Here is a 57671-nt window from a genome sequence, read left to right as displayed (position 1 = left end):
ATCCAAGGGTAGGAGCGGCGCAAGCCGCGACATGCCGCCGCAGGTACGGTGCATCGATCCGGTAAGCGGATGAAATGGACCATGAAGCACACTGGAATCCCCCGCGACTGAACCGGAGAACCGCCCGCCGACCTAGGGTCCTACCGAGGCTGGCAGGCGCAATCGCGAGCGTTAGGCTGGCAGCGAAATCCTGCAGGAGCGCGCCATGATCCGCCCCATCGACGGCCCGTCGTTTCCGAGCTACACCCCGCCCGCCAACGATCCGGCGCCGGTCGAGGTCGGCACCCCGGCTTACTACGAACAGCGCCTCGCCGACTTCCAGGCGCGCAACCCGGGCGTGGAGCCGCCGGACTATTACCTGGGCTACGGCGACAAGTACATGGAACGGTTCGCCTCACTGGACCGCACCGACCTGTCGCCGGAAGGGCTGGAATGGCGCGACAAGACCACCCTCGCCCTGCAGACGGCGATCGAGGATTACCGCATCCGCGACCCGCAAGGCTTCGCCGATCTGGAACGCGACCCGGATGCCTTCCGCCGCTTCGCTTTCGCCAGCCACCCCGACGCCTATGTCGATTCGGGCCTGTACGGCCTGTCCGTCCAGGACCTGACGGTGATCGCGCTGACCCCGGACATCGGCGACGTGCTCAACCAGGAAGGCATCGACCAGACCAAGATCACCATCGGCAAACTGGAACCCGAGGACGTGCCGGAAATCCTCGGCGACACCGGCGTGCAATACCTGCGCGATGCAGGTCCCTTCGCCTTTACCCCACTGGGGCCGTCGCTCGCCGTCGGCAAACAGGGCGAACGCCTGTTCGACCGCCTCACCGAACAATCCTGGTTCCCGAACATCACCGACCTGCCGCCAGTAGGCCTGCCAGACCTGAATCTCGATCTGTTGCCGGACGTGAGCTTGCCGGACATCGATCTGCCCGATATCGATCTGCCGGACGATATCCCTGGTATTCCAGGGATCTGAACGTTCCACGGATGAGCAGGAATAGCTCCGCGGGCCGCAGCATCGTCGCCTCGGCTCGCGCCGCTCCTGCCCCAAAGCTACACATCCAAGGGTAGGCGGCTCGCGCCGCTCCTGCCCCAAAGCTACACATCCAAGGGTAGGAGCGGCGCAAGCCGCGACACGCCGCTGCATTGCGGAGGCATCGATCAAGCAAGCCCGCGTCACATTGCGGCTTTCACCCGAACGATAGGCAAGCGCGGCAACCGGCAAACGCCGGTGCCTATAGCCGCCTCAACGACCAAAACGGAATATCCCGCCGCAGGCGATAGCCGTTGCGTTCGTACAACTCGACCGCGCGCGGGTTTTCGTGGCTGACGTGCAAAAAAGGAATCCGCCCGCGAGCGTGGTTGTCGTTGGAGAGAAACCGCAGCAGGCGACGCGCATGGCCTTGGCCGTTGAAGTCCGGGTGCGTGCAGACGGCGCTGATCTCGGTGTAGGCGTCCGTGCCCATGCGTTCGCCGATCATCGCCGCGAGGCGGCCGTCGCGGTAAACACCGAAGTAGCGGCCCAAGGCCATCGTGTGCGGGCGGAAATAATGCGGATACACCAGCGCGGTCAGCGCGAGCACGTCGTCGCGCTGGCGTTCGCCGAGTTCGACGATGTCGGGTGCATCGTCCGTCGCCGGGTCTTCGGCGATCGGCGCCTCGCAGATCATCTGGGCCAGGTCGGCGAGGTGTTTGAGCTCCCAGCCGGCCGGGATCGCCGGCGCGCGGTCGAGCAGCAACACGTTGTCCTGCGCCGGCACCAGTTCGGCCAGTGCGGCCCCGGCGTCGGCGCCCTCCTCGGCTACCCCCATGAACGGGGCGATCTGCGCCGGGTAGCGCGCCAACGGCCCGTTGCTCAGCGCCAGCGAGGCGTGACGGCTGCGCAGGGACGACCAGATCGGGTTATCGAGGACGTGGGGCTGGCTGTCGCTCATCGGATCGCACTCATCGGCTCGCACTCGTCGGCAGGGCCCGCTCGTCGCGGTAACGGCCCCAGTTTAGGCAAGCGCCAGCCCGGGGCGGGAGCCTTGTTCCATTCATCGCGATAGAGAGATATTATCCAGACACCCACCATCGTGCGACTCGCCCATGCTGCCGATCAGCTTCGAGTTCTACCCGCCCAAGACCGACGAGCAGCGCACTCAGTTGGACCGTTCCGCGGCCAAGCTCAGGCCCTATTCGCCGAACTACGTGTCCTGCACCTTCGGCGCCGGCGGCTCGACCCTGAGTTACACCCCCGACACGATCCAGCGCTTGCGCGAGAAGCACCGCCTCGATGCCGCGCCGCATTTGTCCTGCGTGGGCGGCACGCGCGCGGAAATCCGCGAGCTGCTGGCGCGCTACCGCGAACTCGGTTGCCGCCGCCTGGTCACGCTGCGCGGCGACCTGCCCTCGGGCATGGCCAGCGCCGGCGACCTGCGCTACGCCAACGAGCTGGTCGAGTTCATCCGCGCCGAGACCGGCGACCATTTCCACATCGAAGTCGCGGCCTATCCGGAAACCCATCCGCAGGCACGCGATGCGCTGTCGGACCTGGAGAATTTCAAGCGCAAGGTCCGCGCCGGCGCCGACGGCGCGATCACCCAATACTTCTACAACCCCGACGCCTACTTCCGTTTCGTCGACGACGTGCGCGCGGCCGGCATCGACATCCCGATCGTGCCGGGCATCATGCCGATCTCGAACTTCAGCCAGCTGCGGCGCTTTTCCGATCTGTGCGGGGCCGAGATCCCGCGCTGGATCGGCCAGCGCATGCAGGCCTATGGCGACGACGCCGACAGCGTGCGCGAATTCGGCGCCGACGTGGTCGCGCAACTGTGCAGCCGCCTGATCGAAGGCGGCGCGCCGGGCCTGCACTTCTACACGCTCAACCTCGCCAAGCCGACCCTGACGGTGTTGTCGCGCATCGCCTGAAGCATTCAGCCACCTGAAAGCGCAAGTGCAGGCGTCAAGAGACGACGTTGCGCACCGAGTGCTTATGGCGAATTGCTAAGACAGGTCTCATCTCCGACTTGTCCGCCGACAAGTTCGGTCTTGAGCGGCGAGACGGCGCGGTAGCTCACTGCCAGCAGGACGCATCGCCACGACGGGCGATGCCCTCGCGACCGCCGTCGGGGCCCCGTGCCCCGACGCGCAGCGGTCCTCACTGGAGAGAGCGCATCATGTCCGCACGCAAGTTGCTGCCGTTGAACCTCGCCATCGCTCTGTCGCTCGGCCTCGCCGGCGCCGCCTCGGCCGCCGAACCGGCCCCGCTGTTCGCTTCGCCTGCCGTCAGTCAGGTACGCAGCGCCAATACCGATACCGCTTACCAGGCCGTCAAGGCCGAGCGCGCCGCGGTCAAAGTCGACCTGGTCCGCGCCAACACCGCACAGATCACCGAAAACCAGCAGGAACTGCTGCTCAACCTCGCACCCGGCGTCAGTCTCAAGGCACACAAGCTGCAGGCCGAGCGCAAGTCCGACGGCGTGGTGATCTGGCAGGGCCTGGTCGGCGACCCGAAGACCCAGCTCAAGCGCATCAACCAGTTCACCGGTGCCGAACTCATCGGCGATCCGGAGGAATCGGCCACCATCGTGCGCCAGGGCGATCAGATGTCCGGCACGGTGCGCAGCGGCGGCAAGCTCTACCGCATCGATCCGCTCAAGAACGGCGGCCACACCATCAGCCTGATCGACGAATCGCTGATGCCGCCGGATCACCCGGCCTCGGGTTATACCGCCAAGCCCATCGTGCCCTTCCTCAACGACCCCAAGTTCAATGAGGCCGCCGCCGGCGAGAAGGCGCCGGTCACCGTGCGCGTCATGGTGGTCTACACCCAGGCGGCCGCGAATGCGGTCGGCAACATCACCACCAAGTCCAACCTGGCGATCACCGAGAGCAACCAGAGCTTCGCCAACAGCGCGGTCAACGTACGCTTCGTGTTGGCCGGCAACTACACCAACAGCTATGTCAGCGCCGGCTTCGACACCGACCTGAGCCGCTTCCGCGGCACCAGCGACGGTTATCTCGACGGCTACCACGCCACCCGCAACACCATCGCCGCCGACGTCAACGTGTTGATCATCACCGACCCGGCGTACTGCGGCCTGGGCTATCTGAACTCGAACGCGGCCAGCGCCTTCAGCGTGGTCGGCAACACCTGCATGACCGGCTACTACAGCTTCGCCCACGAAATCGGCCACAACTTCGGCGCGCACCACGACCCCAGCAACGGCAACAACACCGCCTACGCCTACGGTCACGGTTACTGGGCGCCGAACAAGACCTGGCGCACCATCATGGCCTACAACTGCGGCTCCAACTGCCCGCGCCTGAACTACTGGTCGAACCCCAACATCACCTACAACGGCGTGCCGATGGGCACCGCGGCGAAGAGCAACAACGCCCGCGTGCTCAACGAACGCGCCGCCACCGTGGGTGCGTTCCGCTGATCGCCGTCTAGGCGACAGCCGCAAGGGCGCAGCCTGCGGGCTGCGTCCCTGCCGACGCCGCGGCGATCCGGCCGCGGCGTTCGCGGCGCGATGCGCCGCCGACCGATGTGCCCGCGGCATCCTTTCGGCATCGCCGCACTGTCCCTGGCCGGCCCTCGGCGCTAGTCTTCGCCGATGCCTTCGTTCGCCCGACTCTGTCTGTTCCTGTCGTTGACCGCCCTGTGGGCCGTGGCGACGCTGTACCCGGGCACCGCCGCGGCGCAGATCCGCCGCTGCACCGACACCCACGGCAACTCGGTCTACACCGATCGCGACTGCGCCTCGGTCGGCGGCGTCGACCGCCTGCCGCGCGGCGCCGCCGCCCAGCAAAAGCAGCAGCAGGCCTACGTCGGCGGTTGCGCGCGCAATCTGCGCGACCTGATCGGGCTGATCACCAGCGCGATCGACGCCCGCGACAGCAACCGTCTGGCCGCGGTCTATCACTGGACCGGCATGTCCGGCGACCAGGGCTATGCGGTATTGCAGCGGCTCGACGCGATCGCCCAGCGCCCCTTGCTCGACATCGCACCGATCCTGTCGTCGCCGGCACCGCCGCCGTCCGAACCCAGCGGCGCCGCCTGGACCACCCTGCCGCCGGCCGCGGCGAACGCGGCCACCGCGCCGCTGCCGCCGATCCCGGCACCGGCGACGCCGCTGGGCAGCCCCGCCGGCGCCGCCACGGCCGATGCGAGCGACGCCGCGAGCGAAGACACGACCTCCGCGCCGGCGCCCGCAGCGCACGCCCCGCAACGGCGCACGCCGGTGGCGCTGCGCCTGGAGCAAACCATGGCCAATGGGGTGACGCCGTCGCGCACCGTATTCGGCCTCTACCGCCACTTCGGCTGCTGGTGGATCCGCGGCGGCTGAGCCTTGCGCCCGGCTCCGCATGGCGTCCATACGCCGCTCGATTGGGCCTGAACCGGGCAGGCAGGGCACAATAGGGGTTTCCTCACCCACCACGGAAGCCGACGATGCAATACCCCGAATGGATCTGGCACAACGGTGCGATCAAGCGCTGGGCCGAAGCAACCACCCACGTCATGTCGCACGCGCTGCACTACGGTTCGTCCGTATTCGAGGGCATTCGCACCTACGACACGCCGCAGGGTCCGGTGATCTTCCGCCTCAACGACCACAACACCCGTTTGTTCGCCTCGGCGAAGATCTACGACATGGGCATCCCCTACACGGTCGAGCAGATCAACCAGGCCTGCCATGAAGTGATCAAGGCCAACGGCAACACCACCGACTATCTGCGTCCGGTCGCCTACCGCGGTCTCGGCGGCTTCGGCCTGTCGGCCGACACCCCGACCGACGTCGCCGTGGCGACCTGGAAGATGGGCCAGTACCTCGGCGCCAGCGTGCTCGAGGAAGGCATCGACGCCTGCGTGTCGAGCTGGCAGCGCTTCGCGCCGAACACCATCCCGGCCGGCGCCAAGGCCGGCGGCAACTACCTGTCCGGCCAGTTGGTCGCGCGCGAGGCGCGTCGCCTGGGCTTCGGCGAAGGCATCGCCCTGGCCTCGACCGGCCTGCTTTCGGAAGGCGCGGGCGAAAACCTGTTCCTGGTGTTCAACGGCGCCCTGCACACCACCCCGGTCAGCGCCGCCCTGCTCAACGGCCTGACCCGCAACACCATCATCACCCTCGCCCGCGACGTCGGCATCGAAGTGATCGAACGCGACCTACCGCGCGAATACCTGTACCTGTGCGACGAGCTGTTCATGTGCGGCACCGCCGCCGAGATCACCCCGATCCGTTCGGTCGACGGCCGCCAGGTCGGCAGCGGCCGCCGCGGCCCGGTCACCGAGCGCATCCAGGAGCTGTTCTTCGGCCTGTTCAACGGCAAGACGGCGGATAAGTACGGCTGGCTTGAGCCCGTCGCTTAAAGCCGGGAATCGGGAATGGGATTCGGGAGTCGTAAGAGCGGTTCGCCGCGAGCCCGAAGCCCCATCACCGCACGACGAAAACAAAACGCCCGGCTTCGACGAAGCCGGGCGTTTTGTTTTTTGCTTTGACGATTCCCGATTCCCGATTCCCGAATCACCAATCCCGGCTCTCAGAAAGTCAGCGTCGCCACCACGCCCCTGACCTCGCCGGGTTTGACCCGTACGTCCCAGCCGTAGAGTTCGCACAGCCGGCGCACGATCGACAGGCCGATGCCGCCGCCTTGCGAGTGGCCGGCATGGGTGCCGCGGTAGCCGCGCTCGAACAGCTTGGCCGCATCCTCGGCGCTGAGGCCGGGGCCGGAATCGATGACCTCGACCGTACGCGGGTGCAGGCGCACCACTACCTCGCCCTGGGTCGTGTACTTGACCGCATTGCCGATCAGGTTGCCCAGCGCCACCGCGACCGCCGCTTCCGGGGCGTCGACGACCAGGCCCTGCTCGCCTTCGATGCGCAGGGTCAACGGCTTGCCGCCGAGCTGGGCGCGGTGGGCGTCGAGCAGTTGCTCCGCCAGCCGCGCGATGTCGGTGGAGCCGTGCCCGCGCTCGTTGCGCGACAACAGCAGCAAGGCGCTGATCAGATCGGTGCATTGCTGTTCGGCACGCTGAATACGCAATAATCGATTGCGAGTCTTGTCCTCGATGTCCGGCCGCGACAGCAACAGCTCGACCGCGCCCTTGATCACGGCCAGCGGCGTGCGCAGCTCATGGCTGACGTCGGCGTTGAACTCGCGGTCGCGCTGGACCACGTTGGTCAGGCGCTCGGCGTAATCGTCCAGGGCCTCGGCGAGCTGGCCGACTTCGTCGTCGGGGAAGTGCGCGGCCAAGGCCTCGGCTTGCGAACTGCGGCCGGAGCGCTTGAGCCGGTTGGCCAGCTCCGACACCGGGCTCATCACGCGCGAGGCCGCCCACAGGCCGACCAGCAGCGAGAACAAGGTAAACACCGGTACCGACAAATAGATCGCGCGATTGAACTGCGCCTCGCTGAGCGCGCCCTGGCTCATGTCGTAGGCCAGGAAGAACCATTCCGTCGGCGTCTTGCGCACCCCGAGCTTGTACGAGAACGGGCTGCCGTCGGGGTCCTTGCCCTGGATGTTGTGAATGCCGTCGGGCAAGGTGTACCAGTCGGGTTGCTCGATGCGCACTCTTTCGAAGCTGTCGCTTTTGTATACGCGCAACCACATCTGCTGGAACGGCACCTCGGGCTTCAAATTCGGCGCCGAGTAATACTGTCGCGCGTATTCGTCGATGTTCCGATTCACCACGTCGGCGACGAGTTCGTTCTCGACCCGCGTGCGCGTCCAGTTGGTCGCGAACGCGAACATCGCCGTCAGGCCGAAGCCCAGCAGTACGAAGGACAGGACGATACGGCTGCGCAACCGCCGCCGGTAGCGCTTCTTTTTCTTCAGCCGCGCCGCGGAAGGATCCTCTGCAGCCACGCGATCAACCGTTGCTTTCGGGCGCTGCGATGCGGTAGCCGATGCCGTGGCGGGTCTGGATCAGCGGCGTCTCGAACGGCTTGTCGACCACCGCGCGCAAACCGTGGATGTGCACGCGCAGGCTGTCGGAGTCGGGCAGTTCTTCGCCCCACACGCGGGTTTCCAGCTCCTGGCGCGTGACCACCGCCGGCGAAGCTTCCATCAGCGCCTGCAGGATCTTCAGCGCGGTCGGGTTGAGCTGCAGCAGCTTGCCCTGGCGGCGCACTTCCAGGGTGTCGAGGTTGTATTCCAGGTCGGCGGCGTTGAGCACGCGGGTCTGCACGCCGCGGCCGCGGCGCGACAGTGCGTTGAGGCGGACCTCGACTTCCTGCAGGGCGAACGGCTTGATCAGATAGTCGTCGGCGCCGGAATCGAAACCGGCGAGCTTGTTGTCGAGGCTGTCGCGCGCGGTCAGCATCAGCACCGGAGTCTGCTTGCGCGCTTCGTTGCGCAGCTTGCGGCAGACCTCCAGGCCGTCGAGACCGGGCAGGTTCAGATCGAGGACGATGGCGTCGAAGTCGTGCACGACCGCCAGGTGCAGTCCGGTGATGCCGTCGGCGGCGAAATCCACCGTGTGGCCGCGGTCTTCGAGGAAGTCGCCGAGGTTGGCGGCGATGTCCTGGTTGTCTTCGATCACGAGTATGCGCATGTGCTCTTCCCAGTGGGTTGGCGTTCGACCGTGCTAAGACGTCCGAGGTTCCGTATTCGTGGGCCGCTGTGCGATGCGCAGCGGCGGCAAGCGTCCGATTCTGCCAGAGCGTATGTAAAGTGAACGGAAAAGGTGAACAGGGGCTGGGCCGCCGTTCAAACGCCGCGGCACCGGCCTAGGCCGAAAGTCATGGCTCGCCCGGCAGCGCCAACATACGGAAAACGCCGGAAAAGACCGCAAAAAACAAAGGCCCAGACGCGGGGCCACCGCGCCTGGGCCAAAAGGGTATTGCCCCGATTACCGTAACCTGCTTCCGACCAGATCCCTATCCGTAACGTTCTGACGAGGAGCGTGACTTGGAGGAGCGGCAGTGCTGCGGTCCGGGTAACGCTACGCGGATTTCGATTAAACCGTCGTTAAAAACGATGTTAAAAAATAATTAAGTACAACCTGAAGTTGTCATCTTGAGGGCCCGGCCCTTCCGCGCCGGGGAGGCACCGTTCGGCGGATCGCCGGCAGATGACCTGCCAGGCTTGCCATTCTCCTCGGCCGGCCCGCTCCGGGGCCCGGCCGGACGCCTGTTCAGCGTCTCGTGGCGGTGCGACGCCCGGTCCCCAGCTTCAGCTGACCGGCCACGTGCTCGATGATTTCCCCGGCCACGTCGACCCCGCTGGCCTCCTCGATGCCCTCCAGACCCGGCGAGGCGTTGACCTCCAGCACCAGGGGGCCGCGGACCGAGCGGATCAGGTCGACGCCGGCCACGCCCAGGCCGAGCACGCGGGCAGCGCGGACCGCCACCTCCTGCTCGGCCGTGCTGGCGCGCACGCCCTTGGCGGTGCCGCCGCGGTGCAGGTTGGAACGGAAGTCGCCCTTCGGCGCCTGCCGCTTCATCGCCGCAACCACCCTGCCGCCGACCACGAAGCAGCGCAGGTCGGCGCCCTTGGCCTCGGCGACGAACTCCTGAACCAGGAAATTCGCATACAGCCCGCGCAGCGCTTCGATCACGCCCTTCGACGCCGACAGTTTCTCGGTCAGCATCACCCCGGCGCCCTGGGTGCCTTCGTTGAGCTTGATCACGTGCGGCGGCGGGCCGAGCATCGACAGCAGGTCGGCGGTGTCGTCGGGGTTGTCGCCGAACACCGTCGCCGGCAGGCCGATGCGCTCGGCGGCCAGCAGTTGATGGCTGCGCAGCTTGTCGCGCGCGCGCAGGATCGCGTCGGAGGTGTTCGGGGTGTAGGTGTCCATGAGCTCGAACTGGCGCAGGACCGCCGAGCCGTAGCGGGTCACCGAGGCGCCGATGCGCGGGATCACGGCGTGGTAGCCGGAGATCTCGCGCCCCTTGTAGTGCATCTCGAAGCCGTCGGACGCGATGCGCATGTAGCAGCGCAACGGGTCGAGCACGCGCACGCTGTGGCCGCGCTCGCGGGCGGCCTCCACCAGCCGGCGGGTCGAATAGAGCTTGGTGTTGCGCGACAGGATCGCAAGCTTCATCGGAAGGGATTCGCGTGGGTGGAAGAAACGTGGAGAAGAAAGGCGAACGGCCCGGCGCGTTCAGACGCGCGGGTGGCGCCGCCGGATGCGTCCATGCAGGAACGAGCGTGCCGGATCGACCGTGAACACCCCGGTCACCGCGGTGCGGCCGAGCAACATCGGGAAACGCATGCCACGACGATCCGCCAGGTTTATTTCAATTTCGCGTTCGATGCCGGCCAGACTCAGCACGGTGCGGATGAAGACCCGGCTGCTGCGGTGACCGCCGGAGTCGGTGACCCAACGCTCGTCGTGCACCGGCGCCTGCGCCTCGACCCGGCCGGCGCCCAGCGCACCCGGACTCAGCTCGAAACCGACCCAGGGCATGCCGGCCTCGACGAAGCGCCATTGCGAATCGACGTGCAGCGCCGAACTGCGCGCGCCGGTGTCGATCTTGGCGCGTATCGCGGCCAGACCCAACTCGGGCAACGCCGCCGCCTCGCGCCAACCGAGGACGATCTTCGATGACATCGTACCTCCGCTGTAGCGACTGCTGCCGGCCTGGGACGACCGCGACCCGACTTGGACCGCGACCACCGTCGGTCGTTCCGTTCCAGGTGCCGCGCGCCGACAAAAAACGGCGACCTCGCGGCCGCCGTACGTATCGGACCGGAGCAGGCGCGGATCGTCCGGCCTGGGGCTACGGTGCGATACGCGACGACCCACTCGGGACCGGGCGCGCAGTCTAGCGCGCCGACGGTGAAGCGTCGATGCGCGCCTCGCTGCGGCCGGATCGGGCAAGAACCACAGGCTTAGCAATGAACCTTCACATCGCACCGCCGCCTGGAATCGCTGAACCGGTCAGGGGCGGCAGAGCCGGCGCTCGTACTCCAGCTCGCGCTGCAGCGCGGTCGAATCGCCCTGCACCGCCAGTTCGCCGATGTTGTCGCGCGTGCGCAGGCAAGGGTCCTCGCCGCGGCCGCCGAACAGTCGACCGACGCGCTCGACCGTACGGGCGATCGAGTTCGGCGGTTGCATGCGGAAACGCCGCGCGCCCTGCCCCGGCAGGACCGGCATGCGACTGGCCAAGAGATCGGGGCCAGGCTCATCCCACGGCGCTCGCGTCGCGCCGGCCGGATCGAGCGCGTTACGGTCGATGCGGATCGCGGTGAGGCCGGTCGCTTCGGCAGGTTCGGTCGTAGCAATCGGCGCGGCGTGTGGCGGCGCTATCTGGAGCGGCGCGGCAGCTTCGGGGATGAATGCGGGGCGCGGCGAACGTGGCGCCGTCTTCTTCGGCAAATCGCGTGCCGGCGCTGTGCGCACCGCTTCGTTCGGGCGCGAAGGCGACGAAGCCGCCGGCCGCAGAAGAATCACCGTCAGGCTCGCTTCGCTGTCGACCGGGTCGGCCGGCCTGCGCAACTGCAACGCCGCCCAGATCAAGCCCGCATGAACCAGCGCGACCACCGTCCAGGCAAGAGCACGTTCGAAGCGCACTTCGCCGAACTCATGCGCGCGCATCGGCGCCCCCGCTCATCGCTGACGCGCACAGCCACCTCATGACCCCGGCATCCTGCCCCATCGCTCGCATCCCTTCGCTGTCGATCGCGCAGCAGTGTGCCTGCTGCGATCAGTGCCGCAAGGTTCGGCAGCGAGCGCCGTTGGCCGCGGTTAAAGCTTCGCCGGCCGAATCCGCGAGGCCCGGCCATCACGCGTATCCCCGCTCTTTCACCCCGTAGACAGCAACCGCCACGCCAACCAAGCCGGCACGCCGAGGTAGAACGCCAAACGGCCCAGCCATTCGAGCGCGTCGCGCAGGGTGGCCGCGTGCGCGTAACGCAACGCCATGGCGAGTACCACGACCGTTTCGATCGCGACCCGCAGCACGGCGGCGAACAACATCAAGCCGATCGACCACGAGGCCCACCAGATCAGCAATCCGGTGAGATAAGCCGCCAATCCGTAGCTGTAGTACTCGCCGAAGGCACCGCCGAAGGCGATGACCTGGTGCAGACGGAAAGCGACCAGTGCCAACAGCAACGGGAACAGCGCGAATTTCACCAGAGGGTGATCGAGCCGGCGTCGATGCGCGTCGTCGCGGGACTGGATCAGATCGGCCCGACCGGCGGCGAAACGGCCTTCCCAAGCGATCGGCATGCCGGTCGCGGTCAACAGACGCCGCAAGGCCTCCGGGCGCGTCAACGCCAGGCCCCGCGTCCAGAGCGGACCTGCGGCCAGGCGCACATCGACACCGCTGCGCGGCAACGGCAGACGCCAGGGCCGCAGCGCGGCGATCGGCGCCAGCGGAAGCTCGATCCGTTGCCGGCGCTGGTCGAGCACCCATAGCGCACCTTCGACGCGCGCTTGCGCGGCGAACCTGCGCTCGATGGCCCATGCCGCCACGGACGGCAGCAGCACGGCCGCGGCGAACAACCGCAGCTGCGACAGGGATTGGACCTGCAGACCGATGCGCGCCAGCATGTCGAAGGCCAGCCACAGCAGCCCCAGGCCTGCGCACAACCTCAACGCGCCGCTCAGCGCACGCCAGAACGGCGTCAGCAGCACGACCTCGATGACCGGCTCCACTTCCGGCGCGGCGACGGCGCGGCGACGCAAGGCCTGCCACGCCGCCAGTGCCGCCAAGGCCAGCAGGAAGACGATGCCCGCACGCCCCACCCAATCGCCCCAGCGCACCATCAAGGTGGGCGACGGATCGCGGGCGCTGACGAAGGCGGTCAACACGGCCTGGTCGCCGACCGCGGTGTTCGCGAGCACCTCGCCGGTGTCGTCGATGATCGCGCTGAGCCCGTTGGTGGTGACGCGCACCTGCGGCAGCCGCGTTTCGATGCTGCGGAAGGCCGCGACCGCCAGATGCAGGCGCGCGCCCACCGGGTACGCGGTGAACCAGGAATCGTTGGACATGCCGATGATGGCTTGCGCGCCGAGCCGCGCGCCGTCGATGGCCAGGTCGGTATGCACGTCGTCCAGGCAGATCAACGGCACCACGTTGACCTCGCGCCCGTCCGCGCTGCGCAAGGGCAGCACGCGCGCGCCGTCGCCCGCGCGCCAACCGCCGACCCACGGCAACCAGCGCCGCAACACCGGCCCATCGAGCCAACGCGGCACGTATTCGGTCAGCGGGAACGGGTAGGTCTTGCGATAGAAGCCGAGCAAGCCCTTGCCCGGTTCGAGGAACGCCGCCGCGTTGTATTCGCCTTGCCCGTCGCGGTCGTAGGTGCCGAACACCAAGGGCACGCCCGCCGTATCGACGAAGCCCTGGATCTCGCGGTCCAGCGCCGCGCCGTCCTCGCTGCGCGGGCTGGCGAAGCTGGTGGGATATACGGTTTCCGACCACAGCAGCACGTCCGCATCGTGGTCGCGGATCGCCGACCACGAAAGTTCGTAGTGCGTGTCGAGCACCTTCCGGACCACTGCGTAGGCGCCGATTTCCTTACGCAGCCGCTCGTAGTCGGTGATGTTGGCCTGGACCATGGCGACGCGCAGGGTCGGCGCTTCATTGGCCACCGGTGCCTGCAAATCCGCGCGCCGCATCGCACCGTAACCGGCCATGCACACCACGATCAGCGCCCCGAGCGCGAGCGGCCGCAGCAGCGTGCGCGCGCCGCGTTTGCGCTGTTCGATGGCGAAGGCGGCCGCCTCGTTGACCAGCAGCAGCAACGCGGTGAGGCCCGCGGCGCCGCCGAGGTCGGCCACCTGGCGCAACACCGCGGATGGAAACAAGCCGTGCCCCAAGGTGTCGCCCAACAGCTTGGGCATCAGCCGTTCGCAGGCCAACCAAGCCGACACCGCGGCCAGGGCGCGCAGCACCGGCCCGTAGCGGCGCCCCGCCCATTGGCGCACCAGCGCGAAGGCGATGAATTGCGGCTGCAACAACGGCGCCAGCACCAGCAGCGCCGCCGTCGCGGTCAACGCGCCCACCTCGGTGTAGGCGCCGATCGCCGCACCGAACCAATGAAACACCGCGGCCACGAAGACGACGCTCATCAACGCGCCGTTGGCCAGCGCGCGCAGCGTGGTCTTGTCGTTGTCGAGCACCAACAGCCACGGCACCAGCGCGACGAAGCCCAGGCCCCAGGCGGGGCCGCCGCGAGCGTACAGGCCGAGCAAGGCAGCGGTGGCGAGAATGCCGGCGAGGCTACGCCAGCGGGACGGGGACAACCGCTCCTGGATCAAATCGAAACACTCCGTGTCGCTGGGTCAGCGCGGGGGAATCCGGATCGGCCGCTGCGGCATCCCGGGCGGTGCGAGTTCCGGCGGCACGATCCGGTCGGCCGGCATCGCGATGGGTCGGCCCTGCGCGTCGTACAAAGTGAAGCCGGGCGCGAACATCAGCACCGGCTCGATCGGCACGCCCTCGTCGGTCACCTGATGATGGCGAACATAGCCTTGCGGCAATTCGTAGTTTTCCGGCACGGCCAAGCCGAGCAGCGGCGGACTGGTGCCGGGCGGATTGAACGCGCCCAGCCCCGTGCGCACGCCGGCCTGCTGCAAGGCCTCGATGACCTGCGCGCCGGTGGGTTCCGGATCGCCGGGTTGGAAATAAGCCGCCAAGTCGTTGGGATCGTTGCTCGGCATGGCCGGTGGCTCCTGCTGCGACGCGGCTTGCTGTCTTGCCCGCGTAGACAGCGAACGGCTGTCCGGCGGAGCGGCCGCGTCCCGATCCACGTCGGCCTGTGCAACGACCGCATTCGCGCCTTGCGCAGGCTCGCGCATCCACCACCAGCCCACCGACGCCACGGCGATCACCACGATGGCGCAGGCCGCCCACAGCAAGCGCCCACCGCGGGCCACGGGCGCTTTCGCAATCACACGCATGCCCTCGCCGTCCGCTCGGGACGACGGGGCATGCGGATGATCGCGCTTGGTCATGAGTCGGCTATCCGCCGGACGCGTCCGTCAGGGCGAAGCCGGCTGATAGACCGACAAAGCCCAGCCCATGCGCTCGTGCCCGTACTGGTTCCAGATCGGGCTGCGGCCGTTGGTGAAGCTGGAGTAGCGCGGCGCGCCGGTGCCGGTGCTGCCGCCCCAGAGGCCGGCCGACACCGTGCCGCCGGTGTAGGTCGGATGGGTGTCGTCGGACTGGATGTAGTCGAACGAGCTCGACGACGACACGAACTTGGTGTTGGCGTCGCGCAAGGTCGCACGCAGGGTGACTGCGGTGCGGTTGATGTAGCTGGCCTCGCTTTCGCCGGACACATAGCGCAGCGCGTCGGAATCGATCTGCCCGTCGCCGTTGCTGTCGTAGTCCGCGCCCATGTACTGGGCGAAGCTGTCCGCACACTGGAAACCCTTCTGGCGGGCGTATTCGCACATCCAGTAGTTCATCTTGGCGATGGCCGGCAAGAAGCGATCGCGCATGTTCACCGTCTGCCCGGTGGCGGAGTCGCGGCACGAGCTCTGCACGTTGTCGGCGTTGTAGCCGGGGTAGTACAGATTGGAGATCACCTTGAGCTTGGTGTTGGCATGCGCATTGGCGTTGATGTAGTCCATCGCCGCCGCCACGTAGGTCCTGCAGGAATTGACCGCCGCATCCAGCCCGCTGTAATTGCAGGTACCGGTTTGCTCCTTGAACGCCGTGCGCGCCTGCAGACCGTCGTTGCCGCACATCTCGAAGCTCACCACGCGGGTCGAGGCGGCCTGCATGTAGGAACGATCGGCGACGATCTTATTCTCGTAAACATCGCGGGCCACCGCACCGGACTTGGCGCGGCGAATGCTTTCGACGTCCGCGTTCCAGCGCGCCGACAGATACTCGGCATCCACCGTCGGCGCCGAATAGCGCGCCGCGTTGCTGATCGAACCGTTATAGCCGGCGAAAATCGAATCGCCGTAAGCGACGACGCGGTACTTGGTGCTGGTCGCGGGCCGATCGACGGTCCAGGAAACGTTCTGATTGAGCGTGCTGGCCATGCCCGAGGCCGAGAGCGCGAACAGCGCCACAGCCGAAAGCAACCGCCCCGCCTTATTGCGGAACAGAATCTTCATCCTTAATTCCCCTTCGAGATGATGTGCGCTGCGGACACCTGCCGGTGCCCGATGAGTAACGCGAAACCCGAATCACGATGGGGATGCCCGAACCCCGCGGCACGCCCCCCTGCCATCGCCCCCGGACGCTAGCGTATGGTTCCAGGGGGTGCAATGTGCGCTGCAACAGCGGCGGGGGGCTGCATCACGTTTTGGTACTTGGCGTAGAAGTGGAGCCTGCGCGGGATGCGTAAGGGGCAAGAAACGTCAGCGAGTGGCGAACATTGAGTCGGATGTGTTCGGCCAGATCGCTGGGCAATTGCCGAACGATGCGTCATGAACGGCAGCGCCAACAACCTGTCGGTTAAGCGCCTTATTGCGCCGGCGGCTGTCTGTTGAACGAACAGCATTGCAGCAGAAATCGCATTAGCGTCACAGCGCGGAATCCACTGCGTCTATCCGCCTTGCCAGCGCAACAAGCCCACAGCTCATCTTCCCTTCGAGCTCGACGCTTTAGCGGTGAGCGTCAGCTTGCGCAGACAGCGCTGACTGCCTTCTCGGACTGCGTTGGCAAGATGATCGCCAACAACAATGGTGAACACAGCCGTAGGACTGCTCCGGGAAAGCGACGTCGTCTGCAAGCCCCCATCGTGGCGCTGACCATCGATGGCTAAGCCCTGCGCTTTTAAACTTTCGAGTAACGCTCCACTGTCGAGAAAGCAGCGAGCACCGCCCCACCATTTCGGGTCAACCGATGTGCCGGGAAAGAAGTAGAACTGAACTGGGCCAGGGGGCGGTGTAGTGCCAGTGAGCTGCCATGCCTGCACTTGATAAACCCACCCGTTGCTCAACGCACCGATGCCGGCAGTTGCCTGCGGCCGTTTAGGATCCGGGTGCAGAGCCAGGCCCAAACGTTTTTGCAGGGCGTGCGGTGAAAGGTCAGAGAAGGAACGCAGGCCGCTCGCCACATCGACTAACCGCCGCTGCAGTTCGGCAGTGTCGTATCCCACCTGCTGGGTGGTGCTGACAACTTGAGCGGCAGCTGGAACCGCGGTCCTGTTTGCTGGAGGTTGCATTGAGCTGGACGACTCAGCGCAGGCGCAGAGCGCCATTCCAAACGCTATCAGAACTATTGGTTGCGCTATGACCTTTGCCATCCGTGCATCCCATCGCTTTCCCAACTAGAAAGAGTATGCGCGGCTACAGACGCGGGACGCCACCTAAACTCGGCATCTCGGCAAGCCCGGTCCGCAGGATATCGCTCGCAAGGAAGCCCGGTCTTGCTCAGTGCGTTGCGCACCGCCGGGAGAGATGGAGCGGGTGATGGGAATCGAACCCACGCTAGCAGCTTGGGAAGCTGCAGTTCTACCATTGAACTACACCCGCTTGCGGGCCAGTTTATAGCGCAGGCCGCGCGGGTGGCAAACATCGGGCTGATGGCGCTGCGGCACGAGGCTGGCGCCCTCCCCGTCTGCTCTACCCAGGCGCTTCGTCGACTCTCTGTCGTACTGCCTGCTGTGTCTGCGTACTTATCGAAGCACCGCCCTCGCCTGACGCCCACCACCCCGACGCCCCGCCCAAAAAGAAACCGGGCCTCTCGGCCCGGTTTCGGTGACGCAATAACGCTATGCCGCTATGACGCAGTAGTGCGGCCTAAGGCCGCAGCAATCAGAACCCGCGGCCCACCTGTGCGAACACAGTGGTGGTGTTGCCGCCGCCCTGGCCGACCGTCGCGCTGGCGCCGATGTTGGCGTCGAGGCCGAACAGGTGGGTGCGCACGCCGAACAGCAGGCTGCCGTAGTTCTGGTCGAACTTGCGGCCCATCACGGCGTAGTCGCCCAGGCCCGGCACGGTCTGCAGGCGTGCGTAAGCGTGTTCGGGGGCGTCCTCGAACTCGCGGTCGACGGTCAGGCGCGCGTAGGGGCGGAAGCTTTCGCTGTGGGTGTAGTTGATCTGCCAACCCACGCTGCCGATCAGCGAGTCGAACTCCTGCTTCGGATAGGCCAGCGAGGTCGCGAGCGTCGGGTCGCTTTCGGCGAAGCCGTCGACTTCGATCTTCTGCGAGACCAGGCCGAGCACCGGGCCGTGACGCAGGGCGTCCTGGCCGAACTCCCAGCCGCCGTTGACGGCGATGGTGAGGTTGTCGCCGTCGGCGGAACCGTGGTGGACGCGGGTGACCGGGCCGAGGTTGGCGTTGCGGTCGATGTCGAAGTCGAGCTGGGTGTAGCTGACCTGGCCGTTGACCCAGGCGCGTTCGCCGTACCAGCCGACGAAGCCGCCGAGGGTGGCTTCCTTCTGCTCGAATTCGCCGTTGCGCAGGCCGAAGTCGTTCTTCTGCTGGCCGTAGCCGGCGAAGGCGCCGAACACCAGGTTGCCGCGGTTCCAGTCGATGCCGCCGCTCAGCGCCGGACCGGCGCCGTCGTACAGGTCGCCGTGGCCGTAGCGCTGGAAGTCGCCGCGCAGGCTGGTCCACCAACGCATGCCGTCGCCTTCCTGCGGGCCGGCGAGGTGGTTGGCGACCTGGTCGGCGCGGGCGCGGCCGCTCATCGCCGCCGAGTTCGGCAGCACGGCGATGAAACGCGGCGCTTCGAGCACCGACAGCGCGTAGTCGGCGAGGATGCGATGGGCCTTGCTCGACGGATGCACGCCATCGGCGAAAGCGTAGGTTTCCGGCGCGTCGGGGGCAGCGTAGTTGAGCGGGCTGCAGGTCAGCGACGAGGCGGTGATCTGCGGATTGCAGCCGGTGCCGGTGACGTTGGTGATGCCGTACGGCGCCGGGTTGGCGGTGATTTCCGCCAGCAGGCTGAAGGTGTTGAGCGGAATCACGCGCAGGCCGGCCGCGGCGAGGCCGCCGTACAGGGCGTTGTTGTAGGTGGTCGACAGCTGGGTGCCGGCGGCCTGGGCGGCGGCGCCGCCCGCGCGGAACTGCGGGGTCAGGCCGAGGTTCGGCACGGTCGGCACCAGCACGTACTGGGCGCCGGCGTTCTGCAGCGCGGCGACCACACCGATCTGCGCGGTGACGGCATTGGTGATGGTGGCCTGCGCCGGGGCGCCGGCGACGACTGCGAACAGGTCGTTGGCGCCGCCCCACACGGTGTACAGCGCGTTCGGGTCGGCGCGGCCGCCGTTGGCGGCGAGGTAGTTGGTGGTCTGCGTGGCCAGCGACGGAATCGCGCCGAGCGGGCTGGCGCTGTTGGTGCCGGTGCGGGCGCCGCCGACGGCGTAGTTGGTGCCGCCCTGATTGGCGCTGGTGGCGTTGGTGCCGTAGTACTCGGCGACATATTCCGACCAGACCAGGCCCGGGTTGGTGGTGAAGCGGCCGATCAGGGCCGCGTTCGGACCGACCGCCTGGAACAGGGCCGGGCGGAAATGGCCGGAGTCGGTCAGGCTGTCGCCGATGAAGACGGTCTGCGAATACTCCTGGGCGAAGGCCGGAGCGGCGGCCAGCACGAGGGCGGCGGCCAGCACGGTACGAACGGGTTTCATCATGAACTTCCCTGCGGTGATGTGACGGGTGATGGCGATCGAATGATCGGTCGATTGCCGGTAGAAGCTCCGCGCGGGCGTGACATACGCCGGCGGATGGCCGAATCGAAGCACGCGCCGGCGGATCAAGGCAAGGCGCAGCGCGGCAAAACGATGCCGCGATTATCCCCGGCCGGCCGCTCCGGCGCCGGGGCCAGAGGTCACAGAGCGGGCCTTTGCTGCGGTTCGGATGCTGCCAACCGCCAGGGCCGAGACTGGCCGCAAGCGGGCGCCCACGCGACAATGGCGGCATGAATATCCTGCTCAATGGCGAACCGCGCGCGCTCGCGGCGCCGACCACCGTGGTCGAACTGCTGCACAACGAAGGCCTGGGCGAACGCCGGGTCGCGGTCGAGATCAACGGCGAGATCGTCCCGCGCGGGCGCCACGCCGAACGCGCGCTTGCCGAAGGCGACAAGGTCGAGATCGTGCACGCCCTCGGCGGCGGCTGAGCGCGATACCCGGACTGTCCCGGGTCGGCGCCGACGGCCCCGGGGCGTCGTGCGGTTAGCGGTTGAAGTACACCGGGTTGCCCATCAAGGCGAGCCGCCCCTGCGCATCGCGCACGTCGACGCGCAGCCAATGGCGGGCGCCATCGCTGCGCCAACGGAAGTCGAAGCGCTGCTCGGCTGCGCCGATCGCCGGCTGCTCGATCAGGGGCACGGCGACGCCGTCGACGATGGTTTCGACCCGGCCGTCGGGGACGTTGCGTACCGTCAGGCTCAACCTCGCCTCGTCGCCGGCGCGCAGGCGCAACTCGCCGCCCATCGCGGTTTGCTCGCGTCCGTGGCTCGCGCTCAGCTCCAGGGCGCGATCCTTCGATCCGCGCACGTCCACGAAGACATTGCCGGCGCGCAGGCCCTCCAGGATCGCCGGCATCGACAGCTCGCGCGCATGCACAACCGTGGTCGGCCGGCCGATCCGGCTGGCGCCGAAGGTTTCTTCGGCCTCGGTCGGGGCATCGTGGTTATCGCTGCCGCCGATGCCGGTCAAACGATGGCCGGCGTTGAGTTCGCGCTGCCAGAAGGCGATGCCCGAGCCCGGGGTGTCGGCGTCGCCGCCGTTGACGGCCTCGACCATGCTGACCCGCGACAGGTCCGCCGCCGGCATCGGCGTCCAGCCGCAGCCCATGCAGCGTTCGTCGGAGGGACGGATCGGGTGATTGATCGACACCGGCGCGCCGCGCTTCTCCAGCGCGCGCAAAACCGTGTCCCAATCCGGCACCGCGGTGCTGCCGACGCGGAAGTCGACCGGGGCGTAGGTGCCGAACACGTTCGCATGGCCCTGGAAGGTGGTGATCTCGATGCCCGGCATCAGCAACAAACGATCGAAATACGGCTGCAGCTCACGCAGGCCCGAAAGATGCGAGACCGTGTTGTGTTCGGTGACGGCGACGAAATCCAACCCGTGCCGACTCGCCGCCTGCGCGGTCAGGAACAATGGGCACGGCACCTTGCTGCCGCCCTGTGAGGCGCAGCTGCCGTCGCTGTGGCCGCTGTGCATGTGCAGGTCGCCGCGGTACCAGCCCGGCCCGGAGCGCAGGGGCTTGGCGGCGATCGCGGCAGGTAACGCATCGGGTTCATCGGCCATGCCGAAATGGATGCGCGCGACATAGCGGGCGCGCTGCTCGGCGCGGATGTTGGGAATGCCGAGCAGGACTTTCCACTCGCCCGCGGGCAAGGCGCCGGCCGGATACGACGGGGTCGCATCGGCGGCGCTGACGGTGAACACGCGTTTGTTGCCGCCGCTCCAACCGCGGAAGCCGTCGCGGCCGAGGAAGTCGCCAGGGCCGATCAAGCCCAGGTCGATCGTGGTCTTGTGCTCGCGCCCGTCGTAGGCGAACTCGACCGTGATGCGAACGACGCCGTTCGGCACCCGGAACGGCAGTTCGCGATAGCTGCGATTGTCGCGGCCTTCGATCGCGCCCTCGATGGTCACGTCGGCGGCCTCGGCAGCGCTGGCCGCACCGGCCATGGGTGCCCCACAGGCCAAGGCGAGCATCAGCAGCGCAATAAGCGATTTCATGATCATGCCCCGGTTCGTCAATCGTGCTTCTCGAGCGCTTCGACCGGACGCTGGTTGCAACGCTCGGGCTGGCGGCGCGGGTTGCAGCGCGCGATTTCGCTGCGCGGGAACACCACGCGATAGCGGCTGAAACGCCGGTCGGGCTGCGGGTAATCGGTGGAGATGTAATGCGCGCCGCTGGCGAAGGCGGCCTCGCGCCGGCGCGGGTCGTTGCGCCGCGCCTCGAGCGTGTCGGCGTCGGCGCGGGTGCGCACCAGGAAGCCGGCGTCGACCGCCTTGGCAATGCGTACGCCCTGCCCGATCGGGTCGTTGAGGGTCAGATAGGCGGCATCGGAGGCCTGCTCGTCTGTGTTGACGAACATCGCCCGCCCTTCCAGCGAGCGTCGCGCGCCGCGGTACAAGCCGATCTTGCGCGCGTCCTCGTCGAGCGCGAACAGGACCTTGCCGCGCGCCTGCGCCAGCGTCGGCCAGCGTCCGGCCAGCACCGCTTCGCGCAGGCTCGGCGCATCGCCGCGCACGTCGTCGGGAACGATCAGTTCGGCGGCGGTAAAGACCGAACGGATTTCGCCATCGAGCGCATCGAAGGCGGCGCCGTCGAACGGCAGCGGCGCAACCGCACCGGGCCCACTGCGGCCGTCCTTGGCGTTGATCAGGATCAGGATCGGCGCATGCTCGCGGTGGCTTTGCGACCAGGCGCGGATCTGCCGCAGGCACTGCACGAAAACCATGCACTGGCTGCGGAAGTCGATATCGGCCAGGTGCATGACCTTGAAGCCGGGCTGCGTCATTTCGGCCGCGACTGCGGGCGACCAGGGGCCGGCCTCGCCATAGCCCCGGCGCAAGGCACCGGGCGGATGCGCATAACGGCCGCCGCGCGGGTCGTAGTAGACATCGAGCTCGAGCGTGCGGGCGCCCTGCTCCAACTGCGCGAACAAGGGCGGATGCGCATAGTCCAGCGAGTCCGCGCCGGCCGCATCGACCGCGCGGTGCGCGGCCAGCTCCTGCGGCGGGATCGCGAGCTTGTAGCTGTTGTGGGTGCCGATCGCCTGCAGATCGTTGATGCGCAGGCGCGCGTCGATCCAGGTCTGGCTGCAGTCCGGGCCGGCCGCCGAGGCGCGATCGGCGTCGAGCTTGCAGCCAGCGCCCGCGATGGCTGCGCTGGTTTGCGCACCGGCGGCGCCGGCCATGAGTGGGCCGGCCATAAGCGCGCCGACGATCAGCGCGCCGCAACTCAGCCCAGCCTTGACCGCCCCCATCCGCATCGCGCTCAGAACCGGTACATCAGCGCGGCGCGGAAGGCACGGCCGAGCAGCGGGCGGGCGATGAAGGTGTTGGCGCCGGCGTCGGCGCTCTGCAGCTCGCCGGCGCGCGGGTTGCCTTCGGTCAGGCCGCGCGAGTTGGTCAGGTTGTCGCCGTACAGGAACAGGGTCAGCCCCGGGGTGAACTCGTAGCGGGCGCTGGCGTTGAGCACGTTGTACGACGGCAGCCGCACCGAATTGGCGGTGTCGACGAAACGCTCGCCCTGGTATTCGTAGGCGAGCTGCAGGCGCAGACGGTCGTCGAGCAGGTTGATGCCGGGCACGATGCGGAAGCTGTTCTTCGGCACGCGGATCAACTGGTTGCCGACGAAGTCGCGCAACACCGGCGCGCCGTTGACGATCTCGGTGTAGCGCAGGCCTTTGTATTGCGGGTCCTGCACGGTCGCGGTCAGCTGCATGTCGAACCAGCGCACCGGGAACCACGACGCTTCCAACTCCAGGCCGGTGGTCTTGGTGTCGGCATAGCCCTGCTGCACGGTCGAGGTGCCGGCGTTGAGGTCGAACACGGCATTGCTGAAACCGACGTTCTCGTACTTGGTGTAGAACAGCGTGGCGAACACGTCGAAGGTTTCGTTGCTGAACTTGTAGCCGACCTCGCCGAGCTGCATGGTCTGGATCACCGGCTGCGCCGCGGTGTCCTTGCTCACGCAGTCCTGGGCCGCGGCCTGGGTGCAGTTGGAATAGCGGGTGATGAAGCTCGACAGATTGGGCAGGCGGAAGGTCGGGGTCCAGCGCGCGAACAGGCCCGAGTATTTGTCGAACTGCCAATTGGCACCGACGGTCCAGCCGAGCTTGTCGTAGTCGCGGTCGTAGTTCACGAAGCGGCCCGAGCCGGTCAGGATTTGCGAGCTCGCCGGAGTGCCCAGGTTGACCTGCTTGCGGATCTCGGTCCAACCCTTGGCGTTGACCTTTTCCCAGCGCACACCGGCGTCGATGCGCAGGCGCTCGTTGACCTGCCATTCGTCCGACAGGTACACGGCCTGGGTGGTCGAGCGGCCGCTGGCGTTCTCCCACTCATAACCGTAGCGGTAGAAGCCGTGGTCGGTCAGCGTCGCCAATGGGCGGCCGGCGGCGTCGACCGCGACCAGATCGAGCAGGCGCGCGTTATCGCGCACGTCGAGCAGGGTCGTCGACGAATAGCGGTCGAAGTCCTGGTCGAAGCGTGCGTAGTAGTAGCCGAAGGTGAGGTCGTGGCTCTGCCCGCCGAAGTCGAAACGGCGCATCAGGCGGGTGTCGCTGATCAGCTCGTCGACCGGCATGGTCACGCCGCGCAGGCCGCCGACCGTGACCAGGCCGTTGCCGTTCTGGTTGGCGACGTCGAACACCTGGCCCGCGCCGTTGACGTAGCGCAGCTGCGCGCCGGCGGCGCCGGGAATCGCCGCGAGCTGCTTTTTCAGCGCAGGGTCGGACAGGAACTTGGAGGCGCTGAGCAACTGCAGCGGGAACACGCCGTTGCGCTGGGTCTCGGTGCGGTCGTAGCGCAGCGACTGGGCGAGCTTGAAGCCGGCGCCGAGTTCGTAATCGAACTTGACCGTGTACTGGTCGCGCTTCACTTCGGTGCCGCGCGCGTTGTCGAAGGCATAGCGGCTGCGGTCGCCCTGCAGCATCGAGGCATGGCGGGTGTCCGGGCCGGCCAGGGTGCCGTAGTGATCGTCGAAGCCGGGCACGCCGCGGATCTTGCCGTCGGCATAGGTGCGCATCGGGATGCCGAGGTACAGCGCGACGTTGTCGTCCAGGCGCTTGTAGTCGAAGGCGAAGCGGCCGCGCTCGAACGCCTTGCTCAGGTTGAGCCGGTACTGGCCGCCGTCGTTGGCCTGGAAGCCGGGATCGCGGATGCCGTCGTCGAAACGATAAAAGCCGCCGAGGCCGAGCTTCCAGCCGGCGCCAAGCGGCGTACCGAAGAAGAAGTCGTAGCGGTTCAGGCCGTAGTCGCCTGCGGTGTACTTGACCACGCCTTCGGCGCTGTCGCCGACCACGCGCGGGATGAAGTTGATCGCGCCGGCCGGCGCGTTCGAGTAGAACACCGAGGAGGGGCCGCCGCGCACCACTTCGATGCGTTCGATGGTCTCGTCGAGTCGGAACGCCTGGTCGCCGTTGAGGAAGCCCAGGGCCGGGTCGTGCTGCACCGGGATGCCGTCTTCGAGCAGGGTGACCGAACCGAACCCGTCGACCGGGATGCCGCGCGCACGGATGTTGCCGCTGGCTTCGCCGCCGGTGGCTTCGACCCAAAAGCCCGGCACCGACTTCATCGCCTCGGTGACCGAGGTCGGCGCCTGCATGCGTAGGCGGTCTTCGTCGATGGCGGTGATCGAGTAGCTGGTCTCGGCCTTGCTGCGCTGGCGCGTGCCGGAACGGCCGGTGACGATGACGGTGTCGAGATCGGTTGCGCTGGCGGCGGCCATGCTCGCATCGCTGGCGGCAGTCGCTGCGGTGTCCTGGGCCTGTGCGCTAGAAACGGCGAATGCGGTCAGTACGAGGGCGCAACGGATCGCCCGGCTCAGCTGGCGGGTGGAAGGCATCATGGATTCGGCGTTCGGAAGGAAGGGAAGGCTGCCGGCCGGTTCCGTCCGAAGGCCCTGCGTCGAGCCCGGCAATCCTGCGCATGCTGGGCCGCGACGTTTAAAGATTCGTGACAGCCGTCGATGGAATTGCGTGCGCGGTGGTTGGCGCCAGGATCGGTCAAGCTTGCTTGCTGGGCGAATGCGGGGCGCGAATGCATAGCGGAGCAGGAGCAAATCCCCCCCTGCCCCCCCTTTTCCAAAGGGGGACCTCTCTGGGCAGCGGCTACATCAACACCGTGTGCTCGACGCCGACGGATCGACGGGCGTGAACGGCCTGCGGAAACACCTACACAAGCCCCCTTTGCAAAGGGGGCGGGCGCCTGCGTCGTTCGGCGGAGCGACAAGCCCGCTGCGCCGGGGGATTTCCGGGCAGATCGCCTTGATGTGGATGGGATAAGAGCAAATCCCCCCTACCCCCCCTTTTTCAAAGGGGGGAGTTCATGTGTCGATGCGATATTTGAGGGGGCCTTACGTGTCGGTGCGATGTTCAAGCAAATGACATCGGCGCATAAAAAAGCCCCGGCCGAAGCCGGGGCTCTGTTGCGGGTTGCAAGTAACGCTGCGTATCAGCTGTTGCCGCCTCCGTCGATCACGGTGGCCGGCGAGACCGAGCAATGGCCAGGTCCGGTCGTGCCTTCGTTGTAGGCGCCGAGAATGCCGGCGAGCCTGATCGCGGTGTCGCGTGCCGCGCCCTTCGGCGCAGTGGTGCTGCGACCGATGAACCATGCGGTGGCTTCGGCGATAGCGGCCTGCACGTTGGACGGTGCGCCTGCGCCGGCTTCGGCGTTGAGGCGTGCGGCCATGTACTGGTGCGCGAGGATGTAGTACGCGTTGCCACCCTTCGGCGGCGTCCAGAACACCTTGTACCAGGTCTGACCGGAGGCGAAGAACAGCGTGTCTTCTCCGATCGCGGCCCAGGTCGCGTCATACGGCGCGGGGCCGTACTTCGAGTGGGTCTTCCAATAACCCTGGGTGTAGGTGCATCCGCTGTTGGCGCACAGTTCCGGCACGCTCACGGTGATCACGGCTTCGTCGCTCTTGTTGACGCCGTTGTCGGTCGCCAAGGTCAAGAGGTTCGGAACCATGAATTCGCAAGTGTTACCGGGTCCGGTCTGGCTCGGCAGTATCCACGCCGCGAACAGGTCGAGGCTGTTGACGATGCCCGGATCGGGGTTGATGTCGCCAGTGACGTACTGGGCGAAGCTGCTGCACATCAGCGGGCTGACCTGCCAACCGAAGGTATCGCCGAGGTTGAGGCCCGGGATGCCGTTGAACAGGTCGCTGACCTGCACGCAGGCGTCGGTTTCGACGTTCGGCGAGCCGTACACCAGTGCGGCCTGGTTGGAGGTGTAGCTCGTGAAGCCGCAATCGCTGGCGTTGCCGGCAGCGTCGTAGCACTTCAGCACGCGCTGGATGCTCGCCTCGTTATAGCCTTCGAGCTTGCCGCTCAGCGCTGCGTCGTAGGTGCAGTTGAGCGAGGTCGCGCCCTGCGGGTCGCACGTCGGCGACACCGACTGGGTGCCTCCACCGGCGAAGTGCAGAGTGTCGCTCGGATCGGCCGGGCTGAACTGCGGTGTCGCGTCGGCAGGCCAGGTGACCATGATGCTGCCGCTGACCGCAAAGCCGCTCTCGGACTCGGTGCTGCGGGTCGCCGCGAGACGATAGACCGTCTCGTAGTTGCCGCCGACATTGAGCAGCACGTCGACGTCGTCGCACAGGAAGTTACCGGCATAGATGCCGCTGGCGATCGGATCGGGCAGGCAGCCCTGCATGCCGACGACCTTGGCGTCGGCCGGCGAGACCACCACATGCTTGTCGGGCGCCCAGGCATAGTCGCGGTCGTAGCGGGTCTGCGCGGTCTTGCTGATCGCGACGGTCCGGCAGGCGACGGTGACCATGGCCGAATCGCTGGCCGTGGCATTGGTGCTGGCGCTGGTGCTCCAGGTACCGGTTGCGGTGTTGTTGTGCTGACCTTCGTCGGCACCGCACACGAACGGCGACGGACGCGGATAGGTCCACACATACGGACCGTTGCCGAGGCTGAAGCTGTGGTTCGGATCGCCCGGCAGCATCGAGTCGTCGATCACGAACGTGTCGCCGTAGCTCTCGGCCGGGTTCGCCGGGATCGAGAACGCAGCGGAAGCCACGAACGTATAGGTGCCGCCGTTGCGCTCGCTGGTGATGCCGGCGGCGTTGACGCCTCCGCTGGCGTTGAGCAGGAACGGATGGGTGTTGCTGCTCAGGTCGAACGCGTAATCGCAGGTCAGGATGATCTTGTCCGGATTCGCGGCCGGCTTGACGCAGGCCAGGGTGTCGGTGTCGCCGCCCTGCGAGGTCCAACTCAGCTGGAACTGGGTCGCGCTGTTGTTGAACTGCATGGTGTCGACCACGGCGGTGGTCTTCCAACCGAAGCCGAACGGGTCCTTGACGGTGATGGCGCCGGCGACGCGATACATGCCACGGGTGGTCGGCGTGGCGGTGACGGTGTATTCGACCTGGTGGCTGTCGCCATCGAACATCACGATGCTCTCGGGCGTCACGGTCTTTTCGATCTGCCAATCGGTATAGCGCTTCCAGCTCGCCGTGGCGGTTTTCTCGCCGCTGGGCTTGGGCAGGAAGCAGAACACGACATGGCTGACGCCGGCGGGTTCGCCGCTGGAATTGATCGGTGCGAACAGATTGATGTCGCTGAGGGCGGCGGGGTCGTAGTGGAAGACGTTATAGGCGTTGCCGCCCTTGACCACGATGTAGTCCATCGGCACGGTCGAGGTGAAGCCGATAAATTTGCTTTGGTCGGCAGGTGTGTAGTTGAAGGTGATGGTTTGACCGGGTGCGCCAAGGTTGTAGCTTTGGCCGTTGACCGGTGCGCTGCCGGTGCTGCCGCCCAATCCGGCCCAGGTCGCTACGCCGGGCAGGTCGTCGCAACTGGTGAAGTTGCCCGAGAAAGTGGTCGGCTGCACCGAGGCCGCCCAGGCCCCGGTGGGCAAGGCGGCAGCGGTAGCAAGCAAGAGCGCCGTTGCAAGCAACGGACGCCAACGTCGAGTGGTGGACATGTCAGAACTCCGTGAGCGGGGTGGCAAAGCACCCTGTTCTTCGCGCTCGGTAGCTCGGCCATGCTGACCGGACGGCCCGCACCCGTGGCTTTGCGACACCGGCTTTCACCGGTTGTGCCTTTTTCGAGTCCCGTACGACGGCGCGGCGCCCGCTTCCCCCAGCGGACGCCGCCGGCGATGGCCGATGCGTCGCGAACCTTCAGCGCCGCCCCAGTACCGCTTGCCGGCCAATATACGCTTCAAAATGTGATTGCAATCACATTTTCATCATCCGGCGACGAACGGTCGCCGTTCTGGATGGATGGCGCCGGGGACGACCACGAACCGCGTTTTGCGGCCGTCGCCCAGCCCGCCCAACCCCCGCCCAACCCCCGCCCAACCCTCGCCCGGCCGCGCCGCGGCGGAAGAGCGAAAACCGCACGCCGGGTGAAACGGCGGGCCGCGCGGGGTCCAAGCGCAGGGCGTTATCCGACATAATTCACCGATGACGAACAACGCCTTATCCGATCCGCTGGTCATCGCCGGCAAAACCTACCGCTCGCGCCTGTTGACCGGCACCGGCAAGTTCAAGGACCTCGACGAGACCCGCCTGGCGACCGAAGCCGCCGGCGCCGAGATCGTCACCGTCGCCATCCGCCGCACCAATATCGGCCAGAACCCGGGCGAGCCGAACCTGCTCGATGTGCTGCCCCCGGACCGCTACACCCTGCTGCCCAACACCGCCGGCTGCTACACCGCCGACGACGCCGTGCGCACCTGCCGCCTGGCCCGCGAACTGCTCGACGGCCACAAGCTGGTCAAGCTCGAAGTGCTCGGCGACCAGCGCACGCTGTTCCCCGACGTCGTCCAGACCCTGGCCGCGGCCGAAATCCTGGTCAAGGACGGTTTCGACGTGATGGTCTACACCTCCGACGACCCGATCCTGGCCAAGCGCCTGGAACAGATCGGCTGCGTGGCGGTGATGCCGCTGGCGGCGCCGATCGGCTCGGGCCTGGGCGTGCAGAACAAGTACAACCTGCTCGAGATCATCGAGAACGCCAAGGTGCCGATCCTGGTCGACGCCGGCGTCGGCACCGCCTCGGACGCGGCCATCGCCATGGAGCTGGGCTGCGACGGCGTGCTCATGAACACCGCCATCGCCGGCGCCCGCGACCCGATCCTGATGGCGCATGCCATGAAGCTGGCGATCGAGGCCGGCCGCGCCGCGTTCAAGGCCGGCCGCATTCCGCGCAAGCGTTATGCCAGCGCGTCGAGCCCGGTGGACGGTTTGATCGAATGACGGACCCGTTCTCCAGCGACGGCGCCAAGACCCCGCCCAAGCCGTTCACCGTGGAAGAAGGCCGGCGCCAGGTGCGCAGCTTCGTCCTGCGCCAGGGCCGCTTCACTCCGGCCCAGCAGCGCGCCTTCGACGAGCTGTGGCCGCGTTTCGGCATCGACTACCAGGGTTCGCCGCGCGATTACGACGAAATCTTCGGCCGTAGCGCCAAGCGCGTGCTCGAGATCGGCTTCGGCAACGGCGAAGCCCTGCGTTTCGCCGCCCAGCACGACCGCGAGCGCGACCTGATCGGCATCGAGGTCCACGCCCCCGGCGTCGGCCGGCTGTTGAACGCCCTGGCCGAAGACGGCAGCGACCATGTCCGCCTGTATCACCACGACGCGGTCGAAGTGTTGAACCACGAAGTCGCCGACGGCTCGCTCGACGAGGTCCGCATCTATTTCCCGGACCCGTGGCACAAGAAGCGCCACAACAAGCGCCGCCTGGTCCAGCCCGCGTTCGCCGATCTGCTGGTGCGCAAACTTTCGCCCGACGGTCGCTTGCACCTCGCCACCGATTGGCAGGACTATGCCGAACAGATGTGGGACGTGCTCGATGCGACCGCAGGCCTGGTCAACCGCGCCGGCCCGCGCGGCAGCGTGGCCCGGCCGCCGTGGCGTCCGCAGACGCACTTCGAGACCCGCGGCCAGAAACTCGGCCACGGCGTCTGGGATCTGCTGTACGACAAGCAGCCGGGAATAGGGAATCGGGAATAGGGAATCGGATGCGCCCCACCGAACATTCGCGATGCCTTGCTGAGACCGAATCCGGCGGCGACGCGTTGCCTTGCTCCTGCTCTTCCGATTCCCGATTCTCCATTCCCGATTCCCGGCCTTAAATGGATACCGCCCTCGCGCTCACCACCGACATGAAGCTCGTCCTCGGGCTGGTGGTCTTCACGATGGCGATGTTCCTGTTCGAGCGCATCCGCGCCGACGTCGTCGCCCTGGTCGTGCTGGTGCTGCTCGGCCTGTCGGGCCTGGTCGAGCCGGACGAACTGTTCAACGGCTTCTCGGGCAACGCGGTCATCAGCATCATCGCCACGATGATCCTCGGCGCCGGCCTCGACCGCACCGGCGCCCTCAACCGCCTCGCTGCCTGGCTGCTGCGGCGCGCGCACGGCGTCGAACAACGCTTGCTGTTGCTGACCACGGCGGTGGCCGGCCTCAACTCCTCCTTCATGCAGAACCCGTCAGTGATGGCGTTGTACATGCCTGTCGCCTCGCGCCTGTCCTCGCGCACCGGCCTGTCGCTGCCGCGCCTGTTGCTGCCGATCGCCGCGGCCATCGTCATGGGCGGCGCCCTGACCATGGTCGGCAACTCGCCGCTGATCCTGCTCAACGACTTGTTGCTCAACGCCAACAGCAACCTGCCCTCGGGCGCGGCGACCATCGAGCCGCTGAAGATGTTCGCGCCGATGCCGATCGGCATCGCCCTGCTGGTCGCCTCGCTGGCGTATTTCCATTTCTTCGGCGACAAGCTGCTGCGCGACGACAGCGACAAGGGCGCCACGCCGGCGCGCACCCAGAGTTATTTCGCCAAGGCCTACGGCATCGAGGGCGACGTCTACGAAATGACGGTCACCGCCGACAGCCCGTTGGTCGGCATGTCGCTCGGCGAGGCCGAAGCGCTGCGCGGCGCGCCCCTGCTGCTCGCGCTCAAGAGCGACGGCGAGGCGCGCCTGGCGCCGCCGGCCGACACCCGCATCTGGGTCGGCAGCGTGCTCGGTGCGATGGGGCCGAAGCAGCAGGTCGCCGACTTCGCCCAAAACCAGTTCCTGCGTTTGTCCTCGCGCCTGCGTAACTTCGCCGACCTGTTCAACCCCAGCCGCGCCGGCATTTCCGAAGCGGTGGTGCCGGCGACCTCCGGGTATATCGGCAAGACCGCCGGCGACCTGCACCTGCGCAAGCATGCCGGCCTGAGCCTGCTGGCGATCAACCGCGACAAGAGCGTGCTGCGCGACAACGTGCGCACCGTGCCGATGCGCGCCGGCGACATGCTGGTGTTCCACAGCATCTGGACCGACCTGGCGACCGCGGCGGCGAGCAAGGACCTGGTCGTCGTCACCGACTACCCGAAGGGCGAGCAGCGCCCGCACAAGCTCAAGCTCGCGCTGACCATCTTCGCCGTGGCGATGCTGCTGGCCCTGTCCTCGCGCCTGCCGGTGTCGATCGCGCTGATGACCGGCGTGGCCGGCATGCTGATCGCCGGTGTCATCAACATCGACGAGGCCTACGCGGCGATCAACTGGAAGACCGTGTTCCTGATGGCCTGCCTGATTCCATTGGGCTGGGCCATGGATTCCAGCGGCGCGGCGGCGTGGATCGCCGGCCATACCATCGAGCGCCTGCCGAGCGGCACGCCGGTGTGGCTGCTGGAGATCTTCATCGGCTTGCTGACGACGATGTTTTCGTTGGTCATCAGCCATGTCGGCGCGACCATCGTGGTGGTGCCGCTCGCGGTCAACCTCGCGCTCGCCGCCGGCGGCAACCCGACCGCCTTCGCCCTGATCGTGGCGCTGTCGGCCTCGAACAACTTCATGACCGCCTCGAACCCGGTGATCTCGATGATCACCGGCCCGGCCGGCTACACCGGCAAGGAGCTGTGGCGCATCGGCGGCCCGCTGTCGCTGATCTACACCGTGGTGACGGTGCTGATGGTGAATTTGCTGTTCTGGGGCAAGTGACCTCGCAGACGCCGCAGCTTCGGTGCGGTGGCGGGAAAAGCAAATCCCCCCTGCCCCCCTTTTCCAAAGGGGGGGAATGCATCTGGTGGGTCCGTATGAGCTCGGCGCCTCGCCCCGGGCTCGCTCGCTTGTCGGTACGGCCGGATCGCTGCAAGTCCTAGCGAAGACGAACCCCGCATTCGCTTATCCCCCCTTTGCAAAAGGGGGGCAGGGGGGATTTGCTGTTGGCTGTTGGCTGTTGGCTGTTGGCTGTTGGCTGTTGACTGTCCACTAACAATCCCAACTCACCCCAACCACACCGCCCCATCGCGCACCGTCACCGCGACCGCGCGCAGCGCTTCGCCGCGGCAGGGGCCGGCGACGCATTGGCCGCCTTGCAACTCGAAACTCGCGCCATGCGCGGCGCAGACCAGCAGGCCGTCCTTGCTCTTGAGGAACTGGCCCGGCGCCCAGTCGAGACGGCGGCCGGCATGCGGGCAAATATTCAACCAGGCGCGTACGGCCTCGCCGTCGCGATACAGCAGCAGCGATTCGGCGTCGCCGTCCAGGGTCGCTTCGACCTCGGCGAACGCACCGTCGGCCAGCCGCGCCAGCTCGATCAGGGGCAACACTGCGTTGCCGCCTTCGCCGGGATGATTTAACGAACTTCTCACACCCTCGTCCATGCCTGGAACGATACTCCTGTGTCCGGCGTTTGCCGCATTGTCTCACGACACCCTAAATGTTTGCCCAGACCTTCCGATTCTCCGATCACCGACCGCAATGGAATGCGTTCCAGTCGCGCGTGCGCACCGCTTTCGAGCCGCGCAAGCCGCGTCACCGCCTCCTGCGTTTCGTGCTCGGCGTGATCGGGCTCGGGCTGCTGGCGCTGCTGGTGATGTTCAGCGTGTTCGTCGGCGCGGCGATGATCGCCGTCGGCCTTGCCTACAAACTGTGGAAGCGCCGCGGCAAGCCGATGGCGCGTCGCGATGCCCACGGCCACGACATCGTCGAAGGCGAGTTCCGCGTCGTCGATGCGGCCCGCCTCGGCCATCGCTCCCCTACTTCTTCCACGCATTGAACGCATGAGCGACGCGATCGCGGCACCGCCGCATACCCGTATTCCGGTCCGCGGCGCCGACGTCGCCGACGGCACCACCTTCCCGGTCCGCCGCGTCTACTGCGTCGGGCGCAACTTCGCCGAACACGCACGCGAAATGGGCGCGGCCGTACCGACCTCGGCCGCCGATCGCGGCCGTCCGGTGTTCTTCCTCAAGCCGCACGACGCCATCGAGCTCGGCGAAGCCGTGCCCTACCCGCCCGGCACCGACGACCTGCACCATGAGGTCGAACTGGTGGTCGCGATCGGTCGCGATGCGCCGGCCGGCGAACTCGCCGTCGCCGACGCCCAGGCGTTGGTCTACGGCTATGCCGTCGGGCTAGACCTGACCCGCCGCGACCTGCAATCGCAGGCCAAGGCCAAGGGGCTGCCCTGGGATACCGGCAAGTCCTTCGACCACGCCGCGCCGATCAGCGCAATCGTGCCGGTCGCCGACGTCGGCGAACTCGGCGCGCGCGCCTTGAGCCTGGAAGTGAACGGCGAAGTCCGCCAGCGCGGCACGCTCGCCGACCTGGTCTGGAACGTGCCCGAAATCCTGCACGAGCTGTCGCGGCTGTACGCGCTGCGCGCCGGCGACCTGATCTACATGGGCACGCCCTCCGGGGTCGGCCCGCTGCAGCCCGGCGACCGCTATCACGCCGTGCTCGAAGGCGTGGCCGAACTGCACGGACACATCATCCCGGCGCCGGTATAGTCGCCTCGGCGCTGCGGCGCCGCATTCATGTCGTCAACACAGGGAGAGCATGCGGATGGGCATGATCAGCGAGTTCAAAGAGTTCATAGCGCGCGGCAACGTGGTCGATCTGGCCGTCGGTGTGGTGATCGGCGCGGCCTTCGGCAAGATCGTCACGGCCCTGGTCGACGGCATCGTCATGCCCTTCATCGGCTACCTCAGCGGCGGGGTCAGCCTCGGCGACGCCAAGTACGTGCTGACCGCGGCGCAGATGGATGCCGCCGGCAAGGAAGTCGCGGCCGAAGTCGCGATCAAGTACGGCGCCTTCCTGCAGACCGCGATCGACTTCGTCCTGATCGCGTTCGTGATCTTCCTGTTCCTCAAGGCTTACAACAAGGTCCGCAAGCCCGCCGACGCGGCGCCGGCGGCAACGCCCGAGGACATCGTGCTGCTGCGCGAGATCCGCGATTCGCTGAAGAAGTGAGAACGCTTCGCCCGTTGCGGCAAAGTGCCTCAAACGTGGCGATAGGCAGCGACAAAAAACCCTCAAGTCCGGCGTGACTTGCGACAGGTAGAGACGGGGCCGCGGGTTGCTAAGCTCGCGGCTTCGTCTTTTCCGGCCGCCTGGTTGCAGGCGGCCTCCGGTCTTTCCAGATGAGGGAGTTGGGGATGCGCGCACCGTTGTGGGCAGCGATCGCTGCTGTGTTGTTCGTCGGCTCCGCCGTGGCCACCCCGCGCGAGACGCGCATTCCCGAGGCCGCTATCGCCGCCGCCGGCGAATTGCGCGAAAGCGCGCTCGCCAGCGACCTGGGCTATCGCATCACCGAGTCGTTGACCACCGAGGTCGGCCCGCGCCTGGCCGGCAGCGAGGCGGATGCGCGCGCGGTGAAGTGGGCCGAAGCCAAATTCCGCGAGCTCGGCTTCGACAAGGTCTGGCTGGAACCGGTGACGTTTCCGAAGTGGGAGCGCCGCAGCGAGCAGGCCGAAGTGCTCGGCGAACATCGCCAGCCGCTGAACCTGACCGCCCTGGGCGGCAGCCCCGCCGGCAAGGTCGAAGGCGAGATCGTGCGCTTCGCCGACCTCGCCGCGCTGGAAGCCGCGCCGGCCGGTTCGCTCAAGGGCAAGATCGCCTTCATCGACTACCGCATGGAGCGCGCCAAGGACGGCGCCGGCTACGGCCCCGGCGGACGCGTGCGCAGCCGCGGCCCGTCGGCGGCGATCCGCGCCGGCGCCAGCGCCTATCTGATGCGTTCGGCCGGCACCGACTCGCACCGCAATCCGCACACCGGCATCACCCGTTTCGACGACGGCCTGACCCCGATTCCGTCAGCCGCGCTGGCCGCGCCGGACGCCGACCAGCTCGCGCGCCTGGCCGCGCGCGGCCCGGTGCGCGTGCGCGTCGCCCTGGATTGCGGCTGGGACGGCGAAGCGACTTCGCACAACGTCATCGGCGAGATCCGCGGCAAGAGCAAGCCCGAGGAAGTCGTGGTGATCGGCGGCCATCTGGATTCGTGGGATCTCGGTACCGGCGCGATCGACGACGGCGCCGGCGTCGGCCTGACCATGGCCGCGGGCAAGCTGATCGGCCAGAGCAAGCTGCGCCCGGCGCGCAGCATCCGGGTGATCGCCTTCGCCAACGAAGAACAGGGCCTGTACGGCGGCAAGGCCTATGCGCTCAAGCATGCCGCGCAGGTCAAACAGCACCAGATCGGCGCCGAGAGCGATTTCGGCGCGGGCCGTATCTACGCTTATTCGAGTTCGGCGCCGGCGCATGCGCAGGCCGCCGACAAGCAGATCGCCGAGGCCCTGGCACCGCTCGGCATCGAGCACACGCCCGGCAAGGGCGGCCCCGGCCCGGACATCTCGCCGTTCGCCGCGCGCGGCCTGGCCTGGGCGCGTCTGGCCCAGGACGGCAGCGATTATTTCGACTACCACCACACGCCCGACGACACCCTCGACAAGATCGACCCGAAGGCATTGGCGCAGAACGTCGCGGCGTATGCGGTGTTCGCCTATCTGGCCGCTTCGGCCGACGGCGATTTCGGCAGCGAAGCCAAGCAGGTTACGCCGCCGGAGGAGTGAGGCGGCACGACACTCATTGCGTGCCGTGTTCGCCGACGCGTCTCAGCTCCCTCTCCCGCCTGCGGGAGAGGGGCTTTAGCGCGATGGCCTATGCGCTACGCGCAGTCCACGCCGCCAACAACACCGCGGTCGCCGCGGCGACGTTGAGGCTTTCGACCTTGCCGCTGCCGGGAATCGACAAACGCAGGTCGCAGGCCGCGACGAGGTCGCGGTCCATGCCTTCGCTCTCCGCACCCAACACATAGACCAAACGCTGCGGCAATTGAGTCGCGAAGGCGTTGTCGCCGCCGGACACCACCGTCGCGGCCAAGGCGAATCCGGCGCCGCGCAACTGGGTCAGCGCATTGTCGCTGCGGCCCATGCGCACCATCGGCACCGCTTCGGCGCCGCCCTCGGCGACGCGCGCGGCGGCGCCCGACAGGGCCAGGGTCGAATCCTTCGGCATCAGCACCGCGGCCACGCCGAAATGCGCGGCCGAACGCAGGATCGCACCGAGGTTGTGCGGATTGCCGACGCCGTCGAGCCAGATCGCCAACTGCGGGCCTGCGGGCAATTCGCGCAGCCATTCCGACAGCGAAGCCGGCTCCTCGCGCAACACGTCGGCGACCACGCCTTCGTGATGCCCGCTGGCCGCGAGTTTGTCGAGGTCGGCTTCCTCGACCACGCGATAGCCGACGCGGTTGGCCACGCACCACGCCAGCAAGGGCTGCAGCGCGGGAATGCGGTTGCCGCTCAGATACAGCTTGCGGATCGCCTGCGGCCGGCGCGCGAACACGGCGCGGATCGCATTGAGGCCGTACAGGCGCAGCTCGACGTCGCGACGCGCGCGTTGCGGATGCGGCGCCTCGAACATGTCGTCGCCGAGGGGCTGACGCAGATCGGCCTCGTCGCGCTGGCGATAGACCCGCTCGTCGCGCTCGTGGCGTTCCGGCCGCGCCCGCTCGCGCGGCGTGCGCGCATCGGCGGGATGTTGGTTGCGCTGCTCGCGTCGTTCCAAGCGCGAATGCGGATGCGCATGTGCGTGTCCGCCGCGATCGTGTCCGCCGCGGTACGGCGACGGCGGCGGATCGACCGGCCCCGCGCTGCCTTGCGCATCGGGCTCGCGCCGCGGGCGTTGTTCGTCGTCGCGGCGCGGACCGGTGCGCCAGGGGCTCTGTCCCGGAGCGATGGGGGGGCGCGGACCGCGCGGGGGATCACGTCGCATCGTCGAGACTCCTTCTTACCTTGGCGAATACACGCAGGTCGTGCAGCTGCCCGCGCTTGAACACGGCGCAGCGTTGCGCGCCTTCTTCTTCGAAACCGTTCTTCAGCAACACCCGCGCCGAGGCCGGGTTGTGGTCGAGCACCGTCGCGCACAAGCGATACAGGGACAGCTCGCGCATGACCCAAGGCGCGAACACGGCGACCGCGCGCGTCATCAGGCCGGCATTCCACAGCGCGCGCCCGAGCCAATAGCCCAGCTCGGCGCTATGGCCGCGCTCGCCCTGGCCGGCGCGCACGCCGATGCCGCCGCAGGCGCGGCCGTCGACTTCGATCGCCATGACCGGGTCGTTGAGATTGACGACCTGGCCGGACAGGAAGCGCTCGCCGTCTTCGCGGGTATAGGGATAGGGAAAACGATCGCTGGTGGAACGCGAGACGTGTTCGTCGTTGGCGTGTTCGACCAGGCTGTCGAGGTCGTCGGGCCGCCAGGGGCGCAGGACGAAGCCTTCGCCAAGCAGGCGGATATCGCCCGGGTCGGATAAGGGAGCGGCGTTCATGGCGATAGCGTACTGCATCACTGTTGGCGGGCGGAAACCGGGGCCGCGGAACGGCGTCCGGGCAGGAGCGGCGTCCTCCTGGATTTCCTTCGGTCGCGAGCCGCGACACGCGTCGTAGCCGAGGCCCCGCGGTCGCGGCTTGCGCCGCTCCTACCCTGAAGCGGTGCGCCGGCCTGCGATCACCCGATCACGCGTGGCCGCCGGCCTGCGGGGTGTCCTTTTCCAGCTTCTCCAACTCGTGCGCGACCGCCTCGGGCGATTTGGTGTAGCGCGCCAGCAGGACGTAGAACGCCGGCACGATGAACAGCGACAACAGGGTCGAGAACGACACGCCGAAGATCACCACGATGCCGATCGTCGCCCGGCTCGCCGAGCCCGGGCCGCCGGCCAGGACCAGGGGCACGGCACCGACCACGGTCGCGATCGAGGTCATCAGGATCGGGCGCAGGCGCACCGCCGAGGACTCGACGATGGCCTCGTGGATGCTGCGGCCCTCGTCGCGCAACTGATTGGCGAACTCGACGATCAGGATGCCGTTCTTCGCCGCCAGGCCGACCAGCATGACGATGCCGATCTGACTGAACAGGTTGAGGGTGCCGCCGGTCATCCACAGGCCGAGCAAGGCGCCGAGCACGCCCAGCGGCACGGTCAGCATGATCACGAACGGATGGATGAAGCTCTCGAATTGCGCGGCGAGCACCAGGTACACGACCAGCAACGCGAGAGTGAAGGTCATCAGCACCGCGCCGCCGGCCTTCTGGTACTCGCGCGATTCGCCCTTCCAGTCGATCTGCGCCTGTTCCGGCAATTCTTCCTCGACCACCTGGTTGAGCCAGGTGATCGCCTCGCCCATGGTGTAGCCCGGCGCGAGGCCGGCGCTGACGGTGATCGCGCGCAGGCGGTTGAAGCGGTTGAGGCTGCCGGGCTCGGCCAGTTCCTTCAAGGTGACCAAGTTCGACAGCGGCACCAGGCCGCCGTCGCGGGCGCGCACCTGGATCGCCGCCAGGTCGGCCGGCGAGGCGCGCACTTCGCGTCCGGCCTGGACGATCACGTCGTACTCCTCGCCGTTCTGCACGAAGGTGGTCGCACGCCGCGAACCCATCATGGTTTCCAGCGAATGGCCGATGTCGGTGACGCTGACGCCGAGATCGGCGGCGCGCTGGCGGTCGATCTCCACGCGCATCTGCGGGCGGGTTTCCTTGTAGTCCGAGTCGACCGAGAACAGGCCCTTGTTCTGCTCGATGCGGGCGAGCAGACGATCGCGCCACTTCGCCAGTTCGACGTATTCGGGGCCGCCGAGCACGATCTGGATCGGCTGCCCGCGCGTACGCACCAGGCCGCCGCCGACCTGCGGCAGCGCGCGCACGCCGGTCAACTGACCGAGCTCGCTGCGCAGACCGTCGGCGACGTCGGCGGTGCTGACGTCGCGCTTGTCCCAATCCTGCAGGAACACCGCGATGCGGCCGGTGTGCATTTCCTCGCTGGCGCCGAAACCGCCGGGCACGCGCGGGTTGTAGCGCTGGATGGTCTGGTCCGGGCCGGTGTGCGAGGCGATGATCTTCTCGACCTGCTGCACCTGCTTGACCGTGTAGTCGTAGCCGGCGCCTTCCGGCCCGATGATCGAGACCTGGAACGAGCCGCGGTCTTCCTGCGGCGCGAGCTCCGAAGGCACCAGCTTGAACAGGCCGAAGCTCAATGCCAGCGCGATCACCATCAGCACGCCGAACAGCCACGGCCGCTCGACGGTGTGGTCGAGCAGGCCTTTATAGCGCCGGCTCACGCTTTCCAGGCGCGCATTGACCCAGCGGTTGACCGGGTTGGATTTCTCTTCGCTGTGCGGGCGCACGAACTTCGACGACATCATCGGCGTGAGGGTCAGCGCGACGAAGGCCGACAAGGCCACCGCGCCGGCCAGCGCCACCGACAGCTCGCGGAACAGGCGCCCGGTGTTGCCTTCCATGAAGCCGATCGGCAGGAACACCGCCACCAGCACCGCGGTGGTGGCGATCACCGCGAACGCGACCTGCTTGGTGCCGCGCGCGGCGGCGACCAGCTTCGGTTCACCCAGGTCGGCGCGGCGCTGGATGTTCTCCAGCACCACGATCGCATCGTCGACCACCAGGCCGATGCACAGCACCAGCGCCAGCAGAGTCAGCAGGTTGATCGAGAAATCGAAGGCGTACAGCGGAATGAAGGCAGCGATCAGGCACACCGGCACGGTCACCGCCGGGATCAGCGCGGCGCGGAAACTGCCGAGGAACAACCAGATCACGATCAACACCAGGATCACCGCTTCGGCCAGCGTGTGGTACACGCGCTCGACCGCCGACTCGATGAAGATGGTGGTGTCGAAGGCGACGAAGATGTTGGTGCCGTCCGGCAGGCCCGGGCGGATCTTGTCGGCCTCGGCGCGGATCGCGCGGGCCACGTCGAGGCTGTTCGCGGTGGAGGTCTTGACGATGCCCAGGCCGATGTTCGGCTCGCCGTTGCTGCGGTAATAGGCGCGGCGTTCGGCCGAATCGAGCTGGATCTTGGCGACGTCGCCGAGCCGCACGACATAACCGTCGGCGCCCTTCTTCAGCGGAATCTGGGCGAAGTCCTCGGGTTTTTGGTAGCTGCGCGCGACTCGCAGAGTGAAGTCGCGCGTCTGCGATTCGATGCGCCCGGCCGGCAGTTCGACGTTCTCGGCGCGCAGCGCGGCCTCGACCTCGTTGACGGTGATGTCGCGCGCCGCCAACGCGTCCTGGTCGAGCCAGATGCGCATGGCATAACGCTGCTGGCCGCCGATCCGGACCTGGGCGACGCCGTCGACCGAGGACAGACGGTCGACCACGTAACGCTCCGCGTAGTCGGACAGCTGCAGCGTGTCCATCTGCTTGGAGCTCATGTTCAGCCACATGATCGGGTCGGCGTCGCTCTCGACCTTTTCGATCTGCGGCGGGTCGGCCTCTTCCGGCATGCGGTTGGAGACGCGGCTGACCGCATCGCGCACGTCGTTGGCCGCAGCCTCGATCTCGCGCTGCAAGGTGAACTCGATGCTGATCGAGGCGCGTCCGTTGACGCTGCGCGATTCGATGCTCTCGATGCCTTCGATGCCGGCCAAGGCGTCTTCGAGCACCTGGGTGATGCGGGTCTCGACCACCGCCGCCGAGGCGCCGGGATAGGTCACGTCGACCGAGACCACCGGCGGGTCGATCGCCGGCAATTCGCGCAAGGTCAGGCGCGAGAACGCCATCACGCCCAGGGTGATCAGCAGCAGGCTCATCACGGTGGCGAACACCGGACGGCGGATCGACAGGTCGGAAATATTCATCGCGCGTCGCCGCCGTTGCGGCGCTTGGGCGCGCTGCGCTTCGGCGCTATGTAGATCGGCACGACCTTGGGCCGGCCGCCCGGGGCCTGCTCGGGGTCGTAGGCCGGGTCTTCAGGCGGAGCCCCGGACATGCCGCGCAGGCGGAAGTCCAGGGCGCGCTTGACCGCGGCGCGCAGGTCGCCGGCATCGGGCTTGCGCGGAAACGAAGACAGCAGGGACCGCATCCAGTCAGCCATTCGCGCGGCCCTTGGCTGCAGCCGGCTCGCCCTGGCGCTTCGCGGGCGCATTCGCACCGGCGGCCTGGACCTTGTTGCCGACGCGCAGCTTGCCGGTGCCGTCGACGACGATGACATCGCCGACCTGCAGGCCCTTGACGATCTCGGCCAGCCCTTCGCGACGCGTGCCGACTTCGACGTCGGCGCGCTCGACGGTGTTGTCGGGCTTGACCCGGAACACGTAGGAATCGGTGCCCACCTGCACCACCGCGATCTCCGGTATCAACAGGGCCTGGCGCTCGGGTTGCAGCAAGGTCACCTGCATCAACATGCCCGGCCGCAGGCGATGGTCGGGATTGGGGAAATCGGCGCGCACCGTGATCGCGCGCGTGGCCGGGTCGACCCGCGCGTCGATCGTGCTGACCTCGCCCTGGAACGGCTGGCCCGGATACGCGGCGCTGGTGCCGTCGACGGTCTGGCCCTTGGCGACGCGCGCCAACAGCGTTTCCGGCACCGGGAAATCGACATAGACCCGGCCGGTGTCGTCCAGGGTAGCGATCGGCGTGCCCGGGGTGACCAGCGAGCCGGGGCTGACCTGGCGAATGCCGAGCACGCCGGAGAACGGCGCGCGGATCACCCGGTCGCCGATGTCGGCCTTCATCTGCTCGACCCGGGCGCGGGTGGCGTCGCGGGTGGCACGCTGGGTGTCGAGCGCCGAACGCGCGATCAACTGCTGCGCGGCGAGTTCGCTCTGGCGCTGGTACAGGGCGGCGGCTTCCTTGGCGGTGGCCTCGGCCTGGGCCAGGGCGGCCTGCTGGGCCTTGCCGCTGAGGGTGATCAGCGACGCGCCGGCGGCGACCTGGTCGCCGCTGTCGAAATGCACGCCCTGGACGATCTCGCTGACCTTGGCGGTGACCGTGATCGACTCGCGCGCCTTGACGTTGCCGAGCGCCTGCACGGTGTCGTTCCAGGGCCGCAAGCGGACCGGCTCGGTGGTGACCGGAATCGGGCGATCGCCGCCCTGGCCCCCCTGGGGCGCCCCGCCCTTGCTGCCGCAGGCGGTCAGGGCGAGGGCGAAGACAAGGGTGCAGCAGGTGCGAAGGCCGGAACGTGGTCGCATGCGGATCTCTGAACGGGTACCCGTGAGGGCGGCGGCGCGGGTCTGGCGGGCGCTGGTGCGGCCCGGCCAGGCGATCCGCGCGGAAGGGAGAACCGGCGCGGCGATGAAGCCGCGCGATTCTAGCGGTGCAGCATTAACGCTCGCGTGGGCCATTGGTTGACCACCGTATAGGCAAAGTCGTCCCGGCGATGTGTTCGGGCCGGCATGCGGCCGACGAAGGTCGGCCTGGACGACTGCCGCGCCGATGTTTCATCGCCGTAATCAACGTGATGGCGCGGGCGGCACGGACGGAGTTCATACTCCGCGAGTCCCCCAGTTGGAGCCTGGTCATGATCCACGACAGCATCCTCGACACCATCGGCCGCACCCCGGTGATCCGCCTGCACCGCCTCGCCCCGGCGCACGTCAGCCTGTACGCCAAGGTCGAAGCCTTCAATCCCGGCGGCTCGGTCAAGGACCGCCTGGCCCTGGCGATCATCCTCGACGCCGAAGCCAAGGGGCTGATCAAGCCCGGCGACACCGTGGTCGAAGCGACTTCGGGCAACACCGGCGTGGCGCTGGCGATGGTCTGCGCCGCACTCGGTTACAAATTCGTCGCCACCATGAGCGAAACCTTCTCGATGGAGCGCCGCAAGCTCATGCGCGCCTACGGCGCCAAGGTGATCCTGACCCCGGCCGCCGAACGCGGCAGCGGCATGGTCCGGCGCGCCGAGGAACTCGCGGCGAAACACGGCTGGTTCCTCGCCCGCCAGTTCGAGAACCCGGCCAACCCCGCCTATCACCGCAACACCACCGCGGCCGAGATCCTGCAGGACTTCGCCGGCCGTCGGCTCGATCATTTCGTCACCGGCTGGGGCACCGGCGGCACCCTCACCGGTGTCGGCGAAGTGCTGCGGGTGGCGCGCCCGGAAGTGCGCATCACCGCCTGCGAACCGGCCGGCGCGGCCCTGCTCAGCGGCAACGCCTGGCAACCGCACAAGATCCAGGGCTGGACCCCGGACTTCGTCCCGGCCGTGCTCAACCGCGACGCCGCCCACGACGTGCTGACCGTCGACGAAGTGCTCGCGCGCGACACCGCGCGCCGCCTGGCGCTGGAGGAAGGCATCTTCGTCGGCATCTCGGCCGGCGCCACCGCGGCCGCGGCGCTAGAAGTCGCGCGCACCGCCGAACACGGCGCGGTGATCCTGGCGATGCTGCCCGACACCGGCGAGCGCTACCTGAGCACCTTCCTGTTCGAAGGCATCAACGAAGGCAGCGACGACGACTGGCTGGCCTCGCTGGGCTGAGGCTCTGGCAGGTCGCGGGCGTTCGCGCGCTCAGTTGCGGAACACGAGATACCACAGCGTCACTGCTGCAACGGCGATCAGCAACGCCCACCACAGCATCCCGGCGTTGCTTTCGTCGCGCCGGACCGTGCCGTCGGCGCGGCCGCTCAGGCCGCGCTTGCTGCGCTGGCGTTCGTGGTCGAGCACGCGCTTGATCGCCTCCGCGTTCGCAAGCCCGTGGGTTTTTTCCAGCAGTTCGAGCGCACCGACCCGGTCGCCGCGCAGCAGCGCCATAGTTACATCGGCGGGCAAATCGGCGCGACCGGCGCCCACCCCGGTGGTGGACGCGTCCGCGTGTTGCCCGCGCAAATGCGCATCGACCACCGCGAGCGCATCGCGCAGGTCGAGCCGGTGGACCGCGCGCACGATCTTGACCGCCTCGATCTTGTTGCCGCTGCGCAGCGCCAGTTCGGCCTGCGCCGGGAAACCCTCGGGCGGCGACGGTGCCTCGTCCGGGGCGGCGTGGGAATGCCCGCCTTCGGCAGGCTCGCGCTGGTAATGCTCGACCGCGTCCTTCGCGTCGCGCAGGCCCAGCCCCGGATTCGCATCCAGCACCAGCTTGATCGCCTCGATCTTGCGGCCGGCGCGCAACAGCGTGGCCGCCTGCGGCGGTATGAAGGGCGTGCGGTGGTCGCTCATCGCGGGGCTCCTTGCCGGCTGCGGATCCCGCCAGCCTAACGGGCCGGGGCCGGATCCGTCACGCCCGCACGCCGTGCCTCAGCGCGACGACCACGCCAGCTTGGCGCCGAAGCCCAGCATCATGGTGCCGATCAGGCCATCGAGCGCGCGCGCTGTCCGCGCGCTGCGCAAGGTCCCGGCCATGCGCGAGGCGGCCACCGCGACCACGCACAGCCACACCGCGCCGATGCTGTAATGCAGGCCGATCATCAGCATCGAATCGCGCGCCATGTGCGCGCCCGGGGCGAGGAATTGCGGCAGAAACGCGAGATAGAACATCGCGATCTTCGGATTGAGCGCGTTAGTCAGCGCGCCCTGCGCGAACGCGCGCCACAGCCCGGTCGCGGGCGCGGCCAGCTCCGGCAACGGCGCGTCGGCGCGCGGCCGCAGCGCCGCGCGCAGGGCCTTCACGCCGAGATACGCCAGATACGCAGCGCCGAGCATTTTCACCGTCCAGAACGCGCGCTCGGAATACATCAACAACTGGGTCACGCCCAAGGCGAACAGCGCGACATGGAACAGCCCGCCGAAGGTGATGCCGGCGACCGCCGCAAGCCCGCGGCGCGCGCCGCCGAGCGCGTTGCCGATCACCAGGAACGTGTCGGGGCCGGGCATTAGCGTCAGCATCAGCGCGGCGACGGAGAAAGCGAGCCACTGGGTTTCCATGCGTCCGGGTCCGTGCAGGTTGAAAGGAACGGTGGGCGCTAACGAAAAACGCCGGCGCGAGGCCGGCGTTTTTCCGATGCGTCGTAGCCGAAGCTTACGCCGCCGACTTCCACTGGCCCAGCGCCGCCAGGCCGTTGGCCTTGGCGCGCTCGTACACGGTCTGCTGGGCCTTGGCGATGTTGCCGACCAGGTCCTGCGACCACAGCTTCAGCGCCGCCGACTGCATGGCGCGGCCGTAGGAGAACGACAGCGGCCACGGGTTCGGGCCCATCTGGTTCATCGCGTTGAGGTGCGCGGTGGCGTCCTCGTCCGACTGGCCGCCCGACAGGAACACGATGCCCGGCAGGGTCGCCGGCACGGTCGACTTCAGGCACTGCAGGGTGGCTGCGGCGACGTCGTCGACGCTGGCGCGGTCGCTGGCCAGGGTGCCCGGCAGGACCATCGACGCCTTCAGGATGGTGCCTTCGAGGACCACGCTCTGCTCATACAGCGCGCCGAACAGCGAACGCAGGGTCACTTCGGTGACTTCGAAGCAGGTGTCGATGTCGTGGCTGCCGTCCATGATGACTTCCGGCTCGACCATCGGCACCAGGCCCTGCTCCTGGCACAGCGCGGCGTAACGCGCCAGCGCGTGGCTGTTGGCCTCGATGCAGGTGCCCGACGGGATGTCGTCGCCGATGTTGATGACCGCGCGCCACTTGGCGAAACGGGCGCCGAGCTTGTAGTACTCCTCCAGGCGCGCGCGCAGGCCGTCGAGGCCCTCGGTCACGACTTCGCCCGGGAAGCCGGCAAGCGGCTGCGGGCCCTTGTCGACCTTGATGCCCGGGATCACGCCGTTGTCCATCATGACCTTGGTGAACGGCACGCCGGCCTTGGTCGACTGACGGATGGTTTCGTCGTACAGGATCGCGCCGGAGATGTAGTCGCCGATCTTCGGCGTGGTGAGCAGCAGCTCGCGGTAGGCGCGGCGATTTTCTTCGGTGTTGTCGATGCCGACGCCGGCGAAACGCTTGGCGATGGTGGCGTTCGACTCGTCGATCGCGATGATGCCCTTGCCCGCGGCGACCATGGCCTGGGCGGTTTCGGCAAGCTGTTCGATGCTCATGGAGATCCTGCGGCAGCGGTGGGAAGCCCGCGATTATAGCCGCTGACGGTGAACCTTGCCCCCTCCTTGGGCCTGTCGAATCAGGCACTTGCGCTCAGTTTCGACGGAAACCGTTTTCAGCGCATGGCCGTCATCGATGTCAAAACGCGGATGCCGGCAGCGGCGGACTGCACCGCCGATCCCGCGGACCGGAGCCCCAAGGCAGCGAACCGGTCCCGCGTTGACACCCATGCGGCGACCGCCGAGCATCCGCTGGCATCCGGCGCGCCATGGACGCCGCCCTCTCACCGCTGCAAGGAAGCCTTCCGCATGTCCGATCTTCATTCCCGCCGCCGCATTCTGGCCGCAGCGCTCATCAGTGCGCTTAGCCTGTTGCCGGCCACCACCGCCCTCGCCCAGTCCAACGACGCCGACCGCGATTACCGCGAAGCCGTCGCCCATTGCGAATCGCATCCGCAGCCATCGGTCCGTTACGTCGTCGTCGATGCGGCGCGGATGCGTTCGCTGCCGCGCGCCGAGGGGGGTGCGGTGACGTCGGTGCCGATCGGCGCCGAGGTCAAGGTGCAATGCGTGTTCGGCGAATGGGTGCGCGCGACCTCCGAACGTCCCAACCCCTCCGTCGGCTGGATCCGCGCCGACCTGCTCGGGCCGCGCGCGCCGACCGCGGCTTCGCTGGAGCAGGACTACCGCCGCGCCGCCGGCGCCGAGCGGCGCACCATCGCCGAGCGCGCGATCGCGCTGCGCCCGTTCGCGCGCGACAGCCATCAATTGGCGATCGATGCCGCACAGGCCGACGGCGACAACGCCGCGGTGCAGGCCGCGACCGCGCGCCGCGAGCGCATGACCGCGCCCAAAGTCGAGCGCCTGGCCGGCGAGCCGCGCCTGCTGTTCGGTGTGGACGGCGGCTACCTGACCACGATCGCGCGCATCGACGGCCGCGGCCGCTATGCCGATGCCGCGGCGCCGGACAGTACCTACGCGGTCTGGCGCGGTTTCCACCTGTACCGCAACGGCGCCGCCGACGGGCTGGTGCAGATCATCGACCGCGGCGATGCCGTCGGCCTCGGCATGGAAGCGCAGGTCCGTCGCCCGCCCGCGACCGAACGCGACGAACGCCTGAGCGGCCTGGCCAGCAACGAAACGCTCGGCGCCGGTGCCGCCGTCATCGCGGCGAAAGTAAGCGCGGACGAGCGTCGTGCGATCGAACGCGAGCTGCGTTCCGTGCTGGGCCGGCAGCGCCTGGACCGCGCCGCGGTCGAAAAGGCGCTGCGTCCTTATGACGAGGAAGAGCGCAGCGGCCTGCGCGTGCATGCGCTCGACCTGGCGGGCGGCAAGCGCCTGTTGGTCGCCACCGCAGTGGCGGCGGTGCCGCCGCGCAACGCTGACCAGGCCGATACCACCCTGGACTCGGTGTTGTTGTTGGAGGCCTCGGGCAAGCAATACCGCAAGGTCGGGGAAGTCGCACGCGAGACCGGCGGCGACGGGGTCGAGTCGCATTCCTTCCACGACGCCCTGGACCTGGACGGCGACGGTGTGGCCGAACTGATCTTCCGCCTCCACCAGTACGAAGGCAGCGAATATCAGATCTGGAGCCAGCAATCCGGCCAGTGGAAACCGGTATATGCGGGCGGCTACGTCGGCGTCTGACGAGTGTCGGCGCCGCTCCTAGGGCGGAGCGGCGTCCGGCTGGATTTCCTTCGGTCACGAGCCGCGACCTGGACCTCACCGCAGCGAGGTAAGCGCGGTATCACGGTCGCGGCTTGCGCCGCTCCTACCCGGGATGGTTCGGCGGCTCCTTATCCGAGCCGCCATATCGCCTCAGAGCTCGCCGAGCCCCTCGGCGCAACCGCCCTCGCCCACTTGCAGCAGGCGCAGGGTATTGGTCGCGCCGTGCTGTTCCATGGTGTCGCCGCTGGTGAAGATCACCCGCTCGCCCTGGCCCAGCTTGCCGGCATCGAACAACTGCTTGACGACGTTGCGCGCGGCGTCGCGCGAGGCCAGGCCGCGGCTGTCGAAATCGATCGGGTAGACGTCGCGCATCATCGACATGCGGCGGCGCGCGCCGCCGTGGCGCGAGAACGCGTAGATCGGTGCATTCGAGCGGAAGCGCGAGAGGAAACGCACGGTGCCGCCGGATTCGGTCATGGCGACGATGGCGCGCACGCCGATGTGCTCGGACAGGAACATCGCCGCCATCGCGATGGCCTGGTCGGCGCGCTCGAGGTTGCGCGGCGCGGCTTCGAAATCGGTGTCGTGGTCGAACTGGCGCTCGGCGCCGAGGCAGATGCGCGACATCGCCTCGACCGCCTTGACCGGATAACGCCCGGCCGCGGATTCCTGCGACAGCATCACCGCATCGGTGCCGTCGATCACCGCGTTGGCGACGTCCAGCACTTCGGCGCGGGTCGGGATCGGGTTGTCGACCATCGATTGCATCATCTGCGTGGCGGTGATGACCACGCGGTTGCGCGCCAGCGATTCGCGGATGATCTTCTTCTGCAGGCCCGGCAGTTCGGCATCGCCGATTTCCACGCCGAGGTCGCCGCGCGCGACCATGACCACGTCGCTGGCGTCGACGATTTCGGCCAGGTTTTCGATGGCTTCGGCTCGCTCGATTTTCGACACCAGCGCGGCATCGCTGCCGGCGGCGCGGGCGATGCGGCGGGCCTCGTGCATGTCCTCGGCATTGCGGCAGAACGACACCGCGATGAAGTCGGCGCCGAGTTCGGCGGCGACCAGGATCAGTTCCTTGTCGCGCTCGGTCAGCGCGCCCAGGGACAGGCCGCCGCCGAGCTTGTTCAGGCCCTTGCGGTCCGACAGGGCGCCGTCGTTGAGCACGGTGGTGATGATGCGCTCGCCGTCGACCGCGCCGACCCGCAGTTGCAGCAGGCCGTCGTCGAGCAACAGCACGTCGCCGGGCGTGACGTCGTTGGGCAGGCCCAGATAGCTCACCCCGACCTCGCGCAGATTGCCCGGAGGGGCGCTCGCACTGGCGATCAGGTCGAAGCGGTCGCCGGCCTTGAGCAGGACCCGGCCTTCGGCGAAGCGCTCGATGCGTATCTTCGGCCCGGGCAGATCGGCGAGGATGCCGACCTCCACGCCGACCCGCAGCGCGGCCTCGCGCACGGCCTGGGCGCGCGCGACCTGCGAGGACGGATCGCCGTGCGAGAAATTCAGGCGGACGACATCGACGCCGGCGTTGAGCAAGGCGTCGAGCACGCCCGGCGGATCGGTGGCCGGGCCGAGGGTAGCGAGAATCTTGGTGCGTCGCGGGCTTGAGGACATGGCGGGCTCTCTTGGCTGTCGGCCAAACTAGCACAGCTTCGGCGACGGTCGAACCCGCTGTGCGCGAGCACATTCGCTCGATACCCGCGATTGGAAAAAATCATCCCGATTTACCGATGTCTGATCTGCCGAGGCCTGGTTTGCCGGCGCCGGCTTCACCGATGCGAGCGCCACTCTCGCAATGCGCTGCCGTATGCCGGCCGAATCGGCGATTGCACACTGCGACGGCGCGCGCCTCCGAAAACGGAACGGCCGCCCTAGCCGCCCACCCTCGACGTTGCCGGCGAGCCGCCCTGCGCCAGGGCATCGACGATGCCCTGCAAGGACAGCACCGCGGGCAGTTTCGTCCGCCGCCCTTCGCGGTCGTAACCAACGTACAAGGGCACGCCGACCTCGCCCTGCTGCTTCAGCAAGGCGGCGATGGCCGCATCGGGCTGGGTGTAGTCCGCGACCAAGTACACCGCATCGGCATCTTTCAGCAGGGCGCGAAAGCCGTCGCGTTCGAGCACCGCGGCCTGGTTGACCTTGCAAGTCAGGCACCAGTCGGCGGTGACGTTGACGAACACCGCTCGGCCCTGACCGCGCAACTCGGCCAGCCGTGCGGGGCTGAAACGCTCGGCGCCGGACGGCAGTTCGGCTTTCGACGCGACGGACGGCCCCGCATCGCCTGTGCGCGCACCCAACATCGCCAGCGGCGAGAGCGGCAAGGCAACGATGAGGACCGCGAGCAGGCGGTGCCGGGCCCCGCCGAAGCGATTCTTCTCGAACCACCACAGCCCCAGGATCAGCACCAGCGCGGCCAACAATACGATCGCCATCGCGTCCACGCCGCGCTGCTTGCCGAGTACCCACAGCAGCCACACCGCAGTGGCGTACATCGGGAAGGCCAGCCATTGCTTCAAGCCGTCCATCCAGGCCCCCGGCCTGGGCAGCCAGCGTGCGGCGCGCGGCACGAATGCGATCAACAGGAACGGCGCCGCCAGCCCGAGCCCCAGCACGACGAATACCGCCAACGCCAGCCACGGCTGCGGCGAAGCCAAGGCATAGGCCAGCGACGCGCCCATGAACGGCGCAGTGCACGGGCTGGCGACGACGCAGGCCAACACGCCGGTGACGAAGTCGCCGAGTAACCCACGGCCCTGGGCATGGCGTTGACCGACACCGGTCAGACCGGCGCCGAAATTCACCACGCCGGACAAGCCCAAGCCGACCGCCAACATCACCAGCACCAACAGGCCGATCACCCACGGTTGCTGCATGTGGAAACCCCAGCCCGCGCCACCGCCGGCCGCGCGTATGGCCAGCACCACCCCGCCCAATGCGGCGAACGACGACACCACGCCGGCGGTGTAGGCCAGCGCACGCCGCTTGGCCCCGACCGGGTCGTCGGCCGCGTGCAGGATCGAGAACGCTTTCAGCGACAACACCGGCAACACGCAAGGCATCAGGTTCAACAGCAGGCCGCCGGCGAACGCCATCAGCAACATGCCCAGCCAGGGCGATGAGGCCTGTTCCTGCGCACGCAGCGACGGCGGCAGTTGGAGCGACAAGCGCCGCAATGTCGGTGGATAACAGACGCTGTTCTCCAGACAACCCTGAAAACTCAGTTTGAGTTCCAACCGCTGCGGCAGCGGCGCACCCGACTGCAGCGGGACACGCAGTCGCGCATATTCGTAGAACACCGTGACCTCGCCGAATTGCGGGTCTTTGTGTTGACGACCTTCGGACCATTGCAGCGCGCCGAGCGCCTGCGGCGCATCGGCGGCCTGCAGGGAAAACCGGTCGCGGTACAGGTAATAGCCCGGCGGCATCCGCCATTCCAAGGCCACGCTGCCGTCTTCCAGCAGTTTCGAGGTGAGTGCGAAAGCTTGTTCGACCGGCAGCGGCTCGGCATCGACGACCGAGCGGCTCGGGTCGGAAGCGCTGCTGTCGTAAGCGTTGTTCGTCGTCGCTCCCTCGGCGAACGCGATCGAAGGCGACAGCAGCACCGCCGCCGCCAACGCCAGACCGCGTGCCGTCGAGCCGGCCCATCGCAGGGCATCGCGCAGCAGGCCGGTCATTCAACGAGCCCCTGCCGCGTTGCCGCGCGCCATGCCGCCCGCCCCACCGAGCAGGGACTGCAGACGCGCCGGCAGCGCTTCGTCGACCTCGATGCGCCGCAGCAGCCGCCCATCGGCACCGACGACCAGCACGGCCGGCACGCGCTGGATGCCGAAACGACGAAACAGCACGCCGTCGCGATCCAGACTCAACGGCACCGGCACCCGATGCTCGTTGCGATAATCACGCAGGTCCTGATCCGACGCCCACAAGCCCGAGGCGATGCCGACCCAACGCACGCGACGGTCGCGCCCCAACGACACCAATTGCTCGCGCAGCACTCGGCATTGCTTCGACGATTGCGGCCGCGTCTTTTGCAAATAGCTTTCGCACCAAGGCGAGAGGAAAGCCAACACGCTCGGTCGCTGGCCCACCGGATCGGTCAAGGCGAGCTTGCGCGCTTCGAGGGTGAGGATCTTCGACGTCGGCACCGGCTCGCCGATTTGGAGAATATTCCGTGCGGGTGCGACCGGCGTTTCCGCGGCGAGCGTGCGGGGGTCGAACGCCGGCATGCTCCGCGCCTGCGCGACCGCGGCATCGAGCCGCGCATCGGCCAGATGCCCGACGTAACGGACGGTGCCGTCCTTGCCGATCACCACGTGCTGCGGGGTGACCCGCAAACCGAAGCGTTCGCCAAGCGAACCGTCATCGTCGCGCACGATCGGCATGCTCAAGCCGAGCTCTCGCCGATAGGCCTTGATCTGCTCGGCCGTGTCGTCGAAACCGATATTGATCGCGATCACCTGCAGATCGTCGCCGGCGCTGCGCTGTGCCTTCTCGAAATGCGGCATCTGCTCGCGACAGGGCACGCACCAGGTGGCCCAGAACTTCAGATACACCGCCTTGCGGCCGCGCAATGCGCCCAAGTCCAAGCGCTGACCATCGACGGTAGTCAGAACGAGCGCCGGCACCGCTCGCCCGACCAGGCGCGCGCCGACCTGTTGCGCGTAGTCCTTGCCGGTTTCGGCCCGTGCTGGCCGAACGCCGCCCGACCACCACAGCGCGAGCAAAACACAGGCAGCCACCGACGTTCGCGCCCACAGGCGCGAGGAGTACACAGTCATACGGATTCCTCGATAAGGGACAGCAAGGCGATGCGCGATCGGCCCACCGGGCACGGTCGGCCGAGGCCGCCCTCGCATGCATCGCCACTTCGAGGCCTCACGCTACGGCCCGACTGGTTCCTTGAGTGAGCCAGTCCCCGCGAATCCGACCGGACCAGTTGCTACGTCGGCGGCTGCCCCGCTGCAGCGCGAAGAGCCCGGCGATTGCGCGGCATCGGCCTCGTGCATGCATCCGCTCCGACGCCGATCTGCGCTGGCTCGCGCGCATCAACCTCACCCTCGCTCACGCCGCTGAGGCAGTCACGTTCTCGATTCGCGAGCGCACCCTAAGCTCGCTCGGCAACACCGCACGAGCACTCGCGAACGCTCGCGACATTCTCCATCCCGTAAGCGAAATCGCCCCTGCGTATACGCCAACCCGCCCACTGGAGGATCCACAGCCCGCTCACGCTCATCGCAGTCCGCACGCCCGACCACGGCATTCGCCATCACGACGCAGTTGTCGTTCGCACTCTCAAAGGGAGATTGAATATGACGAAACCCATCCTTGCCTGCTGCCTGCTGATGTCCCTGGTCCTAGCCTCCGCGGCCGCATTCGCGGAGAAGAAATACAGCGTCCGCCAGGCCGGCGGCGCCTGCGGCGAAGACGCCACCAACATCGCCGTCTGCGACGCGGGCCTGACCTGCAAGGACGGCACCTGCGCCATGCGCAGCTACCTGTCCGGCGCCACGGTGAGCTGCAAGTCCGAGATGGCCAAGGCCGGAGTCGGATCGCGCGAACTGGTCTCCGTGCACGACGGCTTCTGCTACTACCGCTGCAACGGGATGTACGAGGCCGCGATGGATGCCAGCGAGGTCACCGAACGCCTGCTCTTGCAAACCAGTGCCGGTTCCGAAGCGTTCGTGGCCGAACTGGCGAAACTCTCCGCCGACGAGAAAGCGAGTTACAAACGCGCCGAAGACAAATGCAACTCCTGCGGCACGCATTGCACGATCGGCGCTGCCTTCCTGGGCCGCGGCAGCTACTGAGCGAGCGGACACTAACGGCGACCGCCGGATACATACCGCCTCGATCCGGTTGCGCCGCGTCCCAACGAGAACAGGCATTCGGGTTAACCCGAATGCCTGTGTCGTACCGCGACAAGGTCTGATCCGGCGCCCGGATCGTCGGCGATATGGAAAACCGCCTACCGGCATCGCCAAGGCGATGCCATCGCATCGCAGCGGTACCGCCACGACCCTCGGGTAACGATAACGCCGCTTATTGGATCGCGTCGCCGTAACCGCAGCCGACCGTGACCCAGCCCGGCGCATAGGACACATCGACCAACACGCGCACCGTTTTCTCGCCCGGCAACGCCTTGCGATAGTCCAGCCCCTTCCAGTTGTAAGTCTCGATCATGGCCGCCAGGTCGGGGCGCGGGCTCATGCCGCCGATGCGCTTGGCCAGCGCCTCGCCGACCTTCAATTCCTGCCCCACCGGCACCTTATAGGCAAGGTGCATTTCCTGACGGCTCGGGAAATTGACGTAGCTCGACTTCTCGCCCCAGGCAGACAACGGCTGCGCGCTCTTCCACAGCATCAACGCGGCGTCGCCGCCGTCGTCGGTCTGGGCCAGGCCCTGGATCTGCTCAGCGTTGAGCTCGTCGCCGAACGCATTGACCTGCTCCATGCTGAGCTTGCACTCGACGAAATCGGCCACCCGCTTGGCGGTGGTGTCTTGCGCCGAAGCCAGGGCGGGCGCCAGCGCCACGGCCAAGGCGGCGACAGACAGGAGCTTGTTGCAGTAGTTGGACATGGTTCCTCTGAGTTCCGGTTGCGGATCGTGTATCCGCTAGTCATGACGAAGCAGGGATGAGAATCCAGTACGGCCAGCCACAGCTCCACCCGATTATCTGGGCATTGCTAGGTGCGACCGAGAAGCCGCTTGCAGCGGTGCAGGTCCAGGGGCCGAGGCCTTGATCGCCATCGACATATCTCGGGCCGAGTTCGCATGCCAACCCCACGACCGCCGACCCAGAACCTTTAAGCCCAACCTATTCGGCTGATGCAAAGGAAAAGGTCACCGATACTTTCGTTTACTCCTGCGCGATGGCGCATTGCAATAAAACACACATAACCCGGCAATCAGCCCTCATCGCAAGCAACGAGACGCTTGCACTTTAGGGTTCCCCTGACGAGAATCTAGTACGGCCACGGAACTGGGCCCCTATCGATCTATTGCGTCGCCACGGAGGGAAGACGCCACCCATCTGCATCAAACCTCACCTTTATTCGCAGCTCCGTCGCGCCCCATTCGGAGCCTAACGGGGCCCGCTTGTCGTGCCAGCGACTTTTACCAAGGATTAGGTATGCCTTTGAGACTTCACCAACCATTTTCAAGAGTGAGTTCAGCGAGAGGGCTACTCCAGATTGCCCACTCGACCATGAGCCGTAGCTTGTTCGCCGCTGTAATGTGCTACTCGTTTAGCGCCGGCGTTTCTGCACAAGAAAGCGGAAATAAGTGGAAGATCTCCGATCCGGCGGGACAATCGACCGAGTACAACACTCAACAAGAAGCTGTCGAGGCGATCTGGGAGCTACCGGCGCCCACACCCGAAACAGAGGGCGCCTATCAGTTCGTCGAGCAAATAAAGAGCACGAAGATAGATGAAGAGGGCAACGTCCTCATCACGTACTGGATGGGCAAGGACCAGCCGACCGATCCAGACTGGAAGTACGGCACCGTATATGGAAGCGGCTTCGTTACGGAAGCCGATGCGGCCACGAAGATCAAACAGACCCTGGACGGGATGAGCGCTGCCTGCGCGCCTTCTGCCGTCGCCGAACCACTCAATGACTGGCAAGAATCGCAGCCAGGCTACGAAGGGCGGATGGAGAAGAGAAGTTACTCGCAGCTCGTCAAGGTCGGTAAAAACACACCAGACTCCCCATGCACCCTGCACGACTTCGGCCCCACCAACATCGGTCGAACCAGGCGAATCGAGTGTCCGAATGGGCATACACAATGGAGTGACGAGTACAACGCCTGCGTAAATACCGAAATCACCGCCACCCTCGCCGGTAAAGTCAATTCATGCGAAGGCACGGCGGGCCAAGCCAGCGGTCTCGTCGGGAATCCGTGCGACGTAAAGACAGGCGAGAAGTTCGAAACTCAGCAGGATTTCGATCTGGGGTGGATTGCGTTCCGCCGTTTCTATCATTCGGGCTCTGCGACCAGCAACGGTGGCTTCGGGCCAGGCTGGACACACTCGCTATCTACTCGCCTGGCGATTGACGGCACCAGCATCGGCCTGATCGACAGCAGCGGTTACCAGCGCCGGTTTCGTCAGGACGGGACAACCTATCTGGCAACGGATGACAGTGGCGATCGCCTTGTCGCCAATGGCTCCGGCTGGATGCTTCATACCGATGGCAGCACACTTATTTTCGACAATGAAGGGCGCCCTCTACAGTTCTTGCTCGATAGCGGTATTTCGCTGTCCTACTCTTACGATAATTACGGTCGTATCGAGCGCGTCACCCATACGAGTGGACGATCCCTCGAACTGCACTACGAAGGCTCCGCGATCGACTCTCCGATCAGTTCGATCTCGTCGGAAGGCACGACACTCGTCAGTTATACCTACCTTTACGAGTTTCCCAACTTTCCAACGGTCGGCCTGATAGAAACCGCAACCTACGCGGATGGGAAGTCGCGTAAGTATCACTACGAAGATACTCGTTTCACCAAGCATCTGACGGGTGTCAGCACCGAGGACAACGCGCGGTTCAGTACGTTCTCGTATGACGGACAGGGTCGAGTTATATCCAGCGTTCATGCCGGAGGCGCGGATGGCGTCAGCCTCGCTTACACCTCGGCCGGCGGAGCGGTAGTTACCGGAGCGCTCGGCCAGCAAGAGGATTATGGCCTGACCCCAGGCTCTGGTGCCCTGCCCCGCAAGGTCTCCGGATTCACCGACAGTCGCGGCTCGGTGACGCAGACATATACCGATACCGCCACCGACTTCCGCCGCCGCCTCGACACCGTCACCGACCGCAACGGCACCCAGACCAAGCACACGTATGCCGATGCGAATGACCCGGTGACCGGACAGCCGGCGCGCACGCATACGGTCAAAGAAGCGGTCGGCCTCGCGCAGGAGCGCAGCAGCGCGGAACGCCGCGACCTCGCCAGCAACCGCACCGTATTGACCCAGGTCGGCAATCGCGAGACCCGCATCGTCCGCAACGCGCGCCTGCAGCCGGTCACGGTCACCGTGCGCGACACCATCAGCAACCAGACCCGCACGACCGCGTATGCCTACTGCGAAGCGGCCGACGTGGTCGCGAGCAACAGCACCTGCCCGATCCTGGGCCTGGTCAAGTCGGTCGACGGCCCGCGCACCGACGTCAACGACATCACGACGTTCCAGTACTACGGCAGCGACGACAGCACTTGCGCGACCCAGCCAGCGCTGTGCACCTACCGCAAGGGCGACCTGCGCAAGGTCGTCGACGCGCTGGGCCGCAGCACCGAGACCTTCGGTTACGACCCGCAGGGACGTCCGTTGTCGGTCGTCGACGCCAACGGCATCGTCACCGATTACGAGTACCACCCGCGCGGTTGGCTCGCCGCGACGAAGGTGCGCGGCGCCGACAACAATGTGGAGACCGACGACCGCATCACCCGGGTCGAGTACTGGCCGACCGGCCTGGTCAAGCG

The 57671-nt window shown here is 67.3% G+C and carries 46 protein-coding genes, 1 tRNA gene and 1 riboswitch; of the genes, 18 read left to right on the top strand and 29 right to left on the bottom strand.

Going from position 1 to position 57671, the window contains the following annotated elements; translation table 11 throughout:
• Positions 1-205 precede the first annotated feature (205 nt).
• Complete coding sequence (locus EX88_RS0107655; RefSeq protein ID WP_031371411.1) at positions 206-982, top strand: hypothetical protein; 777 nt, start codon at positions 206-208, stop codon at positions 980-982.
• Positions 983-1241: 259 nt separating this feature from the next.
• Here the strand turns inward: EX88_RS0107655 and EX88_RS0107650 are convergent, their stop codons facing one another.
• The gene (locus tag EX88_RS0107650) at positions 1242-1940 is read right to left on the bottom strand and encodes a GNAT family N-acetyltransferase (protein ID WP_031371410.1); all 699 of its coding nucleotides are present in this window, start codon (positions 1938-1940) and stop codon (positions 1242-1244) included.
• A gap of 154 nt (positions 1941-2094) precedes the next feature.
• Here EX88_RS0107650 and metF point away from each other — a divergent pair, with 154 nt between their 5' ends.
• The 4 genes from metF (at position 2095) to EX88_RS0107630 (ending at position 6361) form a co-directional block, all read left to right on the top strand.
• Positions 2095-2919 carry a methylenetetrahydrofolate reductase [NAD(P)H] gene (metF, locus tag EX88_RS0107645; RefSeq protein WP_031371409.1) on the top strand — a complete coding sequence of 275 codons (825 nt, stop codon included), beginning with the start codon at positions 2095-2097 and terminating at the stop codon, positions 2917-2919.
• A 248-nt stretch (positions 2920-3167) separates the two neighbouring features.
• Positions 3168-4436: a M12 family metallo-peptidase gene (locus tag EX88_RS0107640; RefSeq protein ID WP_031371408.1), complete on the top strand. Its 1269-nt coding sequence runs from the start codon at positions 3168-3170 to the stop codon at positions 4434-4436.
• A 174-nt stretch (positions 4437-4610) separates the two neighbouring features.
• On the top strand, positions 4611-5342 hold the full coding sequence (locus EX88_RS23595) for a hypothetical protein (protein WP_036148293.1): 732 nt from the start codon (positions 4611-4613) through the stop codon (positions 5340-5342).
• 104 nt (positions 5343-5446) lie between these two features.
• Positions 5447-6361 (top strand): branched-chain amino acid transaminase, encoded by a 915-nt coding sequence (locus tag EX88_RS0107630; RefSeq protein WP_031371406.1) that lies wholly within the window; start codon positions 5447-5449, stop codon positions 6359-6361.
• A 170-nt stretch (positions 6362-6531) separates the two neighbouring features.
• On the opposite strand, the gene EX88_RS0107625 is transcribed toward EX88_RS0107630, so the two are convergent.
• The 5 genes from EX88_RS0107625 to EX88_RS25825 all read right to left on the bottom strand — a co-directional run bounded on the left by EX88_RS0107625 (position 6532) and on the right by EX88_RS25825 (position 11092).
• Complete coding sequence (locus EX88_RS0107625) at positions 6532-7857, bottom strand: sensor histidine kinase (protein WP_031371405.1); 1326 nt, start codon at positions 7855-7857, stop codon at positions 6532-6534.
• 4 nt (positions 7858-7861) lie between these two features.
• Entirely contained in the window at positions 7862-8545 is a 684-nt protein-coding gene (locus EX88_RS0107620; RefSeq protein WP_031371404.1) for a response regulator transcription factor, read from the bottom strand.
• Between the two features lie 582 nt (positions 8546-9127).
• The gene (rimK, locus tag EX88_RS0107615) at positions 9128-10036 is read right to left on the bottom strand and encodes a 30S ribosomal protein S6--L-glutamate ligase (protein ID WP_031371403.1); all 909 of its coding nucleotides are present in this window, start codon (positions 10034-10036) and stop codon (positions 9128-9130) included.
• Positions 10037-10096: 60 nt separating this feature from the next.
• On the bottom strand, positions 10097-10546 hold the full coding sequence (locus tag EX88_RS0107610) for an ATP-dependent zinc protease family protein (RefSeq protein ID WP_031371402.1): 450 nt from the start codon (positions 10544-10546) through the stop codon (positions 10097-10099).
• Positions 10547-10876: 330 nt separating this feature from the next.
• Complete coding sequence (locus tag EX88_RS25825) at positions 10877-11092, bottom strand: hypothetical protein (protein ID WP_152566154.1); 216 nt, start codon at positions 11090-11092, stop codon at positions 10877-10879.
• Positions 11093-11171: 79 nt separating this feature from the next.
• On the opposite strand from EX88_RS25825, the gene EX88_RS25820 reads away from it, so the two are divergent.
• Positions 11172-11465, top strand: coding sequence for a hypothetical protein (locus EX88_RS25820; RefSeq protein WP_152566153.1), 294 nt, complete (start codon positions 11172-11174; stop codon positions 11463-11465).
• Positions 11466-11740: 275 nt separating this feature from the next.
• Here the strand turns inward: EX88_RS25820 and lnt are convergent, their stop codons facing one another.
• The 6 genes from lnt to EX88_RS0107580 form a co-directional block, all read right to left on the bottom strand.
• Positions 11741-14191 carry an apolipoprotein N-acyltransferase gene (lnt, locus tag EX88_RS0107600; protein WP_031371400.1) on the bottom strand — a complete coding sequence of 817 codons (2451 nt, stop codon included), beginning with the start codon at positions 14189-14191 and terminating at the stop codon, positions 11741-11743.
• A 39-nt stretch (positions 14192-14230) separates the two neighbouring features.
• Positions 14231-14902 (bottom strand): hypothetical protein, encoded by a 672-nt coding sequence (locus tag EX88_RS24400; protein ID WP_051884697.1) that lies wholly within the window; start codon positions 14900-14902, stop codon positions 14231-14233.
• Positions 14903-14929: 27 nt separating this feature from the next.
• Complete coding sequence (locus tag EX88_RS0107590; RefSeq protein ID WP_031371398.1) at positions 14930-16018, bottom strand: hypothetical protein; 1089 nt, start codon at positions 16016-16018, stop codon at positions 14930-14932.
• Between the two features lie 467 nt (positions 16019-16485).
• A complete protein-coding gene (locus EX88_RS25815) occupies positions 16486-17154 on the bottom strand; it encodes a hypothetical protein (protein ID WP_152566152.1) in 669 nt (222 codons plus the stop codon).
• A gap of 155 nt (positions 17155-17309) precedes the next feature.
• A tRNA-Gly gene (locus tag EX88_RS0107585) sits at positions 17310-17383 on the bottom strand.
• 282 nt (positions 17384-17665) lie between these two features.
• Positions 17666-19462, bottom strand: a complete 1797-nt coding sequence (locus EX88_RS0107580; protein WP_200875815.1) for an autotransporter domain-containing protein — start codon at positions 19460-19462, stop codon at positions 17666-17668.
• A gap of 311 nt (positions 19463-19773) precedes the next feature.
• Here EX88_RS0107580 and thiS point away from each other — a divergent pair, with 311 nt between their 5' ends.
• Positions 19774-19974, top strand: coding sequence for a sulfur carrier protein ThiS (gene thiS, locus EX88_RS0107575; RefSeq protein WP_031371396.1), 201 nt, complete (start codon positions 19774-19776; stop codon positions 19972-19974).
• Between the two features lie 55 nt (positions 19975-20029).
• Here thiS and EX88_RS0107570 read toward each other — a convergent pair whose 3' ends face one another.
• The 4 genes from EX88_RS0107570 to EX88_RS26770 form a co-directional block, all read right to left on the bottom strand.
• Positions 20030-21547 (bottom strand): CehA/McbA family metallohydrolase, encoded by a 1518-nt coding sequence (locus tag EX88_RS0107570; protein ID WP_235186218.1) that lies wholly within the window; start codon positions 21545-21547, stop codon positions 20030-20032.
• Positions 21548-21564: 17 nt separating this feature from the next.
• Positions 21565-22749 (bottom strand): phosphatidylinositol-specific phospholipase C1-like protein, encoded by a 1185-nt coding sequence (locus EX88_RS0107565; RefSeq protein ID WP_031371394.1) that lies wholly within the window; start codon positions 22747-22749, stop codon positions 21565-21567.
• Positions 22750-22814: 65 nt separating this feature from the next.
• Positions 22815-25388 (bottom strand): TonB-dependent receptor, encoded by a 2574-nt coding sequence (locus EX88_RS0107560; protein ID WP_235186217.1) that lies wholly within the window; start codon positions 25386-25388, stop codon positions 22815-22817.
• A gap of 605 nt (positions 25389-25993) precedes the next feature.
• The gene (locus tag EX88_RS26770) at positions 25994-28480 is read right to left on the bottom strand and encodes a hypothetical protein (protein ID WP_200875813.1); all 2487 of its coding nucleotides are present in this window, start codon (positions 28478-28480) and stop codon (positions 25994-25996) included.
• A gap of 45 nt (positions 28481-28525) precedes the next feature.
• Positions 28526-28609: riboswitch (cyclic di-GMP riboswitch) on the bottom strand.
• Between the two features lie 355 nt (positions 28610-28964).
• Here EX88_RS26770 and EX88_RS0107550 point away from each other — a divergent pair.
• The 3 genes from EX88_RS0107550 to EX88_RS0107540 all read left to right on the top strand — a co-directional run bounded on the left by EX88_RS0107550 (position 28965) and on the right by EX88_RS0107540 (position 32481).
• Positions 28965-29759, top strand: coding sequence for a thiazole synthase (locus EX88_RS0107550; RefSeq protein WP_031371391.1), 795 nt, complete (start codon positions 28965-28967; stop codon positions 29757-29759).
• A complete protein-coding gene (gene trmB, locus EX88_RS0107545; protein ID WP_031371390.1) occupies positions 29756-30511 on the top strand; it encodes a tRNA (guanosine(46)-N7)-methyltransferase TrmB in 756 nt (251 codons plus the stop codon). The genes EX88_RS0107550 and trmB overlap by 4 nt, the downstream gene beginning before the upstream one ends.
• Positions 30512-30633: 122 nt before the next feature.
• Positions 30634-32481 carry an SLC13 family permease gene (locus EX88_RS0107540; RefSeq protein ID WP_031371389.1) on the top strand — a complete coding sequence of 616 codons (1848 nt, stop codon included), beginning with the start codon at positions 30634-30636 and terminating at the stop codon, positions 32479-32481.
• A 284-nt stretch (positions 32482-32765) separates the two neighbouring features.
• Here the strand turns inward: EX88_RS0107540 and EX88_RS0107535 are convergent, their stop codons facing one another.
• The gene (locus EX88_RS0107535) at positions 32766-33146 is read right to left on the bottom strand and encodes a Rieske 2Fe-2S domain-containing protein (protein ID WP_051884693.1); all 381 of its coding nucleotides are present in this window, start codon (positions 33144-33146) and stop codon (positions 32766-32768) included.
• A gap of 56 nt (positions 33147-33202) precedes the next feature.
• Here EX88_RS0107535 and EX88_RS0107530 point away from each other — a divergent pair, with 56 nt between their 5' ends.
• From EX88_RS0107530 to EX88_RS0107515, 4 genes are all read left to right on the top strand, one after another.
• Positions 33203-33541, top strand: coding sequence for a hypothetical protein (locus EX88_RS0107530; protein ID WP_051884691.1), 339 nt, complete (start codon positions 33203-33205; stop codon positions 33539-33541).
• Positions 33542-33545: 4 nt separating this feature from the next.
• Positions 33546-34274, top strand: a complete 729-nt coding sequence (locus EX88_RS0107525; protein WP_031371386.1) for a fumarylacetoacetate hydrolase family protein — start codon at positions 33546-33548, stop codon at positions 34272-34274.
• A gap of 55 nt (positions 34275-34329) precedes the next feature.
• Positions 34330-34737 carry a large-conductance mechanosensitive channel protein MscL gene (mscL, locus tag EX88_RS0107520; RefSeq protein WP_031371385.1) on the top strand — a complete coding sequence of 136 codons (408 nt, stop codon included), beginning with the start codon at positions 34330-34332 and terminating at the stop codon, positions 34735-34737.
• 185 nt (positions 34738-34922) lie between these two features.
• Positions 34923-36335, top strand: a complete 1413-nt coding sequence (locus tag EX88_RS0107515) for a M28 family peptidase (protein WP_031371384.1) — start codon at positions 34923-34925, stop codon at positions 36333-36335.
• Positions 36336-36423: 88 nt separating this feature from the next.
• On the opposite strand, the gene EX88_RS0107510 is transcribed toward EX88_RS0107515, so the two are convergent.
• The 5 genes from EX88_RS0107510 to EX88_RS0107485 all read right to left on the bottom strand — a co-directional run bounded on the left by EX88_RS0107510 (position 36424) and on the right by EX88_RS0107485 (position 42743).
• Complete coding sequence (locus EX88_RS0107510; RefSeq protein WP_430536898.1) at positions 36424-37212, bottom strand: TrmH family RNA methyltransferase; 789 nt, start codon at positions 37210-37212, stop codon at positions 36424-36426.
• 316 nt (positions 37213-37528) lie between these two features.
• Complete coding sequence (locus EX88_RS0107500) at positions 37529-38095, bottom strand: GNAT family N-acetyltransferase (RefSeq protein WP_031371382.1); 567 nt, start codon at positions 38093-38095, stop codon at positions 37529-37531.
• A 187-nt stretch (positions 38096-38282) separates the two neighbouring features.
• On the bottom strand, positions 38283-41408 hold the full coding sequence (locus tag EX88_RS0107495) for an efflux RND transporter permease subunit (protein WP_031371381.1): 3126 nt from the start codon (positions 41406-41408) through the stop codon (positions 38283-38285).
• Entirely contained in the window at positions 41405-41644 is a 240-nt protein-coding gene (locus EX88_RS0107490; protein WP_152566151.1) for a hypothetical protein, read from the bottom strand. The genes EX88_RS0107495 and EX88_RS0107490 overlap by 4 nt, the downstream gene beginning before the upstream one ends.
• A complete protein-coding gene (locus tag EX88_RS0107485; RefSeq protein WP_031371379.1) occupies positions 41637-42743 on the bottom strand; it encodes an efflux RND transporter periplasmic adaptor subunit in 1107 nt (368 codons plus the stop codon). Before EX88_RS0107485 ends, EX88_RS0107490 begins: the two co-directional genes overlap by 8 nt.
• 329 nt (positions 42744-43072) lie before the next feature.
• Between EX88_RS0107485 and cysK the strand changes: the two genes are divergently transcribed.
• Entirely contained in the window at positions 43073-44029 is a 957-nt protein-coding gene (gene cysK / locus EX88_RS0107480) for a cysteine synthase A (protein WP_031371378.1), read from the top strand.
• 30 nt (positions 44030-44059) lie between these two features.
• On the opposite strand, the gene EX88_RS0107475 is transcribed toward cysK, so the two are convergent.
• The 3 genes from EX88_RS0107475 to EX88_RS0107465 all read right to left on the bottom strand — a co-directional run bounded on the left by EX88_RS0107475 (position 44060) and on the right by EX88_RS0107465 (position 46517).
• Complete coding sequence (locus EX88_RS0107475) at positions 44060-44659, bottom strand: hypothetical protein (protein ID WP_152566150.1); 600 nt, start codon at positions 44657-44659, stop codon at positions 44060-44062.
• 126 nt (positions 44660-44785) lie between these two features.
• Complete coding sequence (locus tag EX88_RS0107470) at positions 44786-45412, bottom strand: LysE family translocator (protein WP_031371376.1); 627 nt, start codon at positions 45410-45412, stop codon at positions 44786-44788.
• Positions 45413-45506: 94 nt separating this feature from the next.
• Positions 45507-46517 carry a class I fructose-bisphosphate aldolase gene (locus tag EX88_RS0107465; RefSeq protein ID WP_031371375.1) on the bottom strand — a complete coding sequence of 337 codons (1011 nt, stop codon included), beginning with the start codon at positions 46515-46517 and terminating at the stop codon, positions 45507-45509.
• Between the two features lie 309 nt (positions 46518-46826).
• Between EX88_RS0107465 and EX88_RS0107460 the strand changes: the two genes are divergently transcribed.
• Entirely contained in the window at positions 46827-48164 is a 1338-nt protein-coding gene (locus EX88_RS0107460) for an SH3 domain-containing protein (RefSeq protein WP_031371374.1), read from the top strand.
• A 171-nt stretch (positions 48165-48335) separates the two neighbouring features.
• On the opposite strand, the gene pyk is transcribed toward EX88_RS0107460, so the two are convergent.
• The 3 genes from pyk to EX88_RS0107445 all read right to left on the bottom strand — a co-directional run bounded on the left by pyk (position 48336) and on the right by EX88_RS0107445 (position 52966).
• Positions 48336-49802 (bottom strand): pyruvate kinase, encoded by a 1467-nt coding sequence (pyk, locus tag EX88_RS0107455; protein ID WP_031371373.1) that lies wholly within the window; start codon positions 49800-49802, stop codon positions 48336-48338.
• A 257-nt stretch (positions 49803-50059) separates the two neighbouring features.
• Positions 50060-51862 (bottom strand): protein-disulfide reductase DsbD family protein, encoded by a 1803-nt coding sequence (locus tag EX88_RS0107450; RefSeq protein WP_051884689.1) that lies wholly within the window; start codon positions 51860-51862, stop codon positions 50060-50062.
• Entirely contained in the window at positions 51863-52966 is a 1104-nt protein-coding gene (locus EX88_RS0107445) for a TlpA family protein disulfide reductase (protein WP_051884688.1), read from the bottom strand.
• A gap of 531 nt (positions 52967-53497) precedes the next feature.
• On the opposite strand from EX88_RS0107445, the gene EX88_RS0107440 reads away from it, so the two are divergent.
• Positions 53498-53995, top strand: a complete 498-nt coding sequence (locus EX88_RS0107440) for a hypothetical protein (protein WP_152566149.1) — start codon at positions 53498-53500, stop codon at positions 53993-53995.
• Between the two features lie 232 nt (positions 53996-54227).
• On the opposite strand, the gene EX88_RS0107435 is transcribed toward EX88_RS0107440, so the two are convergent.
• Positions 54228-54764, bottom strand: a complete 537-nt coding sequence (locus tag EX88_RS0107435) for a hypothetical protein (protein ID WP_031371369.1) — start codon at positions 54762-54764, stop codon at positions 54228-54230.
• 640 nt (positions 54765-55404) lie between these two features.
• Here EX88_RS0107435 and EX88_RS25805 point away from each other — a divergent pair.
• Positions 55405-57671 (top strand): DUF6531 domain-containing protein (locus tag EX88_RS25805; protein WP_161786083.1); only part of this gene is annotated, 2267 nt, incomplete at its 3' end.

Source organism: Lysobacter antibioticus (assembly GCF_000731095.1).
Classification (GTDB): domain Bacteria; phylum Pseudomonadota; class Gammaproteobacteria; order Xanthomonadales; family Xanthomonadaceae; genus Lysobacter; species Lysobacter antibioticus_B.
This window is presented reverse-complemented; position numbering and strand designations above follow the sequence as displayed.

Bases quoted from the DNA above. Each gene is read 5' to 3' on its own strand.
- EX88_RS0107655 (WP_031371411.1), top strand. From the start codon at position 206: ATGATCCGCCCCATCGACGGCCCGTCGTTTCCGAGCTACACCCCGCCC.
- EX88_RS0107650 (WP_031371410.1), bottom strand. From the start codon at position 1,940: ATGAGCGACAGCCAGCCCCACGTCCTCGATAACCCGATCTGGTCGTCC.
- metF (WP_031371409.1), top strand. From the start codon at position 2,095: ATGCTGCCGATCAGCTTCGAGTTCTACCCGCCCAAGACCGACGAGCAG.
- EX88_RS0107640 (WP_031371408.1), top strand. From the start codon at position 3,168: ATGTCCGCACGCAAGTTGCTGCCGTTGAACCTCGCCATCGCTCTGTCG.
- EX88_RS23595 (WP_036148293.1), top strand. From the start codon at position 4,611: ATGCCTTCGTTCGCCCGACTCTGTCTGTTCCTGTCGTTGACCGCCCTG.
- EX88_RS0107630 (WP_031371406.1), top strand. From the start codon at position 5,447: ATGCAATACCCCGAATGGATCTGGCACAACGGTGCGATCAAGCGCTGG.
- EX88_RS0107620 (WP_031371404.1), bottom strand. From the start codon at position 8,545: ATGCGCATACTCGTGATCGAAGACAACCAGGACATCGCCGCCAACCTC.
- rimK (WP_031371403.1), bottom strand. From the start codon at position 10,036: ATGAAGCTTGCGATCCTGTCGCGCAACACCAAGCTCTATTCGACCCGC.
- EX88_RS0107610 (WP_031371402.1), bottom strand. From the start codon at position 10,546: ATGTCATCGAAGATCGTCCTCGGTTGGCGCGAGGCGGCGGCGTTGCCC.
- EX88_RS25825 (WP_152566154.1), bottom strand. From the start codon at position 11,092: ATGCCGGTCCTGCCGGGGCAGGGCGCGCGGCGTTTCCGCATGCAACCG.
- EX88_RS25820 (WP_152566153.1), top strand. From the start codon at position 11,172: ATGCGGATCGCGGTGAGGCCGGTCGCTTCGGCAGGTTCGGTCGTAGCA.
- EX88_RS24400 (WP_051884697.1), bottom strand. From the start codon at position 14,902: ATGACCAAGCGCGATCATCCGCATGCCCCGTCGTCCCGAGCGGACGGC.
- EX88_RS0107590 (WP_031371398.1), bottom strand. From the start codon at position 16,018: ATGAAGATTCTGTTCCGCAATAAGGCGGGGCGGTTGCTTTCGGCTGTG.
- EX88_RS25815 (WP_152566152.1), bottom strand. From the start codon at position 17,154: ATGGCAAAGGTCATAGCGCAACCAATAGTTCTGATAGCGTTTGGAATG.
- thiS (WP_031371396.1), top strand. From the start codon at position 19,774: ATGAATATCCTGCTCAATGGCGAACCGCGCGCGCTCGCGGCGCCGACC.
- EX88_RS0107570 (WP_235186218.1), bottom strand. From the start codon at position 21,547: ATGAAATCGCTTATTGCGCTGCTGATGCTCGCCTTGGCCTGTGGGGCA.
- EX88_RS0107565 (WP_031371394.1), bottom strand. From the start codon at position 22,749: ATGGCCGGCCCACTCATGGCCGGCGCCGCCGGTGCGCAAACCAGCGCA.
- EX88_RS0107560 (WP_235186217.1), bottom strand. From the start codon at position 25,388: ATGATGCCTTCCACCCGCCAGCTGAGCCGGGCGATCCGTTGCGCCCTC.
- EX88_RS26770 (WP_200875813.1), bottom strand. From the start codon at position 28,480: ATGTCCACCACTCGACGTTGGCGTCCGTTGCTTGCAACGGCGCTCTTG.
- EX88_RS0107550 (WP_031371391.1), top strand. From the start codon at position 28,965: ATGACGAACAACGCCTTATCCGATCCGCTGGTCATCGCCGGCAAAACC.
- trmB (WP_031371390.1), top strand. From the start codon at position 29,756: ATGACGGACCCGTTCTCCAGCGACGGCGCCAAGACCCCGCCCAAGCCG.
- EX88_RS0107540 (WP_031371389.1), top strand. From the start codon at position 30,634: ATGGATACCGCCCTCGCGCTCACCACCGACATGAAGCTCGTCCTCGGG.
- EX88_RS0107535 (WP_051884693.1), bottom strand. From the start codon at position 33,146: ATGGACGAGGGTGTGAGAAGTTCGTTAAATCATCCCGGCGAAGGCGGC.
- EX88_RS0107530 (WP_051884691.1), top strand. From the start codon at position 33,203: ATGTTTGCCCAGACCTTCCGATTCTCCGATCACCGACCGCAATGGAAT.
- EX88_RS0107525 (WP_031371386.1), top strand. From the start codon at position 33,546: ATGAGCGACGCGATCGCGGCACCGCCGCATACCCGTATTCCGGTCCGC.
- mscL (WP_031371385.1), top strand. From the start codon at position 34,330: ATGGGCATGATCAGCGAGTTCAAAGAGTTCATAGCGCGCGGCAACGTG.
- EX88_RS0107515 (WP_031371384.1), top strand. From the start codon at position 34,923: ATGCGCGCACCGTTGTGGGCAGCGATCGCTGCTGTGTTGTTCGTCGGC.
- EX88_RS0107500 (WP_031371382.1), bottom strand. From the start codon at position 38,095: ATGAACGCCGCTCCCTTATCCGACCCGGGCGATATCCGCCTGCTTGGC.
- EX88_RS0107495 (WP_031371381.1), bottom strand. From the start codon at position 41,408: ATGAATATTTCCGACCTGTCGATCCGCCGTCCGGTGTTCGCCACCGTG.
- EX88_RS0107490 (WP_152566151.1), bottom strand. From the start codon at position 41,644: ATGGCTGACTGGATGCGGTCCCTGCTGTCTTCGTTTCCGCGCAAGCCC.
- EX88_RS0107485 (WP_031371379.1), bottom strand. From the start codon at position 42,743: ATGCGACCACGTTCCGGCCTTCGCACCTGCTGCACCCTTGTCTTCGCC.
- cysK (WP_031371378.1), top strand. From the start codon at position 43,073: ATGATCCACGACAGCATCCTCGACACCATCGGCCGCACCCCGGTGATC.
- EX88_RS0107470 (WP_031371376.1), bottom strand. From the start codon at position 45,412: ATGGAAACCCAGTGGCTCGCTTTCTCCGTCGCCGCGCTGATGCTGACG.
- EX88_RS0107465 (WP_031371375.1), bottom strand. From the start codon at position 46,517: ATGAGCATCGAACAGCTTGCCGAAACCGCCCAGGCCATGGTCGCCGCG.
- EX88_RS0107460 (WP_031371374.1), top strand. From the start codon at position 46,827: ATGTCCGATCTTCATTCCCGCCGCCGCATTCTGGCCGCAGCGCTCATC.
- pyk (WP_031371373.1), bottom strand. From the start codon at position 49,802: ATGTCCTCAAGCCCGCGACGCACCAAGATTCTCGCTACCCTCGGCCCG.
- EX88_RS0107450 (WP_051884689.1), bottom strand. From the start codon at position 51,862: ATGACCGGCCTGCTGCGCGATGCCCTGCGATGGGCCGGCTCGACGGCA.
- EX88_RS0107445 (WP_051884688.1), bottom strand. From the start codon at position 52,966: ATGACTGTGTACTCCTCGCGCCTGTGGGCGCGAACGTCGGTGGCTGCC.
- EX88_RS0107440 (WP_152566149.1), top strand. From the start codon at position 53,498: ATGACGAAACCCATCCTTGCCTGCTGCCTGCTGATGTCCCTGGTCCTA.
- EX88_RS0107435 (WP_031371369.1), bottom strand. From the start codon at position 54,764: ATGTCCAACTACTGCAACAAGCTCCTGTCTGTCGCCGCCTTGGCCGTG.